Genomic DNA, 55,078 nt, shown 5'->3' on the forward strand with positions numbered 1-55,078 from the left:
GTGGCCGCGCGTGCGGCCACCGCCTCGGGCGTGGCGGCGCGGGCGGCCGCGGCTGCGGAGACGTCGGCGGCCGATGGCGCGGAGGGGGACGCGAACTTGTTCGGCGGCTGCTGGGTGGGGACCTCGGAAGGGGCTGCGCTGGGCTTGTGGCTCATGACTCCATTCTTCCGCGCGCGCGGAAGGACAGGCGCGTCGGAAGGATCGGCTGTCAGTCGGAGTCGGGGCTGCATGCGGTCAGCTTCGCGACCGCGCATTAATGCCCGGTTAATGGCGTATGGCTTCCAGGGTCCGGGCGGGGGTCGTCTGGTGCGGGGGTCGGCTGGTGCCGACCGGGAGCGGGGGAGGCTCGGCTGCGCCGGGCGGGTCAGGGCCGCTGCCCCGCCCCCCGGGAGCGCCTCCCGGGAGCGCCTCCCGGGAGCGCGTCCGCGGATCCGAGGCCGCCGCGTGCGGGTCGGCTGCGCCGTGGGGGCGGGAGAGCTGTTGCTGTGCCGGGCGAAGCAGGCGGACGCGGTCGTGCTCGTCGTGGCGGTCGTGCCGGTAGGTCGGGCACAGGCGCCAGCGGGTGCGTGGGGGCGGGGGGTGTTCTAGCGTCGGTAGGAGGGAGGGATGTCCTGCCGAGCCGGTCCGGTACGGGGACCGGGCCCGGGGCCATACGCGGTCGCGCGTGCTCGGCGCCGTTTACTCACGTGGTCCGGCATGCCCCGGGTCCGCGCACCCGCCACGGGCGGGTTCAGGTCCAGGGCCGGGCAGGTTCGGGTCCATACCCGGGTCCCGGTCTAGGGCCGGGTCCAGGGCCGGGCAGGTCCAAGGCCGGGCAGGTTCGGATCCGTACCCGGGTCCGGGTCCGGGTCCAGGGCCAGGGCCGGGCAGGCCGGGGTCGGGTCGGGCCGCGCGGTGGTTTCGGAGAGCAGGTACGTCCCATGCGCACGTCGATCCGTATCGCAAGTGTCCTCACCGGTCTGACCCTCGCCCTGGGGGGCGCGGCCCTGACGGCCCCGGCCGCCCAGGGCGCCCCCGCTGACGTCTCGGCCTGCATCAGCAAGGTCGAGCGGGAGTTGAAGGGCGGCGAGGCTCCGGCATCCGTCCGCGCCTCGTGCTACATCGCGCTGACCGGGGCCCAGGACGAGTGTGTGACCGGCCTGACCGAGGGCAGCGGGGTGACCAAGGCGACCGCGGAGAGCGCCTGCAAGCTGGGCGCTGAGTAGCTGAGTAGCTGAGTAGCCGAGTAGCCGGGGAGTCGGGGAGCCGGGTAGGGGCCCCGGCTCCCGGTGTGTGGGTCAGCTTTCCGTGCGGTACATCAGGTCCACCTCGTGGGTGGAGAAGCCGAGGCCCGCGTATACGGCCAGGGCCGCCGGGTTGTCGGCGTCCACGTAGAGCATCGCCGTGGGCAGGCCGGCCCCGGCCAGGTGGCGCAGCCCGATCGCGGTGAGGGCCTTGCCGAGGCCGCCGCCCTGCGCGCCGGGGCGTACGCCGAGGACGTAGACCTCGCCCAGCTGCTGCTCGGCGTGCACCTTCGTCCAGTGGAAGCCGATCACTTCGCCGTCGCGCTCGGCGAGGAAGAAGCCGGCGGCGTCGAACCAGGGCTGCGCGATGCGGTCGTTCAGGTCCCGCTGCGTGAGCGAGCCCTGCTCGGGGTGGTGGGCGAAGGCCGCCGCGTTGACGGCCAGCCAGGCGGCGTCGTCGGCGCCGGGCACGAAGGCGCGTACGGTCACGCCCGCGGGGAGGACGGCCTCCGGCAGGGGCGCCGAGTCCGCGCCGAGCGGGCGGCGGAGCTGGCGCAGTTCGCGGAACAGGGTCAGGCCGAGCACCTGAGCGAGGTGGCGGGCCGCCGACTTGCCGCCGTGCGCCCACACCCGGATCCGCTTGCCCGAGGCGGCCAGCAGGGCGGTGCCCAGCGCCCGCCCGTGCCCGCGCCCGCGCAGCGCGGGGTGCACGACGAGCTCGGCGGCGGGGGCCTCCACCGGGTCGGTGTCCTCCAGTTGCCCGTACGCGGTGAGCCGTCCGTCGGCGGTGAGGAGGAAGTGGCGGATCCCCTCCCTGGCTCCGCCGCGCAGCTGGAGCCGGCCCTGCTCGGACACGGCGGTGGTGCCGTCGGTGCGGGCCGCGTCCTCGATCAGGGCGAGAACGGCGTCGGCCTGTTCGTCCGTCAGTTCGTCGAGGGTCTGGATCTGGCGTCCCGGCTCCAGGACCACTGCTGCGTCGTCAGTCATGGAACCGAGCCTACGACCACGGTGGGGGAGCGGTGGGGTGCGGCCCGGACGCCCGTCCCGACGGGTGTCCCGACGGCCGTGCGGACAGCCGTCGGAGGGGCCCGCGGAAGGCGGTGCGGACAGCCCCTCCGACGGGCGCTCGCCTCGTGCGTGTAACCAGCTCGATACCCGGTACCCCTGTCGCGCTACGCGCGTTGACTCTAGGCTTCGCCAGACCTCCCAAGATGTATCGCTGTCCGCAAAGGGGACCACATGTCAGCGACGCCACAACGGCACCGCCGAACCCGCCGGTTGGCCCTCACCGCTCTCGCCGTTGCCACGGCGGGCGGTGCGATGATCGCCGCCGCCCTTCCGGCCGGAGCCGCGAGTGGTGACGGATACGGCCGTGACAACGGCCGCACCGTCGACGTACAGATGCTGTCGTTCAACGACTTCCACGGCACCCTGGAGCCCCCGCAGGGCTCCTCGGCCTACGTGAACGAGCTTCAGGCCGACGGCACCGCCACGCCCATACTCGCGGGCGGTGTCGAGTACCTCGCCGCCCGTCTGCGCGAGGCCCGCCAGGGCCACAAGTACTCCGTCACCGCTGCGGCCGGTGACATGATCGGCGCCAGCCCGATGGTGTCGGGCCTCTTCCACGACGAGCCGACCATCGAGGCGCTCAACGGCCTCGACCTGGACGTGAGCAGCGTCGGCAACCACGAGTTCGACGAGGGCAAGACCGAGCTGCGCCGCATGCAGTACGGCGGCTGCCACCCGGTCGAGGGCTGCTTCGAGTACGGCAAGGAGTTCGGCGGCGCCGAGTTCAAGTACCTCGCCGCGAACGTGGTGGACGAGAAGACCAAGCGTCCGATGATGAGCCCCACGTACGTCTGGAAGCAGGGGGACGTGAAGATCGGCTTCATCGGCGTCACCCTGGAGGGCACCCCCGACATCGTGACCGCCGACGGGGTCAAGGGCCTCAAGTTCGGCGACGAGGTCGAGACGATCAACAAGTACGCCGAAGAGCTGAACAAGCAGGGCGTGAAGTCGATCGTGGCCCTGATCCACGAGGGCGGCCTGCCCGCGAGCGGCGCGTACAACTACGACTGCAACGTGCCCGGTGCCGGCGCCGGTATCTCCGGGGCCATCGTCGACATCGCGAAGAACGTCTCGCCGAAGGTCGACGCGATGGTCACCGGTCACACGCACCAGGCGTACGCGTGCAACATCCCCGACCCGGCGGGCAACCCGCGCACGGTCACCTCGGCCGCCTCCTTCGGCCGGCTGTTCACGGACACCACCCTCACGTACGACCGCCGGACCAAGGACATCGTCCGTACGCCGGTCGCCTCGCCGCTGGTGGTCCAGAAGGTCGTCAACCGGAAGGATCCCGCCGACGACATGACCACGCTGATCCAGCGCTGGAATGCGCTGGCCGCGCCGATCGCGAACCGTCCGATGGGCTACATCTCGGCCGAGATCGCGGGCCGCGGCTCGAAGGAGTACGAGAAGCCGCTCGGTGACGTGATCGCCGACGCGCAGCTGGAGGCCCTGGCCCCGGCGGCCAAGGGCGGCGCCGAGCTCGCCGTCATGAACCCGGGCGGCATCCGTGGCGACCTCGCCTACAAGGCGGCCGGCAGCGAGGGCGACGGGGTGGTGACGTACGGCGAGTCGTACACGGTGCAGCCGTTCACGAACATGCTGAACGTCGTGGACCTGACCGGCGCCCAGCTGATCACGATGCTCCAGCAGCAGGTCAGCGGGCCGGTCAACGGTCCGGGTCCGAAGATCCTGCAGATCTCCAAGGGCTTCTCCTACACCCTGGACACCACCAAGGCGGGCGCGGACCGCATCGTCGTGGACTCGGTGAAGCTGAACGGCGCGGCCATCGACCCCGCCCGGACCTACCGGGTCGCGATGAACGAGTTCCTCGCGGGCGGCGGTGACGGTTTCACCGTCCTGAAGGAGCACAAGAACAAGCTGGTCGGCGCGTCCGACCTGGACATCCTCAACGCCTACCTGACCGCGCACTCCTCGCCGGCCGCGCCGCTGGCTCCGCCGGCGGCGGACCGGATCACGATCATCAAGTAACACCTGAAGCAAGCAGTACCTGCCTCTTGAGGGGCGGCGGGCCATCGGCCCGCCGCCCCTTCGGCGTTCCCGGGCGTCCCGCAGGGTCCTACGGCGCGGCGAGGAAGCCGCGTACGGCCTCCGCGAGGCCCTTCGGGTCCTGGAAGGGCACGAAGTGCTCGGTGTCGAGGCCGGTGTACGAGGTCCCGGGGCGCCGGGCGACCATCGCCTCGGCCAGCTCCCGGGAGAGCACGTCGCTGCGCAGCCCGTGGACGAGCAGCGCCGGGCAGCTGCTCGCGAGCCAGACGTCCCAGCGCGAGCTCTCGTCTCCGGTGAGGGTGGCCAGGGTGGCCGCGGGGTCGAACGGCAGCCGCCAGCCGGTGTCTCCCCCTGGCAGCGGGCGCAGGAAGGGCCCGGTCCCCTCGGCGAGCGGGCCGAGGGCGGCGAGGAGTTCCTCGCGGGTGGGCGCGGTGTACGGGAGGTCGTGCAGGAAGTCCCAGAAGGACAGGGCGTCCCGGCTCGGGCTCTCCACCGGGGCGTCGACGTTGATCAGGGCGGACACCAGATCGGGCCGGGTGGCGGCCAGGTGGTAGGCGTTGACCCCGCCGAGGGAGAAGCCGAGGACGGGCACCGGGCCGCCGGGGGCGAGGTGTTCCAGCAGGGCGACGGCGTCGGCGGTGTAGCCCGCGCGGCCGTACTCGGGGGCGAGGTCGGAGTCGCCGTGCCCGCGCTGGTCGGGGGCGATGACCCGCCACTGCTCGCCGAGGTCGGCGGCGAGGGCGGTGAAGTGGGCGCCCTCGGAGAGGGCGCCGTGGAGGGCGAGCAGCGGGCGGCCGGGACCGCCGAAGTCCAGGTAGGACAGGGTGCGGTCGTCGATCTTCAGCTCGTGGCGCATGGCGTTGCTCGGCATGGCGTCGCTCTCCCCGTGTGTGCTGGTCGGTGGGCCTGGGTTCAGCCTGCCAGGATTTGGGCAACCGCGCAATACAACCGTGTAGGGCGCTTGCCCAAAAATGGGCGCGGATACGATCCCGGCATGGGAAATCGCGAGGACCTGCTGGCCGGAGCCCGGCGCTGCCTGGAGGAGAAGGGCTACCTCCGGACGACCGTGCGCGACATCGCCTCGGCCGCGCAGGTGAGCATGGCCGCGATCGGCTACCACTTCGGCACCCGCGAGGTGCTGCTCAACCAGGCGCTGTTCGCGGCCATGGACGAGTGGGCCGCGGGGTCGGGCCGGCTCACCGGGCAGGGTGATACCGCACGGGAGCGCTACGCCGACACCTGGGACCGCAAGATCCGGGACTTCGGCGAGATGCGCTGGCTCTGGACCGCCTCCGTCGAGGCCTTCGTGCACGCGCAGTCCTCACCCGAGCTGCTCGCCGTCCTGGCCGAGGGTCAGCGCCGCAACCGGCGCATGGTGGCCGCGCAGTTGCGCGGGGTCCCCGTCGAGGAGGTCGCGGAGGAGGACGTACGGAGCCTCGGGTCGGTGCACATCGCGCTGCTGACCGGGGTCATGGTGCAGTGCCTGACCGACCCGGAACACGCTCCGGACGGCCGGTCCCTCGCCCAAGGGCTGCGCCTGATGGCGGAGTTGCTCGAAAGCTGAGCGCTACCCGTGGGTAGTAATGAGAGGCTCCGCACGCCATAATCCGGGCCACCACTGGGTCGGCAAAGGGGCGGGCATGGGCGTGGGCGTTGGCGTGGGCGTTGGCACGGATGAGGGCGGCGCGATGACGGGGCTGCGCCGGCGCGGCTTCCTCGCGGGGGCGGCCGCCCTGGGCGGCGCGACCCTGCTCGGCGTGGGCGCCGGGACGGCCTCGGCGGCCCCCCGGGCCACCGGCACGGCGGCGAGCGCCCTCTCGACCCAGGACTGGATGAGCGGCCTAGGCGACTCCACCCCCCTCCAGCGGATGACCATCCCCGGCACCCACGACTCGGGCGCCACCAGGGGCGGGCTCTACGTCGCCTGTCAGAACACCTCCATCGCCGACCAGCTCGGCTCCGGGATCCGCTTCCTCGACGTCCGCTGCCGGGTGAGCGGCGGGTCGTTCGCGATCCACCACGGCGCGTACTACCAGAACCTGATGTTCGGCGACGTCCTCGCCGCCTGCTGGAACTTCCTCGCCGCGCACCCCTCCGAGACCGTGCTGATGCGGCTCAAGCAGGAGTACTCGGAGGAGAGCAACGCGACCTTCCGCGCCGTCTTCGACGACTACCTGAACAACCGGGGCTGGAGCCCGCTCTTCAGGATCGCGGACTCGCTGCCCGCCCTCGGCCAGGTGCGCGGCAAGGTGCTGCTGCTCCCCGACAACGGCGGCCTCCCCGGCGGCCTGCGCTACGGCGACGGCAACGTCTTCGACATCCAGGACGACTACATGGCCGAGCCCTTCGCCAAACGGGGCAAGATCGAGAACCACTTCCGCAAGGCCGTCCAGCAGCCCGGCAGGTTCTTCATGAACTACACCAGCACGGCCGCGGCCCTGCCGCCCCGCTGGAACTCCGACCGGCTGAACCCGCAGGTGCACGCCTTCGTCGACGGCTCCGAGCTGGCCGGCCGGACCGGACTCGGGATCGTCCCGATGGACTTCCCGAACACCCGCTCCGGCCTGGTCGCCTCACTGATCCGGCACAACTGACGCCTGAGCGGGCGGCGGAGTCGGGGCGCCCGGGATGCTGAGGACCGCCTCCGTGCCCGGGCCACCGTCCGCCGGGGCGCGCAGGGCGGCCGTGCCGCCCGCGCGCTGCACCGTACGGGCCACGATGGACAGGCCCAGGCCGCTGCCGGGCAGGGCCCGGGCGGACGGGGAGCGCCAGAAGCGCTCGAAGACGTGCGGGAGGTCGTCGGCCGGGATGCCGGGACCGCGGTCCCGTACGGTCAGCGCGCCCGCGCGCAGCGACACCGTGACCGTGCTGCCCGGCGGGCTGAACTTCACCGCGTTGTCCAGGACGTTGACCACCGCCCGCTCCAGGGCCGCCGCCTCACCGCGTGCGTACCAGGGCGCCAGGTCCGAGTCGAACTCCAGCTCCGGACCGCGCAGTCGGGCCCGGGACAGCGCCGCGCCCGCGATCTCGTGCAGGGCCACCACGCCGAGCGGGCCGGGGGTGGCCGCGTCCGGGCGGGACAGCTCCTGCAAGTCACCGATCAGCGAGGCCAGTTCGGTCATCTGCGCCTTGACCGAGGCCAGTAGCTCCTTGCGGTCCTCCGGCGGGATGGCCCGGCCGGTCTCCTCGCTGCGCGCCAACAGCTCGATGTTGGTGCGCAGCGAGGTGAGCGGGGTGCGCAGCTCGTGCCCGGCGTCCGCGATCAGCTGGGCCTGGCGCTCCTGGGAGGAGGCGAGGGCGGCCGTCATGGAGTTGAAGGACCGCGACAGGCGGGCGATCTCGTCGTCGCCCTCGTCGGGGATGCGGACGGTGAGGTCCTCGGTGCGGGCGATGTGCTCGACGGCGCCGGTCAGTTCGTCGACCGGGCGTAGGCCCGTACGGGCCACCCAGAGGCCGGCCACGCCGGCGCCGAGGATGCCGACGCCGGAGACGAAGAGGAGCACCCAGGCCAGGGTGGACAGGGGCTTGTCGATGTCGGCGAGCGGCTTGGCGACCGAGATGGCGAACAGCGGGGAGTTGGCCGTGAGCCGCGCGGGCTGGGTGTAGACGCGCATGTCGACGCCGTCGGCGGTGGTCACGTCGTGGAGGGAGGAGCCGCGGGTGCCCGCGGCGATCTGCTTGTCGGTCTCGGTGACGGGCAGGGTCGCCGGACCGCTCACCCAGCAGTGGCTGCCGTCGGCCGTCACGATCTGCACGGACGCGTTCAGGCTCGAGGCGATCTCCTGGCCGGGCTGCACGTTCTGGTTGTTCTGGGCGGGTGCCTTCTCCGGGCACGGCCGGTTGTCGCGGATGAGCAGGCCCACCTGGGCGGGCGCGTTCGTCGACATCAGGGACCGGTCGAGCTGGTCGCGCAGCTGGGTGCGCACCATCACCCAGGACACCGCGGCGACCGCCGCCACCGCGAGGGCCACCGCGACGGTGACCAGCAGGGCGAGGCGGGAGCGGAGCGGCAGGGCACGGAATCTGGCGGTGGGGCTCACTCCGGACCGCCGGTGTCGCCGGCCCCGGCGGCGCGCAGGACGTAGCCCACCCCTCGTACGGTGTGGACCAGGCGGGGCTCGCCCCCGGCCTCGGTCTTGCGGCGCAGGTACATCACGTACACGTCCAGGGAGTTGGAGCTGGGCTCGAAGTCGAAGCCCCATACGGTCTTGAGGATCTGCTCGCGGGTCAGGACCTGGCGCGGGTGCGCGAGGAACATCTCCAGCAGGGTGAACTCGGTACGGGTCAGCTCCACCGGGCGCCCGCCGCGGGTGACCTCGCGGGTGGCGAGGTCCATGCGCAGGTCGCCGAAGGTCAGCGCGTCGGCGTCGTCGGCCCTGCCGTCCGCGCCGGAGGGGGCGGCGTACGAGCTGCGGCGCAGCAGGGCGCGCACCCGGGCGAAGAGCTCGTCCAGCTCGAACGGCTTGACCAGGTAGTCGTCGGCGCCCGCGTCGAGGCCGGTGACGCGGTCGCCGACCGTATCGCGGGCGGTCAGCATCAGGACCGGCGTGGTGCTGCCGGCGGCGCGCAGCCGGCGCGCGGCCGTCAGGCCGTCCATCCGCGGCATCTGGATGTCCAGGATGATCAGGTCGGGGGCGTACGAGTCTGCCTTGTCGAGGGCGTCGAGCCCGTCGACGGCGGTCTGCGTGCCGTACCCCTCGAAGGCCAGGCTGCGGCGCAGGGCCTCGCGTACGGCCGGTTCGTCGTCGACGACGAGGATGCGCTGCTGGTCGCCTTCGGCGGTCATACGGGGTCCCCCCAGGTGGTGGTCGGTCTCCTACCAGGCTCGCACGGGCGGCCTGGAAGTCGGGCTAGAAGGAGGTCCCGAAACCGTTCGCGGTGCTGCCGGTGCCGCTGTCGGTGCTGTTGCCGGTACCGCCCGGGCCGCCCTTGCGGAGGGAGGGGAGGTCGGCCTTGATGGTGTTGACGGGGATGGCGAAGCCGAGGCCGACGCTGCCGGCGGAGCCGCTGCCGCTGGAGGGGGAGTAGATCGCGGAGGGCATGCCCACGATCTCGCCGTTCATGTTGACGAGCGCGCCGCCGGAGTTGCCGGGGTTGAGCGAGGCGTCCGTCTGGATGGCCTTGTACGAGGTGGTGTCCGTGCCGGTGTTCCCGTTGAACTGCTGACCGCCGTAGGAGAACGGGAAGCCGTCCTGGGGGGACTGCTGCTTCTCGGACTTCGGGACGTTCACCTCGCGGTTGAGCGCGGAGACGATGCCGCTGGTGACCGTGCCGGTGAGGCGGTCGGGGGAGCCGATGGCGACGACCTCGTCGCCGACCTTGATGTTGTCGGAGTTGCCGAGGCTGGCCGGCTTGAGGCCGCTCGCGCCCTCCAGCTTGATGAGGGCGAGGTCCTTGTCCGGGTCCGTGCCGACGATCTTCGCGCTGTACTTCTTGCCGTCGCTCATCGTCACCTGGATCTTGGCGGCGCCGTCGATCACGTGGTTGTTGGTGACGATCTCGCCGTCGGCGGTGATCACGATGCCGGAGCCGGTGCCCTGGCCGGAGGAGGTGCTGGTGTCGATGCGGACGACCGAGGGGCTGACGTTCTCGGCGACGCCGGAGACGGTGCCGCTGTTCGACTGGGAGATGGTGCTGCCGTTGACGCCGGTGCCGGTGCCGTTGGTCTTGTTCAGCATCTGCTGGACGGCGGCGGCCGTTCCGCCGCCGACGACGGCGGCCGCGAGGGCCACGGCGGCGAGGAGGGCGACCGGACGCTTGGCGCGGGCGTGGCCCTGGGCCGGGGCGGGGGCCGCCGGGGCGGCCTCGCCCCAGGTGGCCCAGCCGTCGCCGGCTCCGCCGCCGCTGTTCTGGGGGACGGTCTCGCCCTGGATGACCTGGGGAGTGTGGGCCTCGTGCCAGCCCGGGGCCGGGGCGGCCGGGGGGTAGGAGGGCGGCGGCGGGTACGAGGCGTCCTGCGCGAGCCGGTCACGACCGCGCTGCCAGTCCTCGCCCCAGGGGGCGGGCTGCTGGGGGCGGTTTTCCTGGGGGTACTCGCCTTCGCGGCGGAGGTTCTCGGTCATGGATATGACTGTGTCCGCCGATGATGAGAGCTTCCTGAGTCCCCGCTGAGAAGCCCGACAGAACCGTGTATGCCCGATATAAGGCCGGGTGTGGTCCGGCACCCCGGGTGCGGCCGGGTGGACCCTGCAGGGCAAAGTCCCCGACCCACCCTTCCACCGTTCCCCGGGCACTGCCCGGACCCCCTGGGGCTCCGCCCCAGACCCCGCGCCTCAAACGCCGGCGAGGCTGGGTTCGGGCGACCTCCGATTGCACCTGCCCGCAGAGCAATTCCAGCCCCTCCGGCGTTTGAGGAGCGGGGGTCCGGGGGCTGGCCCCCGGGAACGGCGCCGCACGAGGGAGCGGGTCCGGGCAGAGCCCGGGGAACGGGCGAAGGGTGGGTAGGGGAACCCAGCCCCGCAGGGCCACCCAGCCGCACCCGCCCACCGGGCCCGCGCCGGGACGGCAGTGGCCGCAGCGCCGACCAGCCACGCCGCCGGACGGAGTTCGGCGCAGCGGCGCGAAGCCGGTAAGGCCCTCCAGGGCCGCACCGCGCGAGCGGCGCATCAAGAGGAATCAGCGGCAGCCGCAGGAGCGGCGGATGACCAGGGCCGACGGGAACTGCTTCAGGCGTTCGCGGCGGGAGCCCGCCACCCGCAGGGCGTCGTCCAGGACGAGGTCCACCGCGGCGCGGGCCATCGCGGGGCGGTCCGAGGCGATGGTGGTGAGGGGCGGGTCCGTCAGGGCCGCCTCCTTGACGTCGTCGAAGCCGGCCACCGCCAGCTGCTCGGGCACGTCGATGCGCAGCTCCCGCGCGGCGCGCAGGACGCCGATCGCCTGGTCGTCCGTAGCGCAGAAGATCGCGGGCGGGCGGTCCGGTCCGGCCAGGAGCTCCAGGGCGACCTTGTACGCGTCGTAGCGGTTGTACGGGGCCTGGAAGAGCCGGCCCTCCACCGAGCGGCCCGATTCGAGCATGGCCCGCCGCCAGCCCTCGACGTGGTCGGCCACCGGGTCGCCGACCTCGGGGGTGTTCTCGACGCCGCCGAGGCAGGCCACGTACGGGTGCCCGTGTTCGAGGAGGTGCCGGGTGGCGAGCTGCGCGCCGCCGATGTCGTCCGTGACGACGGCGACGTCGTCGATGGCCTCGGGGCGCTCGTGGAGGAGGACCACGCGGGCGTCCCAGGCCTCGATCTCGGAGGCGGCCTGCTCGCTCATGCCCTGGCTGACCAGGATCAGACCGGAGACCCGCATCCCGAGGAAGGCCCGCAGATAGTGGACCTCACGCTCGGTGCGGTAGTCGGAGTTCCCGACCAGCACCATCTTTCCGCGCTCGGCGGCGGCCTGCTCGACCGCGTGCGCCATCTCCGCGAAGAACGGCTGGCGGGCATCGGGGACGATCATGCCTATGAGGTCGGTGCGGCGCGAGGCCATCGCCTGGGCGACCCGGTCCGGGCGGTAGCCCAGTTCCTTGATCGCGGCGAGGACACGCTCGCGCGTGGCCGGGGCAACCGGCCTGGGTCCGTTGTTGATGACGTAGCTCACGACGGCGGTAGAAGTACCCGCAAGTCGTGCCACGTCATCCCGCGTCACCTTGGCCACGCGCGGAAGTCTACGCGGGGTGACCTACCTCTGGGCAGGGCGTCCGGAGGAGGTCATTCCCACAGCCTTCCCACGCGCTCCCTAGTCCATCCGGGTGAGTGCCGCGGCAGCCCGCGCGGAGGCCTCGGCCGCCGCCTTGGTTGCCGCCTGCGCGGCCGCTTCCGCCGCCGCCCGTTCCACCTTCTCCGGGGTGACGAAGCGGTACCCGACGTTGCGGACGGTGCCGATCAGCGACTCGTGCTCGGGCCCGAGTTTCGCGCGCAGACGACGTACGTGCACGTCGACGGTGCGGGTGCCGCCGAAGTAGTCGTAGCCCCACACCTCCTGGAGCAGCTGCGCACGGGTGAAGACCCGGCCCGGGTGCTGGGCGAGGTACTTCAGGAGCTCGAACTCCTTGAAGGTCAGGTCCAGGACCCGGCCCTTCAGCTTCGCCGAGTACGTCGCCTCGTCGACCGAGAGGTCGCCGTTGCGGATCTCCATCGGGGAGTCGTCCGAGCCGAGCTGCTGGCGGCCGGTGGCGAGGCGCAGCCGCGCCTCGACCTCGGCCGGTCCCGCGGTGTCGAGGAGGACGTCGTCGATGCCCCAGTCGGCGGTGACGGCCGCGAGGCCGCCCTCGGTGACGACGAGGATCAGCGGGCAGCCGGGCCCCGTGGAGCGGAGCAGCTGGCACAGCGACCGCACCTGGGGCAGGTCGCGGCGGCCGTCGACGAGGATCACGTCGGCGCCCGGGGTGTCCACGAGGGCGGGGCCCTCGGCGGGCGCCACCCGGACGCTGTGGAGCAGCAGGCCGAGGGCCGGCAGCACCTCGGTCGAGGGCTGCAGGGCATTGGTCAGGAGCAGGAGTGAGCTCATGCCAGGCCCCCCGCCCGGGTCGGACGGTGGTGCTGGTCGTGCTGGTCGTTCTGGTGGTGCTGGTCGTTCCGGCGGTGTGCTTGCGCAGGTGCGTGCGCCTGTACCTCTGCCCGCACCTGCACTTGCACGACGGTTCGCTGGTCCATCACGTCGGTTCCTCCTCGGTCCCGTCGAGGACTTTCGCGGCACTGCTTCGTACGACTTGCAGGTGTCCGTCCGGCCCCCGCGCCCTGAGGCCCGGATGGACACCACTGTTCTCGGTCCGTTCAACGTGCTGAAAGCACAAAAGGACCCGGGGGCTACGTTGCCCGGATCCTCTCGCCAGCAGAATAGCCCACCCGCCCCGGCGGGGCCGAGGCTTCGGAGCGTTCCACTTCTGTGGTTCCCACCACCCCCGGCACCTGCATATGCGCCGGTTTCACCGGATCGGTGGACCCCGCGCGGGCCGCCTGGGCGCACGCGGGGCGCGCTGGGGCACGCCGGGATCGGGGGCGGGAGGGTTCATGATGGAGGCCGACGGCAGAGCGCCGACGAGAGGAGCGTGCAGTGGCAACCGGAACCATCCGCTACTGGGCGGCGGCGAAGGCCGCGGCCAAGACGGCGGAGGAGCCGTACTCGGCGCGGACACTGGCCGAGGCGCTCGACGCCGTGCGGGAACGCCACCCCGGGGAGCTGACCCGGGTCCTGCTGCGCTGCTCCTTCCTCGTGAACGAAGAGCCCGTGGGCAAGCGCCCGCACGATTCCGTCCAGCTGACCGAGGGGGGCACCGTCGAGGTGCTCCCGCCGTTCGCGGGCGGGTGAGCGGACCCCGATGACTACACCGAGCACGCCTGAGGAACAGCAGCAGCAGTTGCAGCAACAGCAGCAACAGCAGTTTCTAGAGCAGCAGCAACAGCAGCAGCCGGATCCGTACGGGACCCAGACCTGGCAGTCCCCTACGTGGGACACCTCGTACCAGCCGGTGCAGGCGCCGCTGGACGGCGTACCGGCGCAGTACCCGGTCGCCCCCGAGGGCTGGTTCCGCGAGGAGCCGCAGGCCCCGGGGCAGGGGCAGGGGCAGGGGCAGCCTCAGGCGCCCGTCTCCGGGCAGGAGTGGGGGCAGCAGCAGGCCTACGCGGATCCCTACCAGGACCCCTACGCGGCTCAGGCGCACCCGCAGACCGCGGCCCCGGACCACTGGTTCCGCGAGGAGGCGCAGGCCCCGCAGGCCGAGCAGCCGCAGCAGTGGGGGGAGGCGGCGTACCCGGCGCCCTACCCCGGCCCGTCCGAGCCCTTCCAGGCGGAGGCGCACGCGGCCCAGGCCCAGGCGGCCCAGGCCCACCCGGCGCAGGTCCAGGCTCCCGCTCCCGGCCAGGAGTGGGTCGCGGAGGCGGCCCCGTACCTCCCGCCGCAGGCGGACCAGGCCCCGGACGGGGCTCCCGCCGCGCCAGCGGTGGCGGCCGACGGGGCGGCCGAGGAGGAGCCCGCCTGGTCGCCGCCCACCCTCGCGGGCAACACGCTGCGCGCCGTGGACCCCGCCCAGGCCCGCGCCGAAGGCCGCTCTCCGATCATCGATCCCGGTCCGCAGGCGGCCATACTGACGGCCGCGCTCGGGCTGGTCCTCGCGGCCGCCGCCGCGCTGAGCGAGTACGCACTGCTCGCGCCCCTGATCGCCCTCCAGGGCCTCACCGCGGCGGGCTGGTTCCGGCTCAACGGCATGTGGCCGGCCCGTCAGGGCATCGCCCTGGCCTTCGCCGGGGCGGTCGTCGCCGACGTGGCGGTGCTCGCGGTGGACGAGCCGTACGGCCCCGGCGCGATCGTCGGCACCCTCGGCGCCTGGGTGCTGCTGACGCTGGTGCTCCAGCTGCGCAGCCACGCGGATCCCGACGAGCGGATGTACGGGCTGATGGCGTCCGTGGCCTCGGCCGCGCTGGCCGTCGTCTGCGCCGGCTATCTCGCGGCCGACTCCGCCGCCGTGAGCGTGGGTGCCGCCGCCGTGGCGGTGGCCGTCTTCGCCCGGGCGCTCCCGCTGCCCACCGCGCCCTCGGTCGGCGTCTCGCTGGCCGCCGCGGCCGGTGCGGGCATCGCCGTGGGCGGGCTGACGTCCGTCGGAGCCGGCGGTGCGCTGATCGGCCTGGCGGCCGGGGTGTGCGCGCTGATCGGGCTGCGCGTGGCCGCGTACGACTACCCGTCGAAGTTCGTCCACATGACGGCCGGTGTCGCGCTGCCGCTGGCCGCGGCGGCGCCGGCGGTCTACCTGATCGGCAGGGTGGTGGGCTGAGGCCCCGGCCTCCCCTCCTGAGCGCCCGCCCCGCTTGCCCGGGGCGGGCGTTGTCATGCCGCCTGCCTTATCGCCTCGGTGGGCCCCACCGAGCCCCACCGGGCCCCACTGAGCCTCGTCAGGCCCCACCGAGCCCCACCGGGCCTCGCCAGGGCCCACCACGCCCCAACCTGCCTTCACGTCGCCGGACGTCAACTCACAGCGTTCTCACGGCCGGTCATGGTCCACTGGGCCGACGTACCAAATCGTCTGGGGGGTGGGCACGTGCGTGTCCTGCGTGTCGTTGTGATCATCGGCGTGGTTCTCGGTGGCCTGTTCGTCGGGCTGGACCGCTGGGCCGCCGGCTATGCCGAGGACCGGCTGGCGGACCGGATCCAGGCCAGGCAGGGTCTGTCCGGGGTGGAGGCGGACGTCCACGGGTTCCCCTTCCTGACCCAGCTGCTCACCCGCGACCTCGACGAGGTCGACCTGAAGGTGGCCAGCGTGGACGTGGCGACCGCGGACGGCCGTACGACGCACCTGTCCCGGCTGCGGGTCGCCTTCCGCGGGGTGGAGCTGAACGGCGACTACGACGGCGGCACCGCCCGTTCCGCCAAGGGCTCGGCCCTCGTCACGTACGCCGACCTGACCGCGGCCGCCCAGCCCGGGGTGAAGGTCGCCTACGGCGGGGCGCCGGGCAAGCTGAAGGTGACCGCGAGCGTGGAGTTCCTCGGCAGGACGCTCAGCCGCAGCGTGGTGTCGACGGTCTCCCTCGTCGACTCCGGCGACGGGACGGGTAAGACCATCGTCCGGGTCCGTGCCGACGAGGTGCCGGGCGAGGGCCTGCCCGGGATCGAGGCCGTGGTCCGCAGGAAGACCGACTTCGACCGGCGGATCGACGGCGGTCTGCCGTCGGGGGTCCGGCTGACGGAGTTGACCTCGGACGAGTCCGGCGTGGTGCTCACCCTGGGCGGTAAGAATCTGGCCCTGGCCGGATAGTGAGACGAGTGGGTCCGATCCGCAGATGGGAGGGCCGTACGGGGCTCCGCGCGCCCCGCGCCCGAAGATCCACAAGGGGCCTCATCCCAGTATTCGGACGATCCTGTCTCGAAATATGACACGGCGGTGACAGGGCGGCCGATTCGTCCCTACGATCCATGGCTATGAAGCATCAGCAGGCGGACCTCACGAAGCGACGGGCAGTAGACCTGTGTCGCGTCGCCGCCATGCTCTGTCGATCCATGTGACGTGTGAGCGCATCCCGCTCCATAGCCGGACGACGGCCTTCCGCTTTCCCGTGCGACCACCTCTGCCTCCCGCCCTCCTGAAGCCTCCCCGCAACAGGATCCGCGAGCGCACCCGGACGCACGCACCCCGCACCATCAGCAGCACCCCGCCGCACACTGCCCCGGAGGAGAACACCATGAGCCGCAGCGACGTCCTCGTAGACGCCGACTGGGTCGAGGCCCACCTGAACGACGCGAACGTCGTCATCGTCGAGGTGGACGAGGACACGTCCGCGTACGACAAGAACCACATCACCAACGCCGTCCGGATCGACTGGAAGAGCGACCTCCAGGACCCGGTCCGCCGCGACTTCGTGGACCAGGAGGGCTTCGAGAAGCTCCTCTCCGCCAAGGGCATCTCCAACGACGACACCGTCGTCCTCTACGGCGGCAACAACAACTGGTTCGCGTCCTACGCCTACTGGTACTTCAAGCTCTACGGCCACCAGGACGTCCGCCTGCTCGACGGCGGCCGCAAGAAGTGGGAGCTCGACTCCCGCGACCTGGTCGACGGCACCGAGGTCCCGAGCCGCCCGGCCACCGAGTACAAGGCCAAGGCCCAGGACACCTCGATCCGCGCCTTCCGTGACGACGCGGTCGCCGCGATCGGCACCAAGAACCTGGTCGACGTCCGCTCGCCCGACGAGTTCTCGGGCAAGCTCCTCGCGCCGGCGCACCTCCCGCAGGAGCAGTCGCAGCGTCCGGGCCACATCCCGAGCGCCCGCAACATCCCGTGGTCGAAGAACGCCAACGACGACGGCACCTTCAAGTCCGACGAGGAGCTCACCGCCCTCTACCAGGCCGAGCAGGTCGACCTGGCGAAGGACACCATCGCCTACTGCCGCATCGGTGAGCGCTCCGCGCTCACCTGGTTCGTGCTGCACGAGCTCCTGGGCCAGGAGAACGTCAAGAACTACGACGGCTCGTGGACCGAGTACGGCTCGCTGGTCGGCGTGCCGATCGAGCTCGGCGCCAACAAGTAGTTCCGGGCACCCAGTATTTCGGGGCACGCGACGCCCCGTAGTCATACCTCTCTAGGACAGGACAGAGAACATGTGTGGAGCAAAGATCGGCGGGCCCGACCTCTCGACGCTGAAGCCCGGTGAGACGGCCATCCAGGGCCAGGTCACCAAGGACGGCGAGCCCATCAGCGGCTACGTCCGTCTGCTGGACTCGACCGGCGAGTTCACCGCCGAGGTCCCGACCTCGGCCACCGGCCAGTTCCGCTTCTACGCGGCCGAGGGCTCCTGGACGCTGCGCGCCCTCGTGCCCGGCGCCCAGGCGGACCGCGCCGTGGTCGTCGTCGAGTCCGGCGGCGTCACGGACGTGGCGATCGCGGTCTGAGCACCGCACCTGTGTGACCGCATGACTGCACGACCGCATGACTGCACGACCGGCCGAAGGGCCGCACCCCCGGGGGTTGGACGCCATCGGATCGGGGTGCGGCCCTTCGTGTCGTTCCGGGCCGTTCCGGACCTCCCCGGGAGTGCGGGGCGGCCCTACCCTGGAGGCATGTACGCCCGGCGGCGCCGCGCCTACTTCCTGCTCATGGGCGGATGCCTGTTCCTCTTCGTCTCCGCCTGGTCCTTCGTGCGCCTGTGGTCCATCCCGGCCGCCGTGGCGATGTGCGTGGTCGCCATGGTCATTCCGCCGGTCGCCGCGATGGTCGCGAACCGGCGCGGCCCGGACGACCGCTGGTGGGACGACCCCTCGGGTGATGCGAAGTCCGACGAGTGGTGGGACGAACTGGACGGAAAGCCGCGTCGCGAGGATTGAAACCTGTTGAGATAAAAATGTAATAAGGGTGATCACAACATCTCCCCACGCGAGGGTGTCTTCTGTGTACGCGGGCGATCGGTCCGCGACTCCAGTCCTGTGGGGGGACTTCTTTTGGAACACGAACAGACCATCCCTGACCAGCGGAAAGAGGCGGAGAGTGCCCCGGAACCGGGCACTCCGGACGCGGCTTCGGCAGCTCCCGAAGCAGCTCCTGAAGCTCCCGAAGCGGCTCCTGAAGCCACCCTCGAAACCGCTCCCGGCACGGCCCCCGACGCAGTTCTGGAGACGGCTCCGGCCACTCCCCGCGTCCGGCGCGGCCGCCGTGCGGTCCTCCTGATCGCCGGCGCCGCCGTGCTCGGCGTCCTGGCGGGCACGATCACCGGCTACGCGATCCAGTACGACCGCGAACCGACGCCGCTGGCGCCGCTGGCGCAGGCGGACCTGGCCTATCCGAAGGCGCTGGCGCCCGACGACGCCACCACGCACCAGACGATCAACGCCAACCGCTGGCACAAGACGGACGATGACCTCGCGAAGCTGCTGGTCGAGGTGCCGGGCGGGGCGAAGGGACAGGGAACGGGCTATGTACCCCCCGAGTACTTCGCGACCTTCTTCAAGCGTCCGGACGTGATGGTGGGCTCCCTGTCCGAATTGGACGTCAGGCGGATCGCGTCGGTGGGCTGGGAGGTGAACGACACCGTCTTCGTCGACGTGCGCCTGATCCAGTTCAAGGACCATCAGGGGGCGGAGGAGTACCAGACGAGCCAGTCCGAGTACATGCCCGAGGCGGAGCACGCGGGCAACGAGGGCGTGGCGATTCCGGGCCTCCCGGCCGAACTGGGGCACGTCTGGGTGGACTCGAAGGCCGACGAGAAGCCGGGGTACCTTCCGCTGCGCAACGCTCGCGCTCTCGCCCGCCGCGGCGACATCGTGCTCGACATCCACTACACGAACAACCGCGGCAAGATCACCCAGGGCGATGTCGTGAACCTGGCCAAGCGACAGCTGGAGCGACTGTGACCGAGCCGCAGAACGAGACGATCCCGGCCGCGGACCCGCAGTCCTCGGCGCCCGTCGAGGCGGCTGCCGTGCCCGCGCGCCGGAAGACCAGCCGCAAGGCGCTCGCCCTGACCGCCGCCGGCGCGGCGGTGGCCGTGTTCCTCGGCGGCGGTGTGTGGGCCGCCGCCGCGATCGAGGACGCGGACCGCGAGGCGCCCACCGCCTACTGGGTCCCCTTGGGCGAGAGGATGGGCGTGCTGCCCACGCCCGAGGCGGTGCCGGGGAACTCCCTCTCGGGCAAGCTGCTGCCGGTGACGGGCGACCTCCGCTTGGGCACGGACCTGGGGGCGGACGGCAGCGACTTCGTCGTCTCCGGCGAGCAGGCGGTCGAGGCCCTCAGGGAGACCCGCAACGGCCTGACGAGCTCGCAGCGCAAGGACCGCGACAAGCTGCTGGCCGAGATGAAGCTCAAGGGCCTGGCCGGACGCAGCTACATCCACACGAACACGATCTGGTACGCCGAGGTCCGCATCATGCAGGCCGACCCGAAGGCGCTGGACAGCTTCTCGCGGATCACCAAGAAGGTCCTCGAATACACAGGTGACGGCCGCGAGGCGCCGAAGGTGGACGGGTTCCCGGCCGCCAAGTGTGCGCTGGAGGCGATCGGGGAGAAGGGCAAGGAGAAGATCGATTCCCTCGACTGCGTGGCCGTCGAGGGCGACGTGATGGTCACCTTCCACTCCTACGGGCCGAAGCCCTTCCCCACCTCCGAAGTCGTCGAGTTCTTCAAGAACCAGCTGAGCCACCTGAAGTCCCCGGGGGAGTCCGCGTGACCGAGCAGAACACCACCGAAGCGGCGCCCGGGCCCGTCGAGGACGCCGTCCCGCAGGCCGCCGTGGCCGCGGACCCGGCCCCCGCGTCGCCGACTCCCGGGCAGGACCCGACCGCCCAGGCCCCGGCCGGCCCGTCGGGACCCCCGGCCGACCAGCCCGCGGGCACCGCGACCCCGGCCGCACCGGCCGTACCGGCCGCGCCCAAGGACCGCCGCAAGCTGTTCGCCGCGCTGCGCTGGACCGCCGCCGTCCTCGTCTTCGGCGCCGTCGGCACGGGTGTCGCGTACGAGGTCACCCAGCCCGAGCGCACCGACATCCCGGGCCTGTCCACCAAGAGCGACGGCCGCTGGACGTACCCGGCGCTGGCCAAGCCGGTGCTGCCGGCGGGTGCGGCGCTGCCCTTCGGGAAGGACAACCCGGACGGCATCCACTACGCCGGTCTCACTCAGCTGCTCCTGTCGCCGCCCACCGATTCCACTCCGGACTCCAAGCTGAAGCTGGAGAAGGACGAGGTGGTGAGCGTCGGCACCTTCCTGGAGGAGTACGAGTCCGGCGAGCGCCCGAAGATGCAGGAGCAGTTCACCAACGAGGGACTGCGCCAGATCGTCGGCCGCGGCTGGACCACCCCCGACGGCACGCGCACCCGGATCTACCTGCTCCGCTTCCACGCCTCGGGATTCGTGGACACGTTCAAGGGCTGCAGCCGGGACATGAAGCTGGGCGGCGTCGCCCGTACTGATCTGGACCTCGACTGGAACAAGGCCAAGAGCGGACAGTCCGCGGTGATCGGCGGCGGACTCGCGCTCTACCGGGAACCCGCACCGGTCGGCGACGAGCAGGTCAAGGTCGGCTGCATCCAGTCCGGTGATGTCCAGGCCGTGATCCTGCAGACCCGCAAGGGCGATGTGGCGACCGTCCCCTTCCACCAGACGGTGATCCTCCAGCACCAGCTGCTCCGCTAGCGCCGTCCGACACGGAGCCTCCCCCCGTACGGGCAACCTCACAGAGTGTGCCGGTCCCCGGGCCAGTAGGCTTGGGGACCGGCCCCGTAATGCCGTCACACACTCCGAGGAGCACCCCGTGCTTGAGGCAGTCTTCACCTCCCTGCTGGTCCTGGTCTGCGTCGGCGTCCTCGCCTTCTCCGTCCTGGCCGTGAAGAAGCTGTACCAGGGCCAGCGCTGATCCCCTCGGATCTGCCGCCGACCGCCCCGGATACCGGAACCCCTCCCACAGATCGCCTGAGCTGAGCAGCCATCCATGATCCAGATTCCGTCCGACCTGAACCCGAGCCTCGTTCCCCTCGCCTTCCTCCTGGGCAATTGGGAAGGCGCAGGCGTCTTCGACTTCCCCGGTGAGGAGAAGTGCAACTTCGGCCAGGAAGTCGTCTTCAGCCACGACGGCCGGGACTTCCTGGAGTACCACTCGCACAGCTGGGTTCTTGACGCCGAGGGCAACAAGGTGCGGCCGCTGGAGTCCGAGTCGGGCTACTGGCGCATCGACAGCCAGCGCAAGGTCGAGATCGTCATGGTGCGCGACCAGGGGGTCGTGGAGATCTGGTACGGCGACCTCGCCGACCAGAAGCCGCAGATCGACGTGGTCACCGACGCCGTGGCCCGTACGGCCACCTCCCGCCCGCACACCGGCGGGAAGCGGCTCTACGGCTACGTCAAGGGCGACCTGATGTGGGTCGGCGAGAAGGCCACCCCCGAGGTGGAGCTGCGCCCGTACAAGTCGGCCCAGCTGAAGAAGGTCGTCACGCCCGAGGAGGTCGCCGAGATGGCGCGCAACCTTCCGGACATGCCGGACGACGGCATCGCCTTCTTCCGCTAGGCCTGGCGAGGTCGTACGTACGCGCAGGAGCCCCCGGCAGCTTTGGCCGCCGGGGGCTCCCGCATGTCCACCGCTCTCCCCGCTCCCCCCGCGGCGACCCGAGGCCTACACTGGCCGGGTGGTGACCACCGACAGCACCGAGAACCTCGCCGCCGCCGACGGCGGCGACTGGAAGAGCGACCTGCGCCAGCGCGGATACCGCCTGACCCCGCAGCGTCAGCTCGTGCTGGAGGCCGTCGACGCCCTGGAGCACGCCACCCCGGACGAGATCCTCGTGGAGGTCCGCAAGACGGCCTCCGGGGTCAACATCTCCACCGTCTACCGCACGCTGGAGCTCCTGGAGGAGCTGAAGCTCGTCTCGCACGCCCACCTCGGGCACGGGGCCCCCACGTACCACCTCGCCGACCGGCACCACCACATCCACCTGGTCTGCCGCGACTGCACCGAGGTCATCGAGGCGGACGTGGACATCGCCGCCGAGTTCACGTCCAAGCTCCGCGACACCTTCGGCTTCGAGACCGACATGAAGCACTTCGCGATCTTCGGCCGCTGCAAGACCTGCGCCGCCAAGCAGCGCTAGGCAGCGCCGGGCAGCGCGCCGGGCAGCAGGCACGCGGGCGTGCCCTAGGTCCGTTCGGGGCAGGGTCGTAGGCTGGTGCCATGACCAGCAGCCCCTTGCTCCATCTCCCCGGCGCCGTCCAGGCCGAAGGCCGCGACGAGGGCGTCGCCGCCCACTACGGAGAGCTGTACGGAGAACAGCGCACGCTCGCCGACGGCCGCGGCTTCGTCGACCTCTCCCACCGCGGGGTGGTCACCGTCACCGGCTCGGACCGGCTGAGCTGGCTGCACCTGCTGATCACTCAGCACGTCACCGCCCTCCCGGCCGGCCAGGCCACCGAGGCGCTGATCCTCTCCGCGAACGGCCACATCGAGCACGCGCTCTACCTCGTCGACGACGGCGAGACGATGTGGATGCACGTCGAGCCCGGCACCCAGGAGGCGCTGATCGCCTACCTGGAGTCGATGATCTTCTTCTACCGCGTGGAAGTCGCCGACCGCACCGCCGAGTTCGCCGTCGTGCACCTGCCGGCCGGCTCCATCGCCGAGGTCCCCAAGGAACTCGCCGTACGGGAGACCCCGTACGGCCGCGACGTGTTCCTGCCGCGCGACGGACTGGAGGCCTTCGCCGCCTCCCACGGCCCGGCCGCCGGGCTCCTCGCGTACGAGGCCCTGCGCGTCGAGGCGCACCGGCCGCGGCTCGGCCTGGAGACCGACCACCGCACCATCCCGCACGAGCTCGGCTGGATCGGCACCGCCGTGCACCTGCAGAAGGGCTGCTACCGCGGCCAGGAAACGGTGGCCCGCGTCCACAACCTGGGCAAGCCCCCGCGCCGGCTGGTCTTCCTGCACCTGGACGGCTCCGAGGTGCTGCTCCCCGCGCACGGCGCGCCCGTACGCCTGGCCGCGGACGGGGAGGAGGGCCGCCAGCTGGGCTTCGTGACCACCTCGGTCCGCCACCACGAGCTGGGCCCGATCGCCCTCGCACTGGTCAAGCGGAACGTCCCGGTGGACGCCCCGCTGCTGGTGGGCAAGACGGCCGCCTCGCAGGAGGTCGTCGTAGCGCCGTGACCGCGGCGCGCGCGACGGCCTGGATGCCGATCCAGATGTCGATCTAGATGTCGATGACGATGGTGAACGGGCCGTGGTTGGTCAGCGAGACCCTCATGTCCGCGCCGAACCGGCCCGTCTCCACCGTCGCGCCCAACGCCCGCAGGTGCGCCACGACCGCGTCCACGAGCGGCTCGGCGAACGCCCCGCCGGCGGCCGCGTTCCACGTGGGGCGGCGGCCCTTGCGGGCGTCTCCGTAGAGGGTGAACTGGGAGATCACCAGCAGCGGCGCGTTCACGTCGCTGCAGGACTTCTCGGCCTCCAGGATCCGCACCGACCAGAGCTTGCGCGCCAGCAACTCCGCCTTCTCCGGGGTGTCGTCGTGGGTCACCCCCACCAGCACGCACAGCCCCTCCCCGACGATCTCCCCGACGGTCTCGCCGGCCACCACGACGCTCGCGCCGTCCACCCTCTGCACCACTGCTCGCATGACACCTGTGTACCAGGCGTGCACCGCTGCTATCGATGAGGGCCGGTATCGGCCCCATCGCTGCCCACCGGCGTTGCCGGTTGTCTCCCCGAACGGTCTTGGGGGACGGGGAACAGCGCGAGCTGGTCGCTTCGGTCCCGGCAGGTCTTGTCACCCGGGTGGGGTGTGCCTGTGGTCCTGGGCGGGCTCGCGGTCCCTCGCGCCCTCGGCAGGGGAGCGGTCTGGCCGGTAGCTCTCCGCGCGACGATCCTCTGGTCGTGTGCGGTCACACCTGGCCGACGCCGGATCCCGTGTCCGAGGGCGCGTCTGCCGATCGCCACCGCGGCCGCGTGGTGGCCGGTGACGGTCATGATCTTGGATTGCTGCTGGAGGGGGGCCTTCCAGTGCAGGGTTCCCCAGCGGCTGGTGTAGGCGGGGTCGACGGCGATGACGACGAGGCCGGCGTGGTGGGCCATGCCGGACAGCCGGTCGCGGAAGCGTGCCGTGGGCAAGCCCGCGACCGTGCGCCGGAATGCCTTGCCGCGTTTGCCGCGTCCCATCGTCTCGCGACCGGTGGCGCGGGCGTCGGCGAAGCCGAGGTTCTCGATGGCCAGGCCGGCGCAGCCGTGCTGATGGGCGAGGTGGATCAGGTGGGTGATCGCCTGACGGAGGCGTCCGTCGCGCTGCGAGGTGGGGCCGGTCAGGTCGGTGGGAATCGTGACCGGTCGGCCGGCGGGGTTGCCGTGGGCGTCGACGACGCAGGCGGCCAGGTGATCGGCGTTGAGGTCCACGGCAAGCAGCCGGGCGCCGGTTGCGGCCAGCTCGGCAGGGGTGGGGAGGAGCGTTCTCGGGGTGGACCAGGAGGCGTCGAGGTACCAGCGGCCGCGTTCCGGGTCGCGGACGATGTCGTAGCGGACGGAACGGTTGGCGGTGATCCGGTCCAGCCACTCGTCTCGGCGGTGATTGAAGGTGACGGTGCAGGCGAGCCGGTACCGCCCGCGCGGGGCGTTCGCGAGGTGCCTGAGTGGTTCGGGCAGGACGAGGGCGACCGTGCCGTCGGCCGAATTCACGGTGATCGTGTAGTTGCCGTGCGGCGCACCCGACTCGCCGTCGGCGGTCAGGAACAGGCGACGTGCGTCCCACCGTTCCCGCCACCCGGCCTCGGTGAGCCCAGCGGCGGTGAGGCGGTGCCGCATCTTGGCGAGCTTCCGGCCGCCGATGACGATCGCCGGATGCCCGGACTCGATCCGCCGTTCCACCTCGGTCAGTCGGGCAGTGAGGACCTGCAACCGGCGCTGCTTCTGTGTTCTTTCGGCCGGGTCCGGATAGCCCCGAACACCACCCAGGCGCCGGCCGCACGGCACTGCCAGACGCCGGCGGATCTTCACGATGGTCCGGCGCAGCGAGGTCCGCTCGTCGAACAGGCTCCGGCGAGACAACTGGTGCTGGTCATCGGACGCGCGAGTGATCGCCCCCGCCCAGCGCGACGACGACACCTTCGTCAGCGCACGCTTGCGCTCCGCACGCCGATCCTCCTTCGCGGGCACCATCCCGATCCGCAACCGCTCGGCCAGGTCGGCACGGGCGTACCTGCCGAGGTGATCACCCACGATCCGCAGGACCTCTGCGTCGCAGGTGGACGGACGCAGACGATCCCGGATGCGCGCGCCGGCGGGCACCGACACCGTGAAGGGGTCGGCCGACGGGCGTCGCAGTGGAGGCTGCCGTCGCCTCCCCCCGACACTCCTCGCTCTCAAGCGCACCACCGGCCTCCCCTCCCCATCACGCACAACAGCACGGATGTTCCTCACTGAGACTGGCGTTTCCGTGAAGGTGCGGGTGCCTCGAACCCTTTCCCTTCACCCATATGAGGTATCTGGTGGACGGCAGCGGCTGACAGGCGAATCAGTTGGGCCGTCCGGGGCCGATCGGGTGGAGTGGGACTGCGTCGGTACCACGGGGAGTGGCACGATGCACGCAGGCGGTGCCCCCAGCACCGGTCGAGGGGACGGACACGAACGCATGAATACTTCTGGTACCTCCGCACCTGCTTCTGCGCCCATCGGACCACCCATCGGACCCATGGGATCCGGCGTGCCCGGCGCACCCGCGGCCTCCGCCGAGACCCCGGCGCCGCGCCCGCCCGCGCAGCGGTCCGGGGCCGCGGACGTCGCGGCGACGGCGACCACCGCGCTCGGGCTGCCCGAGCTGCGCGCGCTGCGCCGCGACGCGCAGCGCGACGAGGCCGACCTGAGCTACGTACGGCGGCTGCTCCAGGGCCGCATCGACATCCTGCGCGCCGAGCTCGCCCGGCGTACGGACCCCGAGGCGCCGGTGGTGGACCGGCTGTCGGAGATCCTCGCGGACGCTCCCTCCAGCCGCAGCGCCTCCGCCCGGCACGTCACCCTCGGCACCCCGCACGGGGAGGAGTACCGGCTGCTGGCGGCCGAGATGCTCTCCGACGTGGAGCTGTCGGACCTGGGCGCGCGCACGGACGAGGAACTCCACGAGGGCATGGGGAAGTTGGTGCGCTACGAGCAGCAGGTGTCGCGGCGCCGCCAGCAGCTCCAGCGCACGGCCGACGACTGCAGCGCGGAGATCACCCGGCGCTACCGGGAGGGCGAGGCCCAGGTGGACGACCTGCTGGCCTGAGCGGGCGGGGGTGCGGGGGCCCGCGGGAAATGCGGGCGACGGGGGCGGGCCGGGCAGATTAGCGTGGTTCGCCATGAGCGCTGACGTCCGGCCGATCGCCGAATCCGAGCTTCCCGAGTGGCTGCGTGCCCAGCAGACCGGTTTCCTGAACGCGGTGCACCCCACGGCCGAGGACCACGCGCAAGTGGCCGGGCACCTCGATTGCGCCCGGACCCAGGGCGGGTTCGACGCCGACACCGGCCGGTGCGTGGCGACCTTCCGCTCCTTCCCGCAGGAACTGACCGTGCCCGGCGGGGGGTTCGTCCCGTCGAGCGCCGTCACGAGCGTGACCGTGCTGCCCACGCACCGCAGGCAGGGCCTGCTGACCCGGATGATGGCCGCCGAGCTGGCCGCCGCCCACGCGCGCGGTGACGTGGTGTCGACGCTGATCGCCGCCGAGTACCCGATCTACGGGCGGTACGGGTACGGGCCCGCCACCTCCGTCGCGGAGTGGGAGATCGACGTACCGCGCACCGGGCTCGACCCGCGGGCCGCCGTCCCCGGTGACGGCGGGCGCATCGACCTCGTGGACGAGGCCGAGGTGCGGGAGCTGGGCCCGGCGCTGCACGAGCGGCTGCGGGCGGCCATTCCCGGCGCGGTGAGCCGCGACGCCCGCTGGTGGCGGGTGGCCACGGGCGAGCAGACGCTGTCCCACAACCCGTACACGCCGTCCTTCCACGCGGTGTACCGCAGCGCGCGCGGCGAGGTGGAGGGCCTGGTCCGGTACACCACCGACGACAACTGGACCGACGCCAAGGTCCCGCAGAACACCGCACGGGCCATGCAGCTGCTCGCCGTGAACCCGGAGGCGGAGCGGGCGCTGTGGCACTTCCTGTGCTCCATCGACTGGGTGGTGAAGGTCCGCACCGGCTACCGCGCCCCCGACGACCTCGTCACCGGGCTGCTGCCCGACGCGCGCGCCGCCCGGCTGCTGACCTCGGCGGACTGGCTGTGGGTGCGGCTGCTGGACGTCGTACGGGCCCTGCGCGCAAGGATGTACGAGGTGCCGGGCGTCCTCGTCCTGGAGGTCACCGACCCGTCCGGGCCGGCGGGCGGGCGCTACCGGCTGGACGCGGGCGCGGGGGACTGCGTACGCACGGAGGAGCCGGCCGATCTGCGTCTGGACGTGGGCACACTGGGGGCGCTGTACCTGGGCGACGCGTCGGCGGTGCGGCTGGCGGCGCTCGGCGGGATCACGGAGGAGCGCCCCGGGGCGCTCGCGCTCGCGGACGTGGTGTTCCGCACGGCGCGCCGGCCGTGGTGCCCGGACATCTTCTGAGCCCTGTACGGGTGTTGGGCGGGTGTGCGGGCGTGCGTGCGTATGCATGTGCGTCCGTGCGTGCGGGCCGGGCGGGAAACTCACGGAACGAGGACTGAGGTACTTGGCAACACTGGTGGAAGCCCTCCGCGCGGCCGGCTGCGTCTTCGCGGAGGAGGAGGCGGAGCTGCTGACGGCCGCCGCCGAGGACGCGGGGCACCTGGAGGGGCTGCTGGCCCGGCGGGTCGCGGGCGAACCGCTGGAACACGTCGTCGGCTGGGCGGAGTTCTGCGGGCTGCGGATGGCCGTCGGCGAGGGGGCCTTCGTGCCGCGCCGGCGCAGCGAGTTCCTCGCGCGGGAGGCGGTGGAGGCGGCGCGGCCCGGCGCGGTGGTCGTCGACCTGTGCTGCGGGGTGGGCGCGCTCGGCGCCGCCGTGGCCGCGCGGGTGCCGGGGGCGGAGCTGCACGCGGCGGACATCGACCCCGCCGCGCTCGCCTACGCCCGGCGCAACGTGGCCCCGTACGGCGGCCGGGTCTGGGAGGGCGACCTCTACACTCCCCTGCCCGCCGGGCTGCGGGGCCGGGTCGACGTGCTGGTGGTCAACGCCCCGTACGTCCCGACCGGGGAGATCGCCCTGCTGCCGGCGGAGGCCCGCGACCACGAACCGCCCGTCTCCCTGGACGGCGGCGCGGACGGCCTGGACGTCCACCGCCGGGTGGCCGCCGGCGCCCGGCCCTGGCTCGCGCCGGGCGGCAGCCTCCTGATCGAAACGAGCACCCGCCAGGCCCCCGTCACGGCTGCGGCCCTGACGGCGGCGGGCCTGTCGGTGCGCACGGTGACCTCCGAGGAGTACTACGCGACGGTGGTCATCGCGGCGGCGCCGTAGTCGGGGCGGCCGCCGGTGCGGTCATTGGGGGTGGTCGTCGGGGGTGGTCGTCGGGCTCGCGCCTCAGGGCGCGCCCTGAGGCGGCCCGCTGCGACGTGATGCGCGCACGAGACGGCGCGGCAGAACCGGGCGTGGCGTCAGACGGGATCTCCGGCCTTGAGCTGTATGACGACGAAGGCGGCCTGTCGGGATCGGTGACACCGTTCGGCAAGGCTGCCGGCACGAGCCGAGGGGTGGGAGTTATTGCAAGCAGCTGCTTGCAATAGTTAGCAAGGTGCGGCAGGATCGGGTCATGGCATCGCTCAACGTCGGGAACCTCGGCGAGTACCTGCGCGAGCAGCGGAGGCAGGCGCAGCTTTCGCTGCGGCAGCTGGCCGATGCGGCGGGGGTGTCGAATCCGTACCTCAGTCAGATCGAACGCGGGCTGCGCAAGCCGAGCGCGGACATCCTGCAGCAGCTCGCCAAGGCGCTGCGGATCTCCGCCGAGACGCTGTACGTGCAGGCCGGAATCCTGGACGAGCGGGACCGGGACGCCGTGGAGACGAGGGCCGTGATCCTCGCCGACCCGTCCATCAGCGAGCAGCAGAAGCAGGTGCTGCTCCAGGTCTACGAGTCCTTCCGCAAGGAGAACGCCGCGGAGGCCGAGGCGAAAGCCGAGGCGAAGGCCGAGGCGGGAGCGGAAGTCGCTTCCGACGGCGCTAGTGGCGATGCCGAGACGCGCCGTACCAACTGAGTACGCACCGAGTACGCACTGAGCACGAACTGAGACCGTGATCCGGGAGGACCACCACATGGCCATCGCCGATGACCTGAAGAAGACCCTCACCGACCCGACCCCCCTCTACTTCGCCGCCGGCACCGCCGACCTCGCCGTGCAGCAGGCCAGGAAGGTGCCCGGGCTGATCGAGCAGCTGCGCGCCGAGGCCCCCGCGCGCATCGAGGCCGTGAAGAACACCGACCCGAAGGCCGTGCAGGAGAAGGCCAAGGAGAAGGCCAAGGAGGCGCAGGAGGCGGTCACTGCCACCGTCGCCGAGGTGTTCGGGGCGATCGACGCGAAGAAGCTCGGGGAGACCGCCCAGGACCTGGCGCTGCGCGGGGTCGGCGTGGCCGCCGAGTACGCGGTCAAGGCCAAGGAGGCCTACGACAAGGTCGCCGAGCACGGTGAGCAGACCGTACGGGCATGGCGCGGCGAGGTCTCCGAGGAGATCGTCGACATCGCCGTGGTCGTGGAGCCGGAGGCCGCCGAGCCGGTGGCGGAGCCCGTGGTCGAGCCCGCCGCGGAGCCCGCGCCGAAGAAGGCTCCGGCCCGCAAGGCCGCGGCCAAGAAGGCCGCCGCCGAGCCGGCCGACCAGAGCTGAGTACGGCGCGACGGACCGGGCACCCGCGGGGCGTCCGGTCCGTTGTGGTTTGGGAAAGGGGCTCTGCCGGTAGCGTGGAGGCAGGTGGCATCCGGCGGGCGAGGCGTGAGAAGGCGGTCAGACGATGTTGATGAACGGGTTCGATCAGGGAGTGCTTCCGCTGCTCGGGTACGCCATGCTCGGGCTCGCCGTGGTGGCCTTCGTGATGGCGCTGACGGCGCGCGAGGACGCGTACCGGGCGGCCGGCAAGCAGACCAAGACCTTCTGGGCGGTCATCCTCGGCATCACCGTGCTCGTGGACTTCTTCCTCGGGATGCTCTTCCTGCAGATCGCCGGTCTCGTCGCCAGCATCGTGTTCTTCGTCGACGTGCGGCCCGCCCTCAAGCAGGTCTCGGGCGGCGGCGGTGGCGGCCGACGGGGCGGCAGCAGCAGCGACGGGCCGTACGGGCCCTACAACGGCGGACGGTAGAGCTGTAGGGCGGCAGGCCCCGGGCGTCGCGGCTGTCGCGCCCGTCCGGCCCGTCAGCCCTCGGCGCGCGAGAGGAGGACGACGGCGACGTCGTCCGTCAGCTCCCCGCCGTTGAGGCGGCGGGCCTCGGTCACGGAGGCTTCGAGCAGGCCTTCGCCGCTCAGTCCGTCGGCCAGGTGGCGGTTGATCATCTCGACCATGCCGTCCTGCCCCAGCCGCTCCTTGCCCTGCCCGATCTTGCCCTCGATCAGGCCGTCGGTGTAGAGCATCAGGCTCCACGTGCCGCCCAGCTCCACCTGGCGGCGCGGCCAGCGGGCCCGGGGCAGCAGGCCGAGCGCCGGGCCGCTGTTCTCGTACGGGAGCAGTCGCGCGGGGCGGCCCGGCCGGGAGATCAGCGGCGCCGGATGGCCCGCCAGGCACAGGCCCGCGCGCCGGCCGTCCGGGGAGATGTCCACCGTGCAGAGCGTCGCGAAGATCTCCTCGCAGGGCCGCTCGACTTCGAGGACCTGCTGGAGGGTGGAGAGCAGGTCGTCGCCGCACAGGCCGGCCAGGGTCAGCGCCCGCCAGGCGATGCGCAGCTCGACGCCGAGGGCGGCCTCGTCCGGGCCGTGGCCGCAGACGTCGCCGATCATCGCGTGGACGGTGCCGTCGGGGGTGCGGACGGTGTCGTAGAAGTCCCCGCCGAGGAGCGCGCGGCTGCGGCCGGGACGGTAGCGGGCGGCGAAGCGGAGGTCGGAGCCCTCCAGGAGCGGGTGCGGGAGCAGTCCGCGCTCCAGGCGGGCGTTCTCCTGGGCCCGAAGTTTCGATTCTGCAAGCTTGTACTGGGCGATGTCCGCCCGTTTTCTCTCCACCGCGTAGCGGATGGCGCGGCTGAGCAGCCGCCCGTCCAGCTCGTCGCGGAACAGGAAGTCCTGGGCCCCCACGCGTACGGCCTCCGCGGCGCGCTCCGCGTCCTCCTCGGAGGTGAGCACGAGGACGGCGTGCCGCGGGGCGATGCGGAGCACCTGGCGCAGGGCGCCGAAGGGATCGGCGGCGTCGCCGGAGCCGGAGCCCGCGCCGCCGTGCGGGAGCGCGAGGTCGAGCAGGACGCAGTTCACGTCGGGGGTGAGCAGCCGGGCCGCCTCCGTGAGGTTGCGGGCGCTGCGCAGCCTGATGCGGTGGCCGTCGGCGTCGAGTATCTCGGGGACGGTGAGGCCGCCGGCGGGGTCGTCCTCGATCACCAGCAGGGTGAGCGATGACGTGGCGCCCGGGCCGCTCTCGGTGCCCGGGATGTCCCTCTGCCGCGGTACGGGTACGGGCATCGTCTCCGGTTCCTTCCCGCCCCCTCGGGGGTTCGCTCGTCCGGCGACCCTAGCGGCGGGACGAGGGAAGCGGAATGGCGGGTCCGGCGCGGGGCTCCGGCATATGCCGTTATCAGGTGGGAAAGTCCGCGTCGGCGAATGACCAACGTCACGGCGGAGGGGTACGGGATCCCGCCCACCGAGACGTACCGCCGTGGCGGGCGGGCCGCCCCCGACGGCCGGCCGCCGGCCCCTGAGGGCGCTCGCCGCAGGCGGTGCTGCCCGTCGGTGAGCGGGCCGCTACGCGTCCGGCCTGACCACGGCCTTGATCGGCATGGAGCCCGCGCCCGCCATGGTGACGTTGCGGCCCGGGCGGGGGGCGTGGACCATCGCGCCGTCCCCGACGTACATCCCGACGTGGCTCGCGTCGTCGAAGTAGATGATCAGGTCGCCCGGCCGCATGTCCTTGACCGCGACCTTCGGCAGCCGCAGCTGCTCCTGCGAGGTGCGCGGGATCCTCTTGCCCGCCGCGAGCCAGGCCTGTGAGGTCAGCCCGGAGCAGTCGAACGAACCGGGTCCCTCGGCGCCCCACACGTACGGCTTTCCTATCTGGGCGGCCGCGAACTGCACGGCCCGCTTGCCCGCGTCGGTGGCCGCGGCCCCCTTGGAGCCGTTCAGCGCGCCCGTGGACAGCCAGTCGGTCTGCGCCTTGCGCTGCGCTTCCGCTTCCAGCTCCAGCAGCCGGGCCTTCTGCTCGGCCTCCAGCTTGCTTTCGAGGTCCTCGGCCGCCTTGATCTTGTCCTCGACCTGCTTCTTCGCGAGTTCCTGCTTGACCCGGTTGGCCTCCAGGGTCTCCCAGTGCGCGCTGGCGTCCCTCGCGTACTGCTGCAAGTCGCTCTGGGTGCGGTTCAGTTCGGAGAGCAGGTCCGAGGTGGCCTTCTCGCCCTGGCGCAGCCGGTCGGTGCCGTCCAGGAACTGTGACGGGTCGTCGCTCAGGGCCAGTCGCGCGCCCGGCGGCAGCCCGCCCGAGCGGTACTGGGCGCGGGCGGCGGCGCCCGCGCGGCCCTTCAGGACGGTGATGCGGTCCTGGCCCGCGAGGACCAGGTTGGCGATCTCCACGATCTTGTCGGACTGCGTCTTGGTCTCGCTCTCCGCGAGGTTGAAGGCGTCGGTGGCGGCGCCGGCCTCGCGGTAGAGACCCTCTATTTCCTTGCGGACCTGCTCCAGGGACTTGCCCTGCTGGGGCTCCGGCGCCGCGAACGCGGTACCGGCCAGCGCGCCGGGCGCGGACAGCAGCGCCATCGCGCACAGCAGAGTGAGGGCGATCGAACCCCGTCGTCGTTTCCTCATGGTCCCCCCAGACACAGGATTGATTAATCGTCAGTAACTTGTCATTGCCTTCGGGATGGTGCCACGAGTCGGTGAATTCCAACACCCTTGTGGATATCCATCCGATGCGTCCCGATCGCCCCCGCGGCCCCCCTGGCCACGGCAGCTCCGGCAGCCACGTCCGCCCCCGTCACCCCGAAGGCCTCAACGCTTCCCACCGCACCGTCAGTTCCCCCTGGCGCCACCGCACCGGCCCGTCCGCCAGCGGCCAGTCCCCGGCCAGCGCCCGCGCCGTCCGGATCCAGCGCTGCCGCGCCCCGTACGAGGCGTACGGGGCCGCCGCCGCCCACGCCCGGTCGAAGTCGCGCAGGAACGCGTGCACCGGCTCGCCCGGCACGTTGCGGTGGATCAGCGCCTTCGGCAGCCGCTCCGCCAGGTCCGAGGGGCGCTCCAGGGAGCCCAGCCGGGTCGCGAAGGTCACCGTGCGCGCCCCTTCGGGCCCGAGCGCGACCCAGACGTGGCGCCGCCCGATCTCGTCGCACGTCCCCTCCACCAGCAGCCCGTCGGGAGCGAGCCGGGCACACAATCGCTCCCACACCGCCTCGACCTGCTCCTCGTCGTACTGGCGCAGCACGTTCGCCGCCCGGATCAGCGCGGGCCGCACCCCGCCCTCCAGCGGCACCTCGAAGCCGCCGTGCCGAAAGCTCAGGCCCTCCCGCTCGTACGGCTTCGCACCCGCGACCCGGGCCGGTTCGATCTCGATGCCGACCACCCGCACCCGCGGGGCCGCCTCCCGCAGCCGGGTCAGCAGCTCCACCGCGGTCCAGGGCGCGGCCCCGTAGCCGAGGTCCACCGCGACCGGGGCGTCCGCGCGCCGCAGCGCCGCCCCGTGCGTCGCCGCGATCCAGCGGTCCATGCGGCGCAGGCGGTTCGGGTTCGTCGTCCCGCGGGTCACCGTGCCGACGGGGCGCCGCGGGGGAGGGGTGGAGCGGGAGGCCATGTGCAGAGAGTAAGCGGAGGGTTCCCGCGCGATAAAAATCCCGCGCGGCAGCAGGAAAACCGCCCGTCCCGGAATGCGGGAGACGGCCGTCCGGGTTGCACTCCTAGAAGAGCGCCGACAGCGCTCTCGGTGTCATGCCGTCCGAGCGAGAGGAACTGCTCCCTTGAGCCAGTACGTGTCCCGCATCGGCGGCAGCATCGGCGGACGGTTCGCCGCGGCCCGCTCGGGCACCCGTCACGAGCCGCCCCGCCTGCGCCTGCCCGCCGCCGTCGGAGGCCACCGCAAGCCGCGCCGGGTCGCGATGCTCAGCGTGCACACCTCACCGCTGCACCAGCCCGGCACCGGCGACGCCGGCGGGATGAACGTCTACATCGTCGAGCTGGCCCGGCGCCTCGCCGCGATCAACATCGAGGTCGAGATCTTCACCCGCGCCACCACCGGCGGCCTGCCGCCCGTAGTCGAGCTCGCGCCCGGAGTCCTCGTACGGCACGTGGACGCGGGCCCGTACGAGGGCCTCGCCAAGGAGGAGCTGCCGGCCCAGCTGTGCGCCTTCACCCACGGCGTCATGCAGGCCTGGGCCGGGCACCGCCCCGGCTACTACGACCTGGTCCACTCCCACTACTGGCTCTCCGGTCACGTCGGCTGGCTCGCCGCCGAGCGCTGGGGCGTCCCGCTCGTGCACGCCATGCACACCATGGCCAAGGTGAAGAACGCGGCGCTCGCCGAGGGCGACACCCCCGAACCGGCCGCCCGCGTCATCGGCGAGACGCAGATCGTCGACGCCGCCGACCGGCTCATCGCGAACACCGCCGAGGAAGCCGACGAGCTCGTACGCCACTACGCGGCCGACCCCGGCAAGGTCGCCGTCGTCCACCCCGGCGTGAACCTCGACCGCTTCACCGTCGCCGACGGCCGCGCCGCCGCCCGCGCCCGCCTCGGGCTGCCGCAGGACGCCGTCATCCCGCTCTTCGCGGGCCGCATCCAGCCGCTCAAGGCCCCCGACATCCTGCTGCGGGCCGTCGCCGAACTCGTGGACCGGGACCCGGCGCTGCGCACCCGGCTGTTCGTGCCCGTCGTCGGCGGGCCGAGCGGCAGCGGGCTCGCGAAGCCGGAGGGGCTGCAGAAGCTCGCCGCGAAGCTCGGCATCGCGGACCTCGTGCACTTCCACCCGCCGGTGGCGCAGGACGGGCTCGCGGACTGGTTCCGGGCGGCGTCCGTGCTGGTCATGCCCTCGTACAGCGAGTCCTTCGGGCTGGTCGCCATAGAGGCGCAGGCCACCGGCACGCCGGTGCTGGCCGCGGCCGTCGGCGGGCTGCCGGTCGCCGTGAACGACGGGGTCACGGGGATCCTCGTACCCGGCCACGATCCGGTCGACTACGCCCGCGAGCTACGGCGCTTCGTGGACGAGCCGGGACTGTCGGACCGGATGGGCGAGGCGGCCGCGCGGCACGCGCAGTTCTTCGGCTGGGACACCGCCGCGAGCGGCACGGCCGACGTGTACACGGGGGCGATGCACGATCACCGCCGTCACGTACGCTCCCACCATGGCTGACGCTGACCCCCTCAACGACACCGCGGCGATCATCGAAGCGACGCTGACCGGCGCGGAACTGAGCTGGGAGAGCCCGGAGCCGGGCTCGTACGTGGTCCAGCTCCCCGGCACCCGCAAGCTGAGCACCACCTGCTCGCTCAAGGCCGGGAAGCACTCCCTGTCGGTCAACGCCTTCGTGATCCGCCACCCGGACGAGAACGAGGCCGGCGTCCACCGGTGGCTGCTGGAGCGCAACCTCAAGCTCTACGGCATGGCCTACGCGGTCGACGCGCTCGGCGACGTCTACCTGACGGCCCGCCTCCCCCTGTCGGTGATCACCCCCGACGACCTGGACCGGCTGCTCGGCACGGTCCTGGAGGCCGCCGACGGGGCCTTCAACACCCTGCTGGAGCTGGGTTTCGCGAGCGCGATCCGGCGGGAGTACGAGTGGCGGGTCTCGCGGGGCGAGTCCACGCGCAACCTGGACGCCTTCAAGCACCTGACGCGGCCGTCGGGGGCGGCGGCGCGGCCGGAGTAGGAGGGCCAGGCGGAGCCGGCGGGCCAGGCGGGCCAAGAGGGTCAGGCGGCCGGACCCACCGGACCCACCGGATCCGCCGCCTTCGCCGGAGCGGCGACCTCCACGACTGACTCCACGGTGACCTCCGCGACGGGCTCCACCGCGACCTTCACGACGGGCTCCGCGACGACCTCCACGACCGTCTCCGCGGCCGCCTCCACCGCGCCCCCTTCGTCCTGCGAAAGCCCCCTCATCAGCAGCCAGTAGCCCGCCGCGGCGATCGTCCCCAGGACCGCCGTCGCGCCCCACAGCCAGGCCGCGCCGAAGTGCTCGATCGCGAAGCCCGCCATCAGCGGGGCGATCAGCGAGGCCACCGCCCACGACATCGTGTACATGCCCTGGTAGCGGCCGCGCCCGTGTACCGGGGAGAGCCGCGCGACCAGGCCCATCTGGGTCGGCGAGTTGATGATCTCGGCCAGCGTCCACACGCAGACGGTCAGCGCCAGCGCCCACACCGAGCCGCCGAAGGCCGTCAGCCCGAACCCGTACCCGGCCAGCAGCGCCGAGATGACCAGCAGCTTCTGCGGATCGCGGTGCTCGATGAACCGGGTGACCGGGATCTGCAGCACCACGATCAGCACGCCGTTCAGGCCGATGACCAGCCCGTAGTCGACGGTGGAGAACCCGGCCGCGCCCATCGCGAGCGGCAGCCCGAACGAGCCCTGCATGAAGATCAGCGAGATCAGGAACGACAGCCCGACCACGCCCATGAACCGCCCGTCCCGCAGCACCGTGCCCAGGCCGATCTCCGGCTCGGCGGACGCCTTCTCCGCCGCCGTCTTCTCCGGCCGGGACTCCGGCAGCTTGAGGTAGACGAGCACCGCGCAGACCAGCGTCAGGGCCGCCTCGCCGAGGAACCCGGCCAGGTAGCTGTACTCCGCGATGAAGCCCGCCGCGGTCGAGCTGACGGCGAAGCCGAGGTTGATGGCCCAGTAGTTCAGCGCGAAGGCCCGTACCCGGTCCTCGGGGCGGACGATGTCCGCCATCATCGCCTGCACCGCGGGCCGCGAGGCGTTGGAGGTCATGCCGACCAGCAGCGCCACCGCGGCGATCGCCGCCGGATGTTCCATGAACCCGAGCAGCGCCACCGAGAACGCGGTCGAGGTCTGCGCCGCCATCAGCGTGGGCCGGCGGCCCAGCCGGTCCGTGAGCACTCCGGCGACGAGCGAGGACACCACGCCGCCGAGCCCGTGCAGGGCCACCACAAGTCCCACGAAGGAGGCCGAATAGCCCCGCTCCAGGGTCAGGTACAAGGTCATGAATGTGGCGACGAAGGCCCCGAGCCTGTTGACCAGCGTGCTCGTCCAGAGCCACCAGAACTCCCGGGGCAGTCCCGCCACGCTCTCGCGGGCGGCCCGCCTCACACTGGCAACGGACATATGGAATCCCCCCGAGATGTAAGCGTCCCTCTACTCGTTCGGACCCTACGGACAGTGGCCTTCCGGGGCCAATGGATTGACGGCCGGCGTCAATCGGGGACCGTCCCACGTGCCGTACACACCGCGCGCGAGGGGCGGGGTGCGTCCATTAGGCTCGTACGCATGGCCGACGCACCGTACAAGCTGATCCTCCTCCGCCACGGCGAGAGCGAATGGAACGCGAAGAACCTGTTCACCGGCTGGGTGGACGTCAATCTCAACGAGAAGGGCGAGAAGGAGGCGATCCGCGGCGGTGAGCTGCTCAAGGACGCCGGTCTGCTCCCCGACGTCGTGCACACCTCGCTCCAGAAGCGCGCGATCCGCACCGCGCAGATGGCGCTGGAGGCAGCCGACCGCCACTGGATCCCGGTCCACCGCTCCTGGCGCCTGAACGAGCGCCACTACGGCGCCCTCCAGGGCAAGGACAAGGCCCAGACCCTCGCCGAGTTCGGCGAGGAGCAGTTCATGCTGTGGCGCCGCTCGTACGACACCCCGCCGCCGGCGCTCGAAGACGGTACGGAGTTCTCGCAGTCCGAGGACCCGCGCTACGCCTCCATCCCGCCGGAGCTGCGCCCGCGTACCGAGTGCCTCAAGGACGTCGTCGTCCGCATGCTCCCGTACTGGTACGACTCGATCGTCCCGGACCTGCTGGCCGGCCAGACCGTCCTGGTCGCCGCGCACGGCAACTCCCTGCGCGCGCTGGTCAAGCACCTCGACGGCGTCTCCGACGAGGACATCGCGGGCCTGAACATCCCGACCGGCATCCCGCTCTCCTACGAGCTGGACGCCGACTTCAAGCCCCTCAACCCGGGCGGCACCTACCTCGACCCGGACGCCGCGGCGGCCGCCATCGAGGCCGTCAAGAACCAGGGCAAGAAGAAGTAGCAAAAGCGATCATGCCCCTGATCTGCGCAAACGGCGCAGATCGGGGGTATTCGTTTTCCCTGGGCCCTCTGTGGGCCCTCAGCGTGGGGGACCGTCCGGCCGCAGAGCCCGGCCGAGAGCCTCCCGCGCACGGTCCCTGCTGCTCGGCATGAGGTGGGCGTAGACCTTGAGCGTGAGTCCCGGATCCGAGTGCCCCAGGTACTCGCTCACGGGAACAACGTGGTGGTCGACCACGGCTTCTGGACGCCGGGCGACCGCGCACGGTGGCACTTGGCTGCAGCGGACGCCGGCGCAACCTCGGTACTGGTCTACCTGGAGGCAAGCCACGAGGAGCTCTGGGAGCGCGTGAGCAAGCGGAACGCACAGCACGAAGCGGATCCGAACTCGATCTACTTCTCCGAGAGCGACCTGACCCGCTACAGGGCACGATTCGTACCGCCCCAACCAGACGAGCCCCACCTGATTTACCGCGGCGACCCGGGCCCCCTGTTGAAGGCGCTGGCAGAGGCTGCTCAGGGCGACCTCGCCAACCTCCGGGCTCTGGGGCAAGAGAAGCCCGGCTTCCTGCCCGGCCAGCACGCGGTGGCAAGCCTCGAAGCCCCGGTTTCCGGTCGGAAGCCGGGGTTTCACGTACCCCTTGCTAGTCGCTAGTTCCCAGGTCAGCGGCCCTTCAAGTCGCTAGGACTGGTGCTAGACCTAGCGACCCCTGTTGCTAGACCTAGTGCTGTGACCCGGTGAACCTTGGCGGTCACAGCACTAGCGGCCGAAGTCTGTGACCGTCACGGTGAGGAGGCTTTCGCCCGGAGCGAGCGTGACCGCGTCGGCCTCGGTCACGCTGCGGCCCAGAAGGGTCCAGTCGGACTTCTCGTAGCTGAGGGGAAAAGTGCCGACGGGCTCTGCGCGCCATCCCAGGCGCTCCAGTTCCGCCCCGATCTTCGGCAGCGCCTGTTCCGCCTGCGGGGTGCCGAGGACCGCGATCCAGTCGACCATGCTCGGATTCGCGACCCCATTCGGAACGTTGGTGGTCTTCCCCTTCGCGGGGTCGAGGCCCGCCTTGCGGACCGCCGCCCGCACGTCGCGGTCCACAGTGTCCCGAGTGACGGCCTCGGCTTTGGACTGGGCGTCGTTAGCCGTACAGCCAGCCAGCGGAACGGCTGCCAGCAGGATCGCGGCGGCCGCCATAGATCTCGTCGTGATCCTGGACGTCATCGACGGCTTGATACGTATGTGCAAGGCAAAACTCCCACCCCGGTTGGCCAGGAGGGGAGTCTCACACACTCGTCCGCAGGCCGGTACGCGCGGGGACCGGCTCCGTGGCCCGCGTGCCGTCGTCCGAGCCGGTCGACGGCCACGACGAAGCCGGAAGCAGGGCTGCGGCCGTAGCGTCCGTATGTCCTTCGCCCAAGGGAGCGCTTTGACCTGCGGTGATGCTCATAGTTCGGGGTGGGCGCTGCGGACACTGCGGACACTGTCGAACGCTGGCCAATTTGCTTGGCGTCCGCACAGTTGTTGCAGGTCAGAGGGGGTGGAGAGTGCCCGGCGGACGCTGCGGGCACTACTTTCTCTCAACTCTCTAGGACGGCAGATCCCCCTTCGGCCTCTCCTGTGGCGACGGCGGCTCTTCAGGAGGTCGCGGCCGTCTCCCTTGAAGAGCCGTCCTTGCTCGCCACGGGGCGGGCCTGCCAAGAGACGGGCTGCCCCCACTCGCCTCCTTGGAAGGCGTCGCCCTCCCACGTGGCCGTTCTACTGGGTAGTGGGTAGTGGGGCGACACCCCACTACCCACTAGGACACCCCACTAGCGCCCCTGGGGGCATTCATCAGCCCGTTTCTACTGGGGACCCCACTACTGCTTCCCTGCCCTTGTCGCTTGTCGCTTGTCGCCTCAAGGCCTAATGGCTATCCGGTGACGCGCTGCGTCGGCATGACCTGGGGAAACAGGGAACGACAAGCGACAAGTGACAAGCGGCCACCTGGGAGTTCGGACGCAGGGCTGTCATCGGTAGCGAGTTCTGGGGCCCGGTCCGTGGGCCCTCTCTGGGCCCTGCGAGGGTGACCTAGGGCGACGGACAACGACCAACGATGACCGTTCGACAGCAGGTCAGGCAGGGTGCGCGGCCCTCTGACCTGGGGCGGGAACCGGGCCCGCCAGACCCAGGGCAAGAAGAAGTAGCCTTCCGCGCACGCGCGCAGCCCCCCGTCCCCGGTCACCGGCGGGCGGGGGGCTCTTGCGTGCGGTGCGGGAGGATGGGGGGCATGGGGGGCATGGGGGAGTCGTACGGGACGTACCGGGAGTCGGTCGCGGAGCTGCTGGAAGCCGCGGCGGGCGAGGCGATCGTGCTCTCGTACGAGGAGGACCGGGCGTTCGCCGCGCTGGGGCTGAACCGGTTCGGGACGGTGGGGTCCCTGCGGCTGGACTGGCGCGGGGCCGAGGTCCGCGAGCGGAGCGAGGGCTTCGACGGGGGCGAGTTGCGCAGGCTGCTGGGCGTGCACGCCGCGGCCGGTGAGCTCGCGGTCGTGTTCTGGAGCAATCACCGGATGCCGGCCGTCGCGCTGGAGGCAGCCCTCGTGGCGCGCCACGCCGAGGTGGTCGTGGACTGTACGCCGGAGTGCTGGATCCACCTCACCGACAGCGGGCTGCTGATCGAGTTCCAGGACGGCGAGGGCTTCACGGTGGGCGTGATCCCGGCCTGACGCGGGACGCGATCCCGGCTGACGCGACCCGTACCGACGCGATCCCGGGCCGAGCACGATCCCGGGCCGAGCACGATCCCAAGCCGACGCGACGGCGGGTTGACGCGCCGACGGCCTGACGCGCCGCCGGCCCGTGACCCGACCGCGAAGGGCCCCGGCCGACAGGAGTGTCGGGCGGGGCCCTTCGCGTACGGGTGGCCGGTCGGGCGGCCTCAGCCGCCGCACTGGCAGGGGGCGCCGGACTGGCAGCCGCAGCCGCAGCCCGAGCCGCAGCCGCAGGCCGCGAGCAGCGGCAAGCGCAGGCGCAGGCCCTCCGGGGGCTGCGCTTCCTGCTCCGGGGTGATGGGGACGGGGGAATCGGGCATGGATCCTCCTCGTAGGCGTTGTGCCTTCGCCCTCATTCATGCCCAGCCCGGCCCCCGCGTCAACGGCGCATTGGGGGCTCGTTGTTGATCCGGCCCCCGCCGGTCCTCCGGATCGGCTCAGACGCCCTCGACCTGCGTGGGGGCCTGGAGCTCGTCCGCGTGCTCACCCGTCACCAGGTAGACCACGCGCTTGGCGACCGACACCGCGTGGTCCGCGAAGCGCTCGTAGTAGCGGCCCAGCAGGGTCACGTCGACGGCCGTCTCGATGCCGTGCTTCCAGCGGTCGTCCATCAGGTGCTGGAACAGCGTGCGGTGCAGCTGGTCCATCTCGTCGTCGTCCTGCTCCAGCTGGAGCGCCAGGTCGACGTCCTTCGTGATGATGACCTCGGCCGCCTTCGCCATCAGCCGCTGCGCGAGCTGCCCCATCTCCAGGATGGTCGCGTGCAGGTCGCGCGGGACCGCCGTGTCCGGGAAGCGCAGCCGCGCGAGCTTCGCCACGTGCTGCGCCAGGTCGCCGGAGCGCTCCAGGTCGGCGCTCATGCGCAGCGAGGTGACGACGATGCGCAGGTCGGTGGCGACGGGCTGCTGGCGCGCGAGCAGCGCGATGGCTCGGGCCTCCAGGTCGTGCTGGAGGTCATCCACCTTCTGGTCGGCGGCGATGACGCTCTCGGCGAGCTTCAGGTCGGCGTCGAGCATGGAGGTCGTGGCCCGCCCGATGGCGGAGCCGACCAGCCGGGCCATCTCGACCAGGCCTTCACCGATCGAGTCCAGTTCCTCGTGGTACGCGTCACGCATTCTCGTGTCCCTCTCTCGACCTACTACTGCCTACTGCAAGTACTGCCCTGGGAGCGGGCCGGTGCGGCCATCGGCCCCACGTTGCCACGGTGAACCCCGAACGCGACCGACTCCGGCACCACAAGTGAATCAACACGGTCGCCAGGGTGAACTCTGGGCGACGACTGTTCGAGGTGCCACCCGAACGGCTGTGGAAGTGTCCCCCGGCCTGCTTAACCTGGAGTCATGGACGTGAACGCGGCGGTCGCCGCAGCTGCAGCGATTGCCGGTCTTTGCACCGGTGTGATCGCGATGCTGGCGTTCCGCTGGAGCGAGCGCGACCAAGCCCGCCCCACCCGGAGCTCCATGCGCCCCGACATCAATGCGGTGCTCCCACCGGGAGTGGACACCGTCCTCTCCGTGCTCCGCTCCTCCGCCGTCGTGCTCGACGAGGGGGACGCGGTGGTCAAGGCCAGCTCGGCGGCATATGCCCTCGGCCTGGTCCGCGGCGGCAAGCTGGCCGTGGAACCCATGCTCCACATGGCCCGCGACACCCGCCGCGACGGGGAGATACGCCAGGTCGAGCTCGACCTGCCCCGGCGCGGCACCGGCCGCGGCGAGGCGCTCGCCGTCTCGGCGCGCGTCGCCCCGCTCGGCTCCCGCCTGGTGCTCCTCCTCGTGGAGGACCTCACCGAGGCCCGCCGCATCGAGGCCGTACGCCGCGACTTCGTCGCGAACGTGTCGCACGAGCTCAAGACCCCGGTCGGCGCGATCTCCCTGCTCTCCGAGGCCGTCATGGACGCCTCGGACGACCCCGAGGCGGTGCACCGCTTCGCCGGCCGCATGCAGATCGAGGCCACCCGCCTGATCAACCTCGTACAAGAACTCATCGACCTCTCCCGGGTACAGAACGACGACCCCCTGGAGGACGCGGAGCCGATGCGGGTGGACACGCTCGTGGCCGAGGCCATAGACCGCTGCCGCCACACGGCCTCCGCGAAACAGATCACCATGGCCGCCGGCGGCACCGCCGACCTGCGGGTATGGGGCAACCGGGGGCAGCTCGCGGCCGCCCTCGGAAACCTGGTCGAGAACGCCGTCAACTACAGCCCCGCCCGCACCCGCGTCGGCATCGCCGCGCGCCGGGTCACCGCACCGGGTGGAGACTTGATCGAGATAGCCGTGACCGACCAGGGCATCGGCATCCCGGAAAAGGACCGCGAGCGCATCTTCGAACGCTTCTACCGTGTGGACCCGGCCCGCTCCCGCGCCACGGGAGGAACCGGCCTGGGCCTTGCGATCGTGAAGCACGTAGCGGCCTCGCACGGCGGGGAGGTGTCGGTATGGAGCTCGGAGGGTCAGGGTTCCACGTTCACCCTGCGACTCCCCGAAGCGGCCACGCCGGCCCCGGCGACGGCCTCCGCACCCGCCAGCACCCAGCTCGAACCTCACACCGCACCAGCCATCCCTGCCCCGGAGGTCCTTCCGTGACCCGAGTGCTAGTCGTCGAGGATGAGGAATCCTTCAGCGACGCCCTGTCCTACATGCTCCGCAAGGAGGGCTTCGAGGTCGCGATCGCCGCGACCGGGCCCGACGGGCTCGACGAGTTCGAGCGCAACGGCGCCGACCTCGTCCTCCTCGACCTGATGCTCCCCGGCCTGCCCGGCACGGAGGTCTGCCGGCAGCTCCGCGGCCGCTCCAACGTCCCCGTGATCATGGTGACCGCCAAGGACAGCGAGATCGACAAGGTCGTCGGGCTGGAGATAGGAGCCGACGACTACGTCACGAAGCCCTTCTCCTCGCGGGAGCTGGTCGCCCGCATCCGCGCGGTCCTGCGCCGCCGCGGAGAGCCGGAAGAGGTCACCCCGGCGGCCCTGGAAGCGGGCCCCGTCCGGATGGACGTCGACCGCCACGTGGTCACCGTCGCCGGAGCCAAGGTGGACCTCCCGCTGAAGGAGTTCGACCTGCTGGAGATGCTGCTGCGCAACGCGGGCCGCGTCCTGACCCGCATGCAGCTCATCGACCGGGTATGGGGCGCCGACTACGTCGGCGACACCAAGACCCTCGACGTCCACGTCAAGCGCCTACGAGCCAAGATCGAGCCCGATCCCGGCGCGCCGCGCTACCTGGTCACGGTCCGCGGCCTCGGCTACAAGTTCGAGCCGTAAACCGGCCCCGTCCAACCGGCCCGGAACACGGGAACGGCCCCCGTCCGCATCGAGCGGACGGGGGCCGTTCCCTTTGAGTACGGTGCTTCGCGCCTCAGTGACCGGCGGAGGCGGACGCGGACGCGGATCCGGAGGGGGACCCGGACGGGCTGCTCGCGGGCGAGCCCGAGGGGGAACCGGACGGCGACGGCGAGCCGGACGGGGAGCCCGACGGGCTGCCGGACGGGGAGGGGCCGGCGGCCGGGGCGGCGGTCGCGCCGTAGCCCGCGTACATGCCGGTGGCCGGCACGACGAAGCCCTCCAGCTCGACGTCACCCGTGGTGCTCAGCTGGAAGACGATCTTCTGGACGTTGCCGTCCACGACGGAGTCCCCGCCGGCGACCACGGCGGAGGCGTTGCCCTTGCCGCCCAGGACGACGGAGCCGCCGGCCGGGATGACCACCTTGGAGCCGCCGCCCGCGGGCTTCAGCGTCACGACGGCCTTGGCGCCCGGAAGGGTGATGCCCTCGAGCGTCTGCTCCTTGGTGCCGGTGTTGAACACCGTCGCGGAGACCGCGGCCGGGCCCTTCTTGTCCTTCTCCTGGGTGATCACCAGAGCGTTCTGGACCTTGATGTCGCCCTTGGTCACGGCGGCGTTGTCCGGCTTGACCTGGAGAGTCGGAGCGTCGTGGCCCGCGGCGCAGGCGCCCAGCGAGACGATCGAGAACACGACGGCGGTGGCGGCGAGGGCGCCGCGTCGAAGGCTGCGGCTCACGGGGGAGGCAACTCCTTGGACGTACGGAACGGAAGGGTGGACGCCTCGGAGCGGCGAAGTAAAGCCGCTCTAAGGATGTGTCAGCGCGCTTAGGTTACCGAGCCGCCGCCCCGCCCCCGCACCCGACCCTCCGCAGCGTGGGGCCGGGCCCTGCGCGGGGTCCGCCCCCCGCACCGGCGGGTTCCGTCACCGCCCCGCCGGAGCCGGGTGATCTTCCATTCGCAAAAGGCCCGCTCGCAAAGGCCGCCGCGGCCTCGGTGATCAATTTACGGATTTCATCGAACACCGACCGGGTGATCAATTCCGGATTGGGCCGGAACGGACGCCGTACGGGTGGCCGCCAGTCGAACGGAGTAGTTCGGTTTCCCGCCCTGGAACCCGTCAAAACGGGACGTACGCCACATCGTCAGGGCTCTCGGGCAGGTGTAACGTAGCCGTTTCGCCTGGTCCGTACAGCGCCTCCGACCTGCGAATACCCCCCTCCGGAAGCCTCTCGCAGCACGTTCGTGTCGCTGTTGTCAAGCCCTGAGATGGGCCCTGACCTGCGAAAACGCCATTCATAACGGTCGATTCTCGTGTTACCCTGGATAGCCACGGAAGGGGTACCTGTCACATGACGTTCAAGGTTGGCGACACCGTGGTCTATCCCCATCACGGGGCCGCGCTGATCGAGGCTATCGAAACTCGCCAGATCAAAGGCGTGGACAAGACCTACTTGGTGCTCAAGGTCGCGCAGGGTGACCTGACCGTTCGCGTCCCCGCGGACAATGCGGAGTTCGTAGGCGTTCGCGACGTAGTCGGCCAGGACGGGCTGGACCGGGTCTTCGAGGTGCTCCGCGCACCGTACGCAGAAGAGCCGACGAACTGGTCCCGGCGCTACAAGGCAAATCTGGAAAAGCTCGCTTCTGGCGATGTCATCAAGGTCGCCGAAGTTGTGCGCGACCTGTGGCGTCGTGAGCGTGAGCGTGGGCTTTCCGCAGGTGAGAAGCGCATGCTCGCAAAGGCGCGCCAGATCCTGGTGAGCGAGCTCGCGCTCGCCGAGAACACCAACGAGGACAAGGCCGAGGCCCTCCTCGACGAAGTGCTCGCGTCCTGACGCGATCGCTCGTGCGCTTTGTCGTACACAGTTGTGCCGCGGTGCCCGCTGACAAGGAGACTTGTTGCCGGGCGCTGCGGCATGTCTGGACCCATACCTGTACTCACTGAAGCCTGTACTCACTGGCGTGCCGGGTCCGGGCAGCGACTCGACCGGTCGTCACGGAAGGGGCGAGGGCGTCGCACCCGGCACCCTTCAGGCCATACCCATGTCGGCCGAAGTCACAAACCTGGCTCGGAGCTACTGATGTCTGACGAATCGCGCCCCCACCGCACCGCCGCGGTGATCCCGGCCGCCGGCCGCGGGGTCCGTCTCGGTCCCGGCGCCCCCAAGGCCCTGCGGACCCTGGGCGGCACCCCCATGCTCATCCACGCCGTACGCGCCATGGCGCGCTCGCGCGCGGTCTCCCTCGTCGTCGTCGTGGCGCCCCCCGACGGCAACGGCACCGCCGAGGTGCGCCGGCTGCTCGACGAGCACGCGCTGCCCGAGCGCACCGAGATCCTGGTCGTCCCCGGCGGGCAGACCCGTCAGGACTCCGTACGCGCCGGCCTGGACGCGCTCCCGGCCGACATCACCGCCGTCCTCATCCACGACGCGGCCCGCCCCCTGGTCCCCGTCGACACCGTCGACTCCGTCGTCGAGGCCGTCCGCGACGGCGCACCCGCCGTCGTCCCCGCCATGCCGCTGGCCGACACCGTCAAGGAGGTCGAGCCCGGCCCGCCCGGCGAGCCCGAGCCGGTCGTCGCCACCCCCGTACGGGCCCGGCTGCGCGCCGTACAGACGCCGCAGGGCTTCGACCTCGCCACGCTCCGACTCGCCCACGAGAAGGCGGCCCGGCCCAGTGGTGACGGAGAGGGCGCCACGGACGACGCCGGCATGGTGGAACAGCTCGGCATCACCGTCGTGGCCGTCCCCGGTCACGAAGAGGCCTTCAAGGTCACCCGCCCGCTCGACCTGGTCCTCGCCGAGGCCGTACTCGCCCGCCGGAGGGCCACCGATGCCTACTGACCCCGCCGCCGCGGCCCCCGCGGCCCCGCTGATTCCGCTCGTCGGCATCGGCACCGACGTGCACGCCTTCGAGACCGGCCGCGAACTGTGGTGCGCCGGCCTGCTCTGGGAGGGCGAGGACGGCCTCGCCGGGCACTCCGACGGGGACGTCGCCGCGCACGCCGCCTGCGACGCACTCTTCTCCGCCGCCGGGGTCGGCGACCTCGGCGCGCACTTCGGCACCTCCCGCCCCGAGTGGTCCGGCGCCGCAGGAACCACCCTTCTGGCGGAAGCCGCCCGGATCGTCCGCGCCGAAGGCTTCGAGATCGGCAACATCGCCATCCAGGTGATCGGCGTACGCCCGAAGATCGGCAAGCGGCGCGAAGAGGCACAGAAGGCGCTCGCCGCAGCGGCGGGCGCCCCCGTCTCCGTCTCCGGAACCACCACCGACGGACTGGGCCTCACCGGCCGCGCCGAAGGCCTCGCGGCCATCGCCACGGCCCTCGTCTACCGGACGAACCGGGCCTAGTACCCCGTACGGATACACCCCGCCCGCACCTCTCCGACAACAAAGCGGGCCCCGCGTGCCGAAAGGGTCGCGGGGCACTGCTACAGGCGCACTACCCTGGATGCCGTGACTATTCGCCTGTACGACACCAGCGCCCGGCAGATCCGTGACTTCACCCCGCTCGTCCCGGGCTGCGTCTCGATCTACCTCTGTGGCGCCACCGTGCAGGCGGCTCCGCACATCGGGCACGTCCGCTCGTACCTGAACTTCGACATCGCGCGCCGCTGGTTCACCCACCGCGGGCTCGACGTCACCTTCATCCGCAACGTCACCGACATCGACGACAAGATCATCGCGAAGGGCGAGGACCAGGGCCGCCCCTGGTGGGCCATCGGGTACGAGAACGAGCGCGCCTTCAACGACGGCTACAACGCGCTGGGCTGCCTCCCGCCCACGTACGAGCCGCGCGCCACCGGCCACGTGCCCGAGATGATCGAGATGATGCGCGGGCTCATCGAGCGCGGCCACGCCTACGTCGCCGACGGCAGCGTCTACTTCGACGTGCGCTCCTTCCCCGGGTACCTGGAGCTGTCGAACCAGAAGATCGACGACCTGCGCCAGCCCGACGAGGGCGTCTCCGGCAAGCGCGACCCGCGCGACTTCGCCATGTGGAAGGCCTCCAAGCCGGGCGAGCCCGACTGGGAGACCCCGTGGGGCCGCGGCCGTCCCGGCTGGCACCTGGAGTGCTCGGCGATGGCGCACAAGTACCTCGGCAGCGCCTTCGACATCCACGGCGGCGGGCTCGACCTGATCTTCCCGCACCACGAGAACGAGATCGTCCAGGCCAAGGCCTACGGCGACGAGTTCGCCAAGTACTGGATGCACAACGCCTGGGTCACCCTCTCCGGCGAGAAGATGTCCAAGTCGCTCGGCAACTCCGTCCTCGTCTCCGAGATGCTCAAGGTCTGGCGCCCGATCGTGCTGCGCTACTACCTCGGCACCCCGCACTACCGCTCGATGATCGAGTACAGCGTGGAGTCCCTGCGCGAGGCCGAGTCCGGCTTCGCGCGCATCGAGGGCTTCATCCAGCGCGTCATCGAGAAGGCCGGCGGCTCCGTCGAGCCCGCCGCCGAGGTGCCGCCCGCCTTCGCCGAGGCCATGGACGACGACCTGGGCGTCCCGCAGGCGCTCGCGATCATCCACACCACCGTCCGCCAGGGCAACAGCGCGCTCGCCGCCGACGACAAGGACGCGGCCATCGCGCGCCTGTCGGAGGTACGGGCCATGCTGGGCATCCTCGGACTCGACCCCCTCGACCCGCACTGGGCCGGCGAGGCGGACCGCGGGGAGGACCTCCACGGAGCCGTGGACACCCTCGTACGCCTGGTCCTGGAGCAGCGCGAGTCCGCTCGCGCCCGCAAGGACTGGGCCACCGCCGACGCCATCCGCGACCAGCTCCAGCAGTCGGGCCTGGTCATCGAGGACAGCCCCACCGGACCCCGATGGACGCTCGGCCCCCGCTGAGCCCACCGGCGCAGTCCCACTGGCGCACTCAGATTGGGCCGCTCGGCATCCCGGGCGGCACACTCTTCATACGTACATATCGCAGAACCAACGAAATCAGGTAGAGGTCATGGCCGGGAACAGCCAGCGCAGGAACCGCCGCACGTCCAACAAGAAGGGCGCGACGGTCGGCAGCGGTGGCCAGCGGCGCAAGGCCCTGGAAGGCAAGGGCCCCACGCCCAAGGCCGAGGACCGCAAGAAGCACAAGGCCAACCGCATCAGCAACGCCATGGCCAGGCAGGCGGCCAAGCGCCGCCCCGCCCCCCGCCGCGGCGGCCCCAAGGGCACCAGCGAGATGGTCGTTGGCCGCAACCCGGTCTTCGAGGCGCTGCGCGACGGCGTACCGGCCGTCACCCTGTACGTACAGCAGTTCATCGACAACGACGAGCGCGTGCGCGAGGCCCTCCAGCTCGCGGCCGAGCGCGGCAACATCAACCTGATGGAAGCCCCGCGCCCGGAGCTCGACCGGCTGACCAACGGCCTGAACCACCAGGGCCTGGTCCTCCAGGTCCCGCCGTACGAGTACGCGCACCCGGAGGACCTCACCGCCGCCGCGTACGAGAACCACGAGGACCCGCTCATCGTGGCCCTCGACGGCGTCACCGACCCGCGCAACCTCGGTGCGATCGTCCGCTCCGTCTCCGCCTTCGGCGGCCACGGCGTGGTCATCCCCGAGCGCCGCGCCGCCGGCATGACCGCCGGTGCCTGGAAGTCCTCGGCCGGCACCGCCGCCCGTACCCCGGTCTCGCGCGTCACCAACCTGACCCGCGCCATCCAGGAGTACAAGAAGGCCGGCATCACCGTCGTCGGCCTCGCCGCGGAGGGCACCCACGAGGTCCACGAGCTCGAAGCGCTCGGCGGCCCCGTCGTCATCGTCGTCGGCTCCGAGGGCAAGGGCCTCGGCCGCCTCGTCGGCGAGAACTGCGACTACCTCGTGCGCATCCCGATGCCGGGCGGCGCCGAGTCGCTCAACGCCGGTGTCGCCGCGGGCGTCGTCCTCTACGAGGCCTCCCGCCGCCGCGCCGTCCGCGGCCGCGCCTGAGCACCACGGGCAGCGTCAGCGGCCACCAGGAGCGCAGGCAGCAGCACCACCGGCAGCAGCCGCCTGAGCGCCACCGCGGCCGCCGCTTGATCCACTTGGCTCATCGGACGTGACCCGTGAGCGTGCCACCCCGCCCCTTACGGGCGGGGTGGCTTGATTTGACGGGTCTCGGACACATCCCTGATGTCAAGGCAGTGTCCTAAACACCCGTCACTCGGTTAGATGAGTGTGGACACCAGAACGCCAGGGTTCGACGACCAGCCCGCGCTGAGCATGGTCAAGGTGCCGTGCGACCCCGCACAGGTCATCGTCAACCACGCCAGCTTCCGCGTGCGGCTCGCACCGAGCCCCAGCGCGCGTCCCAGGCCCTCGGGCGCCTCCGGGCTCGCCCCGGCACTCGGCGGGGCCCTCGCGGCCGCCGGAGCCGGCGCCGCACGCCGCCGCCCCGTCGTCTGGAGCGGCAAGTCCGCCCCCGGCGACGCCGCCGCCAGCGCCGCCATGGGCGGCCTGCTCCAGGCCGTACGCGATCACGGGCGCGCCCACGACGGCCACGCGGAGTACGACGGCGGGGCCACCCAGACGATCCCGCGCGTCGACCTCGCCCACGACCTCGCGGACGACACCCTCGCCACCCCGACCGTCATCGGGCAGCGCAGCCACGGCGACCCGGCCGAGACCCGGCTGCAGCCCGTGGTGGGGGGCCTCTCCCACTCCCACGAGGCCTACGACGCCGCCTACTCCGAAGGCAGCGGATCGGCGGACTCCCGCCGCGCCCAGGGCGACGCCCGCGCGCAGGCCTCGTACTACCCCGGCCGCCGCATGAACCTCGGCGTCGTGCTGCTCCCGCTGCGCGTCTTCCTCGGGTTCATCTCCATCTACGCCGGCATGGGCAAGCTGTGCGACCCCGTCTACTTCGACGGCGGCGAGCGCGGCTCCATGGTCACCTGGCTGCAGACCCTGCAGCCGTGGGCCCTCGCCGAACCGCTGCGCGACTTCGCACTGGCCCACCCGGTCGGCGCCGGCCTCAGCGTGGCCTTCCTCCAGGTCATCGTGGGCGTCCTGACGGTCTTCGGCCTGTGGCAGCGGTTCGCCGCCTGCTTCGGGGCCCTGCTGTCCGCCGCGCTGCTGATGACGGTGAGCTGGAAGACCGTCCCCGCCTACGACGCGCCCGACATCATCTACCTCGCCGCCTGGAGCCCGCTGATCATCGCCGGCGCCCCCGTCTACTCCCTGGACGGCCGCCTCGCGAGCGAGGCCTGGCGCACGCTCGGCCCGCGGTCCGAGGTCTGGCGGCTGCGCCGCCGGGTCCTGCGCCGCGGAGCCATCATGGCCAGCGTCATCTGCGGGCTCACCCTGCTCATCGGCTCGCTCCTCGGCGGCGCCGTCCGCTCCACCACCGTGGTCACCGTGCCCGGACCGGGCGAGGCCCCGAGCAACTACCTTCCCGGGCGGCCCCTGCCGCGCTCCCCGAAGCAGCAGCAGCCCGTGAGCCCCAGCCCCGGTCAGGCTTCGAAGCGGGCCGTGCAGCCCTCGGCCGGAGCCTCCTCGCCGGCCGCCAAGACCGGGCGCGGGGCCGCCGGTTCGAGCTCCCCGACGGCCGGCTCCGGCTCGCCGAGCGCGACCCGCGGCACCACCAGCGGCACCAAGTCCCCGCGCAGCACCCCCCGCCAGTCCACCCCGCAGAAGCCCCCGGCCAGCTCCACGGGAACGAGCGGCGGCGGTTCCACCGGGGGAACGGGGAGCACCGCACCGTCGAAGCCCGACCTGCTGGGCGGACTGCTCGGCGGCTGACGGGCACGGCGACAGCGAAGGCGAAGGCCCGGTACGCGAGAGCGTGCCGGGCCTTCTTCGTGTGCGGGGACGGTGCGGGGCGGCCGGTGCGGGGCCGTGCCGGCCGTGTGCCGCCGTGCGGGCCTGTACGGGCGCGTGTGGGCCCGTAGGGGCAACGGGAGGCGCTACGGGGCGTTCTGCGCGGCCAACTCCCGTGCCGCCTCGGTGAGGTCCTTCGCCGTGTCGATCGCCCGCCAGTAGGCCCCCTGGGGCAGCGGGAAGCCCGCGAGGCGCCGCTCACGGGCCAGGCGCGGGAAGGTGGTCCGCTCGTGGTCGCCCAAGTCCGGCAGCAGGGCGGCGAATTCGGGACCGAAGACGTACACGCCGGCATTGACCGGGTACGGGGACTGCGGCGCCTCGATGAAGTCCAGTACGTGCCCGTACTCGTTGATCTCCACCACCCCCCACGGAATCCGCGGCCGGGCCAGCGCGAGCGTGGCCGTGGCCCCGCGCTCGGCGTGGAAGGCGGCCATCTCGCGCAGCGAGAAGCGGGTCCACACATCGCCGTTGGTCGCGTACCAGGACCGGTCGGGGTGCGGGAGGTGCCGGGCGGCGTACTTCAGACCGCCGCCCCGGCCCAGCGGCTCGTTCTCCACGACGGTGGTCACCCGCAGCGGCAACGGGGCCTCGGCCAGCCACTGCTGGAGCACCTCGGCGAGGTGCCCGCAGGAGACCACGGCGTCCGTCACCCCCTCGGAGGCCAGCCACGCGAGCTGGTGCCCGATGATCGGCATCCCCGTTCCGGGGATCTCCACCATCGGCTTGGGGCGGTCGTCCGTATAAGGCCGCAGCCGCGAACCCTGGCCCCCCGCCAGGACAACGGCCTGGGTCGGGGAAGCCGGGAACGCGGCCGCGTGGGGTCGGTCGGAACGCTCGGAGCTTTCGGAACGCTCGGAATCGGTCATGTTCTTCGTGTCCGGGTGCTGAAGGGCGTGCGGCGGCGGCCGTCAGCCCATGGAGGCGACGCCGGACGCGTACGCGGTGTCGCACACGGGCCGCGCGTACGACTGGGCCTTCGTGGGCCCGTAGGCGTCCACCGCGGCCCGCCCGAGCGCGCGCGCGATGCCCACGCAGTGCTCGGCGAGGGACGGCCGCCGGTCGACCTCCTGCTGGAGGTGGGTCAGGACGTCACCAGGCTGCTCGCCCTGCTGGATCTCGCTCAACAGCTTGTCGCGCAGCACGTCCTGGGCGGCGCGCGGCTTCGCGGGGACGGAGACGTCCTCGGCGGACGCGGTCAGGATCTGGGAGGGGGTGTTGTCCGCCCAGGGGACCATGGTGACCGCGAGGGTCCCGGACAGGACCAGGACGACGGGCAGGACCAGGGCGAGGGATCGGCCGATACGGCGGGCAGTGTGGGTCACGAGGGCGAGAGTAGCGCTCGGTGAAGATATGGCGACATTTAGTCACCCGGTCGGGGGATGGTTCGACGTGGCTTTTCGAATTAAGGGTTGACGCTTGGGGCCGAATGGCCCGATCTGCCGGACCTCGCACCGGACTTCGCGCCGTACCTCGGACCGGAACCCGGACCGGAACTCGCGCCGAAGGGGCGCCCCTTGACGGGACGCCCCTTCGGCGGATGTGCGCGTACGGGTCAGCCGGAGAGGCGGGCACCCGAGGAGGTCGAGAAGACGTGGATCTCGTTGCCGCGCGGCACCACGTGCAGCGTGGAGCCCTTCTCGGGCACCTGGCGGCCGTTCACGCGCACCACGATGTCCTGCGAACCCTCGGAGTGCGAGGTCGAGCCGTAGACGTACCCGTCGGCGCCCAGCTCCTCGACGACGTTCACGGTGATTTCCAGGCCGCCCGTTTCGCCGATGTCGAAGTGCTCCGGGCGCACGCCCACGGTGACCGTGCGGTCGCCCGCGTCGGCGGCGGCGGACAGTGCCTCGCGCGAGACCGGGACGACGCTGTCGCCGAACTTCACGCCGCCGTCGGTGATCGGGACCTCGACGAGGTTCATGGCCGGCGAGCCGATGAAGCCGGCGACGAAGAGGTTCGCCGGGCGGTCGTACATGTTGCGCGGGGTGTCGACCTGCTGCAGCAGACCGTCCTTGAGGACCGCGACGCGGTCGCCCATCGTCATGGCCTCGACCTGGTCGTGGGTGACGTAGACGGTGGTGATGCCCAGGTCGCGCTGGAGGGCGGCGATCTGCGTGCGGGTGGACACGCGGAGCTTGGCGTCGAGGTTCGACAGCGGCTCGTCCATGAGGAACACCTGCGGCTTGCGCACGATCGCGCGGCCCATCGCGACGCGCTGGCGCTGACCGCCGGAGAGCGCCTTCGGCTTGCGGTCGAGGTACTGGGTCAGGTCCAGCATCTTCGCCGCGTCCTCCACCTTCTTGCGGATGGTGGCCTTGTCCTCGCCGGCGATCTTGAGCGCGAAGCCCATGTTGTCGGCGACGGACATGTGCGGGTAGAGCGCGTAGTTCTGGAACACCATCGCGATGTCCCGGTCCTTGGGCGGCAGGTGCGTGACGTCGCGGTCACCGATGCGGATGGCGCCGCCGTTGACGTCCTCCAGGCCGGCCAGCATGCGCAGCGAGGTGGACTTGCCGCAGCCGGAGGGGCCGACGAGGACGAGGAACTCGCCGTCCGCGATCTCCAGCTCCAGCTGGTCCACGGCGGGTTTGTCGCCGCCGGGGTACAGACGGGTCGCCTTGTCGAAAGTGACAGAAGCCATGGTGATGAATCCCTTCTACCGGCAGGAACGTGCCGGACGATCCGAGTGGAAGGTCTAGTCCAGTGGACTGGACTCGGCCCGACGCTACCCGCCCGCGCGGCTC

At 71.7% G+C, this 55,078-nt stretch carries 57 protein-coding genes and 1 pseudogene (1 of these 58 running past the window's edge); 36 read left to right on the plus strand and 22 right to left on the minus strand.

What is annotated here, in order from left to right; translation table 11 throughout:
* Nucleotides 1-155: the 5' end (the start) of an RNA degradosome polyphosphate kinase gene (locus tag OG276_RS19700; protein ID WP_266907266.1), read on the minus strand. The gene continues 2,176 nt to the left of window position 1, outside the view; only the first 155 of its 2,331 coding nucleotides appear in the window; its start codon is at nt 153-155; its stop codon lies off the left edge, out of view.
* A 765-nt stretch (nt 156-920) separates the two neighbouring features.
* On the opposite strand from OG276_RS19700, the gene OG276_RS19705 reads away from it, so the two are divergent.
* Nucleotides 921-1,205 carry a hypothetical protein gene (locus tag OG276_RS19705; RefSeq protein ID WP_266907268.1) on the plus strand — a complete coding sequence of 95 codons (285 nt, stop codon included), beginning with the start codon at nt 921-923 and terminating at the stop codon, nt 1,203-1,205.
* Between the two features lie 72 nt (nt 1,206-1,277).
* Here the strand turns inward: OG276_RS19705 and mshD are convergent, their stop codons facing one another.
* A complete protein-coding gene (mshD, locus tag OG276_RS19710; RefSeq protein WP_266907270.1) occupies nt 1,278-2,210 on the minus strand; it encodes a mycothiol synthase in 933 nt (310 codons plus the stop codon).
* Between the two features lie 252 nt (nt 2,211-2,462).
* Between mshD and OG276_RS19715 the strand changes: the two genes are divergently transcribed.
* Nucleotides 2,463-4,283, plus strand: coding sequence for a bifunctional UDP-sugar hydrolase/5'-nucleotidase (locus OG276_RS19715; RefSeq protein WP_266907272.1), 1,821 nt, complete (start codon nt 2,463-2,465; stop codon nt 4,281-4,283).
* An 88-nt stretch (nt 4,284-4,371) separates the two neighbouring features.
* Here the strand turns inward: OG276_RS19715 and OG276_RS19720 are convergent, their stop codons facing one another.
* The gene (locus OG276_RS19720) at nt 4,372-5,172 is read right to left on the minus strand and encodes an alpha/beta fold hydrolase (protein WP_266907274.1); all 801 of its coding nucleotides are present in this window, start codon (nt 5,170-5,172) and stop codon (nt 4,372-4,374) included.
* Between the two features lie 123 nt (nt 5,173-5,295).
* On the opposite strand from OG276_RS19720, the gene OG276_RS19725 reads away from it, so the two are divergent.
* A complete protein-coding gene (locus tag OG276_RS19725) occupies nt 5,296-5,865 on the plus strand; it encodes a TetR/AcrR family transcriptional regulator (RefSeq protein WP_266907276.1) in 570 nt (189 codons plus the stop codon).
* 76 nt (nt 5,866-5,941) lie between these two features.
* Complete coding sequence (locus OG276_RS19730; protein ID WP_266907278.1) at nt 5,942-6,895, plus strand: phosphatidylinositol-specific phospholipase C; 954 nt, start codon at nt 5,942-5,944, stop codon at nt 6,893-6,895.
* Here the strand turns inward: OG276_RS19730 and OG276_RS19735 are convergent.
* The 5 genes from OG276_RS19735 to OG276_RS19755 all read right to left on the minus strand — a co-directional run bounded on the left by OG276_RS19735 (nt 6,875) and on the right by OG276_RS19755 (nt 12,791).
* Nucleotides 6,875-8,341 (minus strand): cell wall metabolism sensor histidine kinase WalK, encoded by a 1,467-nt coding sequence (locus OG276_RS19735; protein ID WP_266907280.1) that lies wholly within the window; start codon nt 8,339-8,341, stop codon nt 6,875-6,877. The genes OG276_RS19730 and OG276_RS19735 overlap by 21 nt on opposite strands.
* On the minus strand, nt 8,338-9,087 hold the full coding sequence (locus OG276_RS19740; RefSeq protein ID WP_266907282.1) for a response regulator transcription factor: 750 nt from the start codon (nt 9,085-9,087) through the stop codon (nt 8,338-8,340). Before OG276_RS19740 ends, OG276_RS19735 begins: the two co-directional genes overlap by 4 nt.
* A gap of 64 nt (nt 9,088-9,151) precedes the next feature.
* A complete protein-coding gene (locus OG276_RS19745) occupies nt 9,152-10,363 on the minus strand; it encodes a S1C family serine protease (RefSeq protein ID WP_266907283.1) in 1,212 nt (403 codons plus the stop codon).
* A gap of 553 nt (nt 10,364-10,916) precedes the next feature.
* Complete coding sequence (locus tag OG276_RS19750) at nt 10,917-11,939, minus strand: LacI family DNA-binding transcriptional regulator (RefSeq protein ID WP_266907285.1); 1,023 nt, start codon at nt 11,937-11,939, stop codon at nt 10,917-10,919.
* Between the two features lie 81 nt (nt 11,940-12,020).
* Nucleotides 12,021-12,791, minus strand: a complete 771-nt coding sequence (locus tag OG276_RS19755; protein ID WP_243339450.1) for a response regulator transcription factor — start codon at nt 12,789-12,791, stop codon at nt 12,021-12,023.
* Nucleotides 12,792-13,337: 546 nt separating this feature from the next.
* Between OG276_RS19755 and OG276_RS19760 the strand changes: the two genes are divergently transcribed.
* The 13 genes from OG276_RS19760 to OG276_RS19815 all read left to right on the plus strand — a co-directional run bounded on the left by OG276_RS19760 (nt 13,338) and on the right by OG276_RS19815 (nt 23,386).
* Complete coding sequence (locus OG276_RS19760) at nt 13,338-13,592, plus strand: MoaD/ThiS family protein (RefSeq protein ID WP_266907287.1); 255 nt, start codon at nt 13,338-13,340, stop codon at nt 13,590-13,592.
* Nucleotides 13,593-13,602: 10 nt separating this feature from the next.
* Nucleotides 13,603-15,051, plus strand: a complete 1,449-nt coding sequence (locus OG276_RS19765; protein WP_266907289.1) for a hypothetical protein — start codon at nt 13,603-13,605, stop codon at nt 15,049-15,051.
* Nucleotides 15,052-15,315: 264 nt separating this feature from the next.
* Nucleotides 15,316-16,029 carry a DUF2993 domain-containing protein gene (locus OG276_RS19770; RefSeq protein ID WP_266907291.1) on the plus strand — a complete coding sequence of 238 codons (714 nt, stop codon included), beginning with the start codon at nt 15,316-15,318 and terminating at the stop codon, nt 16,027-16,029.
* A gap of 164 nt (nt 16,030-16,193) precedes the next feature.
* Nucleotides 16,194-16,277: a putative leader peptide gene (locus OG276_RS40965; RefSeq protein ID WP_350206375.1), complete on the plus strand. Its 84-nt coding sequence runs from the start codon at nt 16,194-16,196 to the stop codon at nt 16,275-16,277.
* A 176-nt stretch (nt 16,278-16,453) separates the two neighbouring features.
* On the plus strand, nt 16,454-17,299 hold the full coding sequence (locus OG276_RS19775) for a sulfurtransferase (protein ID WP_112449118.1): 846 nt from the start codon (nt 16,454-16,456) through the stop codon (nt 17,297-17,299).
* A gap of 70 nt (nt 17,300-17,369) precedes the next feature.
* The gene (locus OG276_RS19780) at nt 17,370-17,660 is read left to right on the plus strand and encodes a DUF1416 domain-containing protein (protein WP_243339454.1); all 291 of its coding nucleotides are present in this window, start codon (nt 17,370-17,372) and stop codon (nt 17,658-17,660) included.
* A gap of 168 nt (nt 17,661-17,828) precedes the next feature.
* Nucleotides 17,829-18,092, plus strand: a complete 264-nt coding sequence (locus OG276_RS19785) for a DUF3099 domain-containing protein (protein WP_266907294.1) — start codon at nt 17,829-17,831, stop codon at nt 18,090-18,092.
* A gap of 114 nt (nt 18,093-18,206) precedes the next feature.
* Nucleotides 18,207-19,115 (plus strand): hypothetical protein, encoded by a 909-nt coding sequence (locus OG276_RS19790; protein WP_266907296.1) that lies wholly within the window; start codon nt 18,207-18,209, stop codon nt 19,113-19,115.
* Nucleotides 19,112-19,927 carry a hypothetical protein gene (locus OG276_RS19795; RefSeq protein ID WP_266907298.1) on the plus strand — a complete coding sequence of 272 codons (816 nt, stop codon included), beginning with the start codon at nt 19,112-19,114 and terminating at the stop codon, nt 19,925-19,927. Before OG276_RS19790 ends, OG276_RS19795 begins: the two co-directional genes overlap by 4 nt.
* Complete coding sequence (locus OG276_RS19800) at nt 19,924-20,889, plus strand: hypothetical protein (protein ID WP_266907300.1); 966 nt, start codon at nt 19,924-19,926, stop codon at nt 20,887-20,889. Before OG276_RS19795 ends, OG276_RS19800 begins: the two co-directional genes overlap by 4 nt.
* A gap of 295 nt (nt 20,890-21,184) precedes the next feature.
* On the plus strand, nt 21,185-21,757 hold the full coding sequence (locus OG276_RS19805) for an FABP family protein (RefSeq protein WP_266907302.1): 573 nt from the start codon (nt 21,185-21,187) through the stop codon (nt 21,755-21,757).
* Between the two features lie 118 nt (nt 21,758-21,875).
* Nucleotides 21,876-22,337 carry a Fur family transcriptional regulator gene (locus tag OG276_RS19810; RefSeq protein ID WP_323182348.1) on the plus strand — a complete coding sequence of 154 codons (462 nt, stop codon included), beginning with the start codon at nt 21,876-21,878 and terminating at the stop codon, nt 22,335-22,337.
* A gap of 80 nt (nt 22,338-22,417) precedes the next feature.
* On the plus strand, nt 22,418-23,386 hold the full coding sequence (locus OG276_RS19815) for a folate-binding protein YgfZ (RefSeq protein ID WP_266907304.1): 969 nt from the start codon (nt 22,418-22,420) through the stop codon (nt 23,384-23,386).
* A gap of 43 nt (nt 23,387-23,429) precedes the next feature.
* Here OG276_RS19815 and dtd read toward each other — a convergent pair whose 3' ends face one another.
* Nucleotides 23,430-23,855: a D-aminoacyl-tRNA deacylase gene (gene dtd, locus OG276_RS19820; RefSeq protein ID WP_266907306.1), complete on the minus strand. Its 426-nt coding sequence runs from the start codon at nt 23,853-23,855 to the stop codon at nt 23,430-23,432.
* 29 nt (nt 23,856-23,884) lie between these two features.
* Nucleotides 23,885-25,444, minus strand: a complete 1,560-nt coding sequence (locus OG276_RS19825; RefSeq protein ID WP_266907308.1) for a hypothetical protein — start codon at nt 25,442-25,444, stop codon at nt 23,885-23,887.
* Nucleotides 25,445-25,856: 412 nt separating this feature from the next.
* Between OG276_RS19825 and OG276_RS19830 the strand changes: the two genes are divergently transcribed.
* From OG276_RS19830 to OG276_RS19855, 6 genes are all read left to right on the plus strand, one after another.
* Nucleotides 25,857-26,486 (plus strand): AmfC protein, encoded by a 630-nt coding sequence (locus tag OG276_RS19830; RefSeq protein ID WP_266907310.1) that lies wholly within the window; start codon nt 25,857-25,859, stop codon nt 26,484-26,486.
* A gap of 73 nt (nt 26,487-26,559) precedes the next feature.
* Entirely contained in the window at nt 26,560-27,804 is a 1,245-nt protein-coding gene (locus OG276_RS19835) for a GNAT family N-acetyltransferase (protein WP_266907312.1), read from the plus strand.
* A 46-nt stretch (nt 27,805-27,850) separates the two neighbouring features.
* Nucleotides 27,851-28,669 (plus strand): putative protein N(5)-glutamine methyltransferase, encoded by an 819-nt coding sequence (locus OG276_RS19840; protein WP_266907314.1) that lies wholly within the window; start codon nt 27,851-27,853, stop codon nt 28,667-28,669.
* Between the two features lie 292 nt (nt 28,670-28,961).
* Nucleotides 28,962-29,402 (plus strand): helix-turn-helix domain-containing protein, encoded by a 441-nt coding sequence (locus OG276_RS19845; RefSeq protein WP_266907316.1) that lies wholly within the window; start codon nt 28,962-28,964, stop codon nt 29,400-29,402.
* Nucleotides 29,403-29,460: 58 nt separating this feature from the next.
* Nucleotides 29,461-30,027, plus strand: coding sequence for a hypothetical protein (locus tag OG276_RS19850; RefSeq protein ID WP_266907318.1), 567 nt, complete (start codon nt 29,461-29,463; stop codon nt 30,025-30,027).
* A gap of 124 nt (nt 30,028-30,151) precedes the next feature.
* A complete protein-coding gene (locus OG276_RS19855) occupies nt 30,152-30,496 on the plus strand; it encodes a DUF2516 family protein (protein ID WP_266907320.1) in 345 nt (114 codons plus the stop codon).
* Nucleotides 30,497-30,549: 53 nt separating this feature from the next.
* On the opposite strand, the gene OG276_RS19860 is transcribed toward OG276_RS19855, so the two are convergent.
* From OG276_RS19860 to OG276_RS19870, 3 genes are all read right to left on the minus strand, one after another.
* On the minus strand, nt 30,550-31,797 hold the full coding sequence (locus tag OG276_RS19860) for a PP2C family protein-serine/threonine phosphatase (RefSeq protein WP_266907322.1): 1,248 nt from the start codon (nt 31,795-31,797) through the stop codon (nt 30,550-30,552).
* A 279-nt stretch (nt 31,798-32,076) separates the two neighbouring features.
* A complete protein-coding gene (locus OG276_RS19865) occupies nt 32,077-33,126 on the minus strand; it encodes a C40 family peptidase (protein ID WP_266907324.1) in 1,050 nt (349 codons plus the stop codon).
* A gap of 169 nt (nt 33,127-33,295) precedes the next feature.
* Entirely contained in the window at nt 33,296-34,105 is an 810-nt protein-coding gene (locus OG276_RS19870; RefSeq protein ID WP_266907326.1) for a class I SAM-dependent methyltransferase, read from the minus strand.
* Nucleotides 34,106-34,355: 250 nt separating this feature from the next.
* Here OG276_RS19870 and mshA point away from each other — a divergent pair, with 250 nt between their 5' ends.
* Together mshA and OG276_RS19880 are read left to right on the plus strand one after the other, a co-directional pair.
* Entirely contained in the window at nt 34,356-35,657 is a 1,302-nt protein-coding gene (gene mshA, locus OG276_RS19875) for a D-inositol-3-phosphate glycosyltransferase (RefSeq protein ID WP_266912941.1), read from the plus strand.
* Nucleotides 35,650-36,174, plus strand: coding sequence for a YbjN domain-containing protein (locus OG276_RS19880; RefSeq protein WP_266907328.1), 525 nt, complete (start codon nt 35,650-35,652; stop codon nt 36,172-36,174). Before mshA ends, OG276_RS19880 begins: the two co-directional genes overlap by 8 nt.
* 41 nt (nt 36,175-36,215) lie before the next feature.
* Here OG276_RS19880 and OG276_RS19885 read toward each other — a convergent pair whose 3' ends face one another.
* Nucleotides 36,216-37,592, minus strand: coding sequence for an MFS transporter (locus OG276_RS19885; RefSeq protein ID WP_266907330.1), 1,377 nt, complete (start codon nt 37,590-37,592; stop codon nt 36,216-36,218).
* Nucleotides 37,593-37,754: 162 nt separating this feature from the next.
* Between OG276_RS19885 and OG276_RS19890 the strand changes: the two genes are divergently transcribed.
* Nucleotides 37,755-38,516, plus strand: coding sequence for a phosphoglyceromutase (locus OG276_RS19890; protein WP_266907332.1), 762 nt, complete (start codon nt 37,755-37,757; stop codon nt 38,514-38,516).
* 78 nt (nt 38,517-38,594) lie between these two features.
* Here the strand turns inward: OG276_RS19890 and OG276_RS19895 are convergent.
* Nucleotides 38,595-38,726: pseudogene (locus OG276_RS19895) on the minus strand (site-specific integrase); the annotation flags it as partial.
* A gap of 12 nt (nt 38,727-38,738) precedes the next feature.
* Between OG276_RS19895 and OG276_RS19900 the strand changes: the two are divergent.
* Nucleotides 38,739-39,167, plus strand: a complete 429-nt coding sequence (locus OG276_RS19900) for an AAA family ATPase (RefSeq protein WP_266912943.1) — start codon at nt 38,739-38,741, stop codon at nt 39,165-39,167.
* 105 nt (nt 39,168-39,272) lie between these two features.
* Here the strand turns inward: OG276_RS19900 and OG276_RS19905 are convergent, their stop codons facing one another.
* Nucleotides 39,273-39,725 (minus strand): hypothetical protein, encoded by a 453-nt coding sequence (locus OG276_RS19905; protein ID WP_266907334.1) that lies wholly within the window; start codon nt 39,723-39,725, stop codon nt 39,273-39,275.
* 1,045 nt (nt 39,726-40,770) lie between these two features.
* On the opposite strand from OG276_RS19905, the gene OG276_RS19910 reads away from it, so the two are divergent.
* Nucleotides 40,771-41,208: a hypothetical protein gene (locus OG276_RS19910; protein WP_266907336.1), complete on the plus strand. Its 438-nt coding sequence runs from the start codon at nt 40,771-40,773 to the stop codon at nt 41,206-41,208.
* Between the two features lie 212 nt (nt 41,209-41,420).
* Here OG276_RS19910 and OG276_RS19915 read toward each other — a convergent pair whose 3' ends face one another.
* Together OG276_RS19915 and phoU are read right to left on the minus strand one after the other, a co-directional pair.
* Nucleotides 41,421-41,573, minus strand: coding sequence for a hypothetical protein (locus OG276_RS19915; protein WP_243339483.1), 153 nt, complete (start codon nt 41,571-41,573; stop codon nt 41,421-41,423).
* 117 nt (nt 41,574-41,690) lie between these two features.
* Entirely contained in the window at nt 41,691-42,368 is a 678-nt protein-coding gene (gene phoU / locus OG276_RS19920; RefSeq protein ID WP_030858619.1) for a phosphate signaling complex protein PhoU, read from the minus strand.
* A gap of 225 nt (nt 42,369-42,593) precedes the next feature.
* Between phoU and OG276_RS19925 the strand changes: the two genes are divergently transcribed.
* Together OG276_RS19925 and OG276_RS19930 are read left to right on the plus strand one after the other, a co-directional pair.
* The gene (locus tag OG276_RS19925; protein ID WP_266907339.1) at nt 42,594-43,838 is read left to right on the plus strand and encodes a cell wall metabolism sensor histidine kinase WalK; all 1,245 of its coding nucleotides are present in this window, start codon (nt 42,594-42,596) and stop codon (nt 43,836-43,838) included.
* Nucleotides 43,835-44,515, plus strand: coding sequence for a response regulator transcription factor (locus tag OG276_RS19930; protein ID WP_007265514.1), 681 nt, complete (start codon nt 43,835-43,837; stop codon nt 44,513-44,515). Before OG276_RS19925 ends, OG276_RS19930 begins: the two co-directional genes overlap by 4 nt.
* A 94-nt stretch (nt 44,516-44,609) precedes the next feature.
* Here the strand turns inward: OG276_RS19930 and OG276_RS19935 are convergent, their stop codons facing one another.
* Nucleotides 44,610-45,269 (minus strand): DUF461 domain-containing protein, encoded by a 660-nt coding sequence (locus OG276_RS19935; RefSeq protein WP_266907341.1) that lies wholly within the window; start codon nt 45,267-45,269, stop codon nt 44,610-44,612.
* A gap of 613 nt (nt 45,270-45,882) precedes the next feature.
* Between OG276_RS19935 and OG276_RS19940 the strand changes: the two genes are divergently transcribed.
* From OG276_RS19940 to OG276_RS19965, 6 genes are all read left to right on the plus strand, one after another.
* Nucleotides 45,883-46,365: a CarD family transcriptional regulator gene (locus tag OG276_RS19940; RefSeq protein WP_003953493.1), complete on the plus strand. Its 483-nt coding sequence runs from the start codon at nt 45,883-45,885 to the stop codon at nt 46,363-46,365.
* 246 nt (nt 46,366-46,611) lie between these two features.
* Nucleotides 46,612-47,373: a 2-C-methyl-D-erythritol 4-phosphate cytidylyltransferase gene (ispD, locus tag OG276_RS19945; protein WP_266907344.1), complete on the plus strand. Its 762-nt coding sequence runs from the start codon at nt 46,612-46,614 to the stop codon at nt 47,371-47,373.
* Nucleotides 47,363-47,881, plus strand: a complete 519-nt coding sequence (gene ispF / locus OG276_RS19950; RefSeq protein ID WP_266907346.1) for a 2-C-methyl-D-erythritol 2,4-cyclodiphosphate synthase — start codon at nt 47,363-47,365, stop codon at nt 47,879-47,881. Before ispD ends, ispF begins: the two co-directional genes overlap by 11 nt.
* 105 nt (nt 47,882-47,986) lie before the next feature.
* On the plus strand, nt 47,987-49,384 hold the full coding sequence (cysS, locus tag OG276_RS19955; RefSeq protein WP_266907347.1) for a cysteine--tRNA ligase: 1,398 nt from the start codon (nt 47,987-47,989) through the stop codon (nt 49,382-49,384).
* Nucleotides 49,385-49,493: 109 nt separating this feature from the next.
* Nucleotides 49,494-50,465, plus strand: a complete 972-nt coding sequence (rlmB, locus tag OG276_RS19960) for a 23S rRNA (guanosine(2251)-2'-O)-methyltransferase RlmB (RefSeq protein ID WP_266907349.1) — start codon at nt 49,494-49,496, stop codon at nt 50,463-50,465.
* Nucleotides 50,466-50,687: 222 nt separating this feature from the next.
* Nucleotides 50,688-52,256 (plus strand): DoxX family protein, encoded by a 1,569-nt coding sequence (locus OG276_RS19965; RefSeq protein ID WP_266907351.1) that lies wholly within the window; start codon nt 50,688-50,690, stop codon nt 52,254-52,256.
* 164 nt (nt 52,257-52,420) lie between these two features.
* Here the strand turns inward: OG276_RS19965 and OG276_RS19970 are convergent, their stop codons facing one another.
* From OG276_RS19970 to OG276_RS19980, 3 genes are all read right to left on the minus strand, one after another.
* Nucleotides 52,421-53,200, minus strand: a complete 780-nt coding sequence (locus OG276_RS19970; protein ID WP_266907353.1) for a nucleotidyltransferase family protein — start codon at nt 53,198-53,200, stop codon at nt 52,421-52,423.
* Between the two features lie 42 nt (nt 53,201-53,242).
* Complete coding sequence (locus tag OG276_RS19975; protein ID WP_266907355.1) at nt 53,243-53,656, minus strand: hypothetical protein; 414 nt, start codon at nt 53,654-53,656, stop codon at nt 53,243-53,245.
* A gap of 230 nt (nt 53,657-53,886) precedes the next feature.
* Nucleotides 53,887-54,975, minus strand: coding sequence for an ABC transporter ATP-binding protein (locus OG276_RS19980; protein WP_266878809.1), 1,089 nt, complete (start codon nt 54,973-54,975; stop codon nt 53,887-53,889).
* Between the last annotated feature and the right edge of the window lie 103 nt (nt 54,976-55,078).

The organism is Streptomyces sp. NBC_00086 (assembly GCF_026343255.1).
GTDB lineage: Bacteria > Actinomycetota > Actinomycetes > Streptomycetales > Streptomycetaceae > Streptomyces.

What these genes read in the sequence shown, in the direction of transcription:
- OG276_RS19705 (WP_266907268.1), top strand. Translation starts at nt 921, where the DNA reads ATGCGCACGTCGATCCGTATCGCAAGTGTCCTCACCGGTCTGACCCTC.
- mshD (WP_266907270.1), bottom strand. Translation starts at nt 2,210, where the DNA reads ATGACTGACGACGCAGCAGTGGTCCTGGAGCCGGGACGCCAGATCCAG.
- OG276_RS19715 (WP_266907272.1), top strand. Translation starts at nt 2,463, where the DNA reads ATGTCAGCGACGCCACAACGGCACCGCCGAACCCGCCGGTTGGCCCTC.
- OG276_RS19720 (WP_266907274.1), bottom strand. Translation starts at nt 5,172, where the DNA reads ATGCCGAGCAACGCCATGCGCCACGAGCTGAAGATCGACGACCGCACC.
- OG276_RS19725 (WP_266907276.1), top strand. Translation starts at nt 5,296, where the DNA reads ATGGGAAATCGCGAGGACCTGCTGGCCGGAGCCCGGCGCTGCCTGGAG.
- OG276_RS19730 (WP_266907278.1), top strand. Translation starts at nt 5,942, where the DNA reads ATGGGCGTGGGCGTTGGCGTGGGCGTTGGCACGGATGAGGGCGGCGCG.
- OG276_RS19740 (WP_266907282.1), bottom strand. Translation starts at nt 9,087, where the DNA reads ATGACCGCCGAAGGCGACCAGCAGCGCATCCTCGTCGTCGACGACGAA.
- OG276_RS19745 (WP_266907283.1), bottom strand. Translation starts at nt 10,363, where the DNA reads ATGACCGAGAACCTCCGCCGCGAAGGCGAGTACCCCCAGGAAAACCGC.
- OG276_RS19755 (WP_243339450.1), bottom strand. Translation starts at nt 12,791, where the DNA reads ATGAGCTCACTCCTGCTCCTGACCAATGCCCTGCAGCCCTCGACCGAG.
- OG276_RS19765 (WP_266907289.1), top strand. Translation starts at nt 13,603, where the DNA reads ATGACTACACCGAGCACGCCTGAGGAACAGCAGCAGCAGTTGCAGCAA.
- OG276_RS40965 (WP_350206375.1), top strand. Translation starts at nt 16,194, where the DNA reads ATGAAGCATCAGCAGGCGGACCTCACGAAGCGACGGGCAGTAGACCTG.
- OG276_RS19775 (WP_112449118.1), top strand. Translation starts at nt 16,454, where the DNA reads ATGAGCCGCAGCGACGTCCTCGTAGACGCCGACTGGGTCGAGGCCCAC.
- OG276_RS19780 (WP_243339454.1), top strand. Translation starts at nt 17,370, where the DNA reads ATGTGTGGAGCAAAGATCGGCGGGCCCGACCTCTCGACGCTGAAGCCC.
- OG276_RS19785 (WP_266907294.1), top strand. Translation starts at nt 17,829, where the DNA reads ATGTACGCCCGGCGGCGCCGCGCCTACTTCCTGCTCATGGGCGGATGC.
- OG276_RS19805 (WP_266907302.1), top strand. Translation starts at nt 21,185, where the DNA reads ATGATCCAGATTCCGTCCGACCTGAACCCGAGCCTCGTTCCCCTCGCC.
- OG276_RS19815 (WP_266907304.1), top strand. Translation starts at nt 22,418, where the DNA reads ATGACCAGCAGCCCCTTGCTCCATCTCCCCGGCGCCGTCCAGGCCGAA.
- dtd (WP_266907306.1), bottom strand. Translation starts at nt 23,855, where the DNA reads ATGCGAGCAGTGGTGCAGAGGGTGGACGGCGCGAGCGTCGTGGTGGCC.
- OG276_RS19830 (WP_266907310.1), top strand. Translation starts at nt 25,857, where the DNA reads ATGAATACTTCTGGTACCTCCGCACCTGCTTCTGCGCCCATCGGACCA.
- OG276_RS19835 (WP_266907312.1), top strand. Translation starts at nt 26,560, where the DNA reads ATGAGCGCTGACGTCCGGCCGATCGCCGAATCCGAGCTTCCCGAGTGG.
- OG276_RS19840 (WP_266907314.1), top strand. Translation starts at nt 27,851, where the DNA reads ATGTGCGTCCGTGCGTGCGGGCCGGGCGGGAAACTCACGGAACGAGGA.
- OG276_RS19845 (WP_266907316.1), top strand. Translation starts at nt 28,962, where the DNA reads ATGGCATCGCTCAACGTCGGGAACCTCGGCGAGTACCTGCGCGAGCAG.
- OG276_RS19850 (WP_266907318.1), top strand. Translation starts at nt 29,461, where the DNA reads ATGGCCATCGCCGATGACCTGAAGAAGACCCTCACCGACCCGACCCCC.
- OG276_RS19855 (WP_266907320.1), top strand. Translation starts at nt 30,152, where the DNA reads ATGTTGATGAACGGGTTCGATCAGGGAGTGCTTCCGCTGCTCGGGTAC.
- OG276_RS19860 (WP_266907322.1), bottom strand. Translation starts at nt 31,797, where the DNA reads ATGCCCGTACCCGTACCGCGGCAGAGGGACATCCCGGGCACCGAGAGC.
- OG276_RS19865 (WP_266907324.1), bottom strand. Translation starts at nt 33,126, where the DNA reads ATGAGGAAACGACGACGGGGTTCGATCGCCCTCACTCTGCTGTGCGCG.
- OG276_RS19870 (WP_266907326.1), bottom strand. Translation starts at nt 34,105, where the DNA reads ATGGCCTCCCGCTCCACCCCTCCCCCGCGGCGCCCCGTCGGCACGGTG.
- OG276_RS19880 (WP_266907328.1), top strand. Translation starts at nt 35,650, where the DNA reads ATGGCTGACGCTGACCCCCTCAACGACACCGCGGCGATCATCGAAGCG.
- OG276_RS19885 (WP_266907330.1), bottom strand. Translation starts at nt 37,592, where the DNA reads ATGTCCGTTGCCAGTGTGAGGCGGGCCGCCCGCGAGAGCGTGGCGGGA.
- OG276_RS19890 (WP_266907332.1), top strand. Translation starts at nt 37,755, where the DNA reads ATGGCCGACGCACCGTACAAGCTGATCCTCCTCCGCCACGGCGAGAGC.
- OG276_RS19905 (WP_266907334.1), bottom strand. Translation starts at nt 39,725, where the DNA reads ATGACGTCCAGGATCACGACGAGATCTATGGCGGCCGCCGCGATCCTG.
- OG276_RS19910 (WP_266907336.1), top strand. Translation starts at nt 40,771, where the DNA reads ATGGGGGGCATGGGGGAGTCGTACGGGACGTACCGGGAGTCGGTCGCG.
- OG276_RS19915 (WP_243339483.1), bottom strand. Translation starts at nt 41,573, where the DNA reads ATGCCCGATTCCCCCGTCCCCATCACCCCGGAGCAGGAAGCGCAGCCC.
- phoU (WP_030858619.1), bottom strand. Translation starts at nt 42,368, where the DNA reads ATGCGTGACGCGTACCACGAGGAACTGGACTCGATCGGTGAAGGCCTG.
- OG276_RS19925 (WP_266907339.1), top strand. Translation starts at nt 42,594, where the DNA reads ATGGACGTGAACGCGGCGGTCGCCGCAGCTGCAGCGATTGCCGGTCTT.
- OG276_RS19940 (WP_003953493.1), top strand. Translation starts at nt 45,883, where the DNA reads ATGACGTTCAAGGTTGGCGACACCGTGGTCTATCCCCATCACGGGGCC.
- ispD (WP_266907344.1), top strand. Translation starts at nt 46,612, where the DNA reads ATGTCTGACGAATCGCGCCCCCACCGCACCGCCGCGGTGATCCCGGCC.
- ispF (WP_266907346.1), top strand. Translation starts at nt 47,363, where the DNA reads ATGCCTACTGACCCCGCCGCCGCGGCCCCCGCGGCCCCGCTGATTCCG.
- rlmB (WP_266907349.1), top strand. Translation starts at nt 49,494, where the DNA reads ATGGCCGGGAACAGCCAGCGCAGGAACCGCCGCACGTCCAACAAGAAG.
- OG276_RS19965 (WP_266907351.1), top strand. Translation starts at nt 50,688, where the DNA reads ATGAGTGTGGACACCAGAACGCCAGGGTTCGACGACCAGCCCGCGCTG.
- OG276_RS19970 (WP_266907353.1), bottom strand. Translation starts at nt 53,200, where the DNA reads ATGACCGATTCCGAGCGTTCCGAAAGCTCCGAGCGTTCCGACCGACCC.
- OG276_RS19980 (WP_266878809.1), bottom strand. Translation starts at nt 54,975, where the DNA reads ATGGCTTCTGTCACTTTCGACAAGGCGACCCGTCTGTACCCCGGCGGC.